The following is a 42,836-nucleotide window of genomic DNA, read 5'->3' as shown; positions in this document are numbered from 1 at the left end:
GACGGATCATACGCTGTTCAAGACCATTTTCTCTTGAGATGCTCGACAGAGATTTATTTCTTTTTAATACCTGATTGACGATAGTCAATTTAAATTCTAAGCTGTGCTTAACTTGTCTACTCATAAAAATGCCCCCATAAAGTGTCTAACTTTTTGGGGGCACTGCAAAACTAATTCAAGGGCTTTCAAATCTTATATGTTCAATTACTTTACACGCTCAACGTAGTCGCCGGTGCGGGTATCGATTTTAATTTTATCTCCCTGGTTAACGAACATCGGAACTTTAACTTCAACGCCATTTTCAAGCGTTGCTGCTTTTAACGCATTTGTAGAAGTATCGCCTTTAACTGCAGGCTCCGAATAAGTAATTTCAAATTCGGCAAAGTTTGGTAATTGCGCCATAATTGCTTCGTCGCTTTCCATCGAAACGATGATGCTCATACCTTCTTTTAAAAATTTAATTGCCGAACCGAATAAAGCTTTCTCGATGTTAAATTGCTCGTACGATTCGTTATCCATTACTACCAGGTAGTTACCATCTTCGTAAAGGTATTGGTAATCGTTGGTTTCTACACGGCAGATTTCTACAGCCTCGTCTGTATTCATACGGGCTTCTACAATTCTACCTGTTTTAATGTTACGGAATTTACCGGTGTAAAATGCACCACCTTTACCTGGTGTACGGTGATTCCATTCGTCAACAGTAACCAGTTCGTTGTTTACGCGAAGAATGTTACCTGTTTTAATTTCTGATGCTTTAGCCATATGTTGTGATCCTGAATTGGATTTTATATTTCTGTTTTTTGTGTCGGCAAAGGTAAAATTATTTTAATAAAAACCTATAAAGGTTTAAGGCATAAGGCTTAGGGTTTAACCTGTTGCAAGCCCTGGCTTTTATTATTTGACCCTTTCCATGTACTCGCCGGTTTTGGTATCAACCTTAACCTTATCTCCCTGGTTGATAAATAAAGGCACCCTTATTTCTGCACCGGTTTCAACAGTTGCATATTTTTGTGCACTGGTAGAGGTATCGCCTTTAACAGCGGGTTCGGTGTAGGTAATCTCAAGTTCAACGCTATTGGGCAGCTGGGCTACAATAGGTTCGTCGCTTTCGAAAGCGATGGTTACATTCATGCCTTCTTTTAAAAATTTAATTGCGTTGCCGAAAAGCAATTTCGGGATGTTATGCTGATCGAAGGTATTGTTGTCCATCACTACCAGATAATCGCCATCCTCGTAAAGGTATTGGTAATCGTTGGTTTCAACACGGCAAATGGTAACCTCTTCATCGGTACGGAAACGGTACTCTACAATTTTACCTGTTTTTACGTTCCGCATACGTGCCTGATAGAAAGCCCTTAAATTTCCGGGTGTACGGTGGATATATTCTTCAACACTAACCAACTCTCCGTTAAAACGAAGAACGTTTCCGCTTTTTACTTCTGATGCCTTTGCCATTTGATAATGAAATATTGTTTTGTCAATTTTTGAATGCCAAAGTTAAAAAAAAATGGTTCATTGGTTCAATAGTCATTGGTTCATTGGGCTGAAGGTATGTCCTAGACTTAGCAGGTTTGATTAGCTGTTTAGAAATTTAAAATCTGTGAGGTTTTTTCGCCCGAAAAATAGCGTATAAAAGAAATGCCTTTGGGAACCACTCCAAAGGCATAATCAACCTAAACCTCAAACTAAACTATGAAAAACTCTTTGCCTTTTCAGGCTATATTTTTGATTCTGCCAAAGCAGAAGTTTAATTCATTCCTCGAAGAGATAATTTTAATATTTGTTTCTCTTTTTGGTGGTGCAAAGGTAAGAACTATTTTTCAATTACAAAATATTTTTTCAAAAAAATATTTATAATACAAATGTATGACAAAACAGGCTTCTTGTAAGCGGTTTTTGGGGTGGTTAATTTACTTGTAATCAGCGATTTGAATTTGGTGATTGCAAAATTCATATTCCTGAATTTGGTTCGATCCAATTATCGTTAAACGGTCTTTTCCAAAATTTTCGATTAGTTCGCGGTACCAATTCATTCCCTGAACGTCTAAATTACTGGTTGGTTCATCTAAAAATAAAATTGGCGTATCGGTGCAACAGGCCAAAGCTAGTTTGGTTCTTTGTTTCATTCCCGACGAAAAGTACTTAATTTCTTTGTTTGCCGCTTTTTCCAGTCCAAGGATACTAATCAGGTTTTTGGCATCGACGCCAGGGGCAAAGTTTTTAAACTTAAAATGAAAATTGATGATCTCTTTTAAACTGAAAGTTTCTACCAGTTCGAGGTAGGGGGCAGCCAAACTAATGTATCTGTAAATATTATCGACAGGTATTTCTGTGTTTTGCGTAAATGAAATTTCTCCTTCTGAAGGGGATAAGCTACCGGTTAATACGCTCAGTAAGGTAGATTTGCCCGATCCGTTTGGTCCAAGTATAGCGTAGCTGTTGCCTGTGCTAAACTCGGTACTCAGGTTTCTGAAAATCCATTCTTTGTTAAACCTCCTGCCAACATTGTTTAGGGATATTTTCATTTTTTAGTTCAAGTATCAAGTATAGGGTATCAGGTATCAAGTATCGGGTATCGGGTATCAAGGTGCTTTTGCATGCAGACACTATTATCAACACCAATATATTGCCCGTAGTTGGTAATGATCTGGTAACCTGCTTTTTGATAAAGCGCTATAGCTTCGGGTTGTTTTTTGCCGGTTTCTAAAATGCAGGCGCTAAAACCAATTTCGGCTGCCCAGTTTTCGAGTTCGTTTAATATTTGCGCTGCAATGCGCTGTTTCCTGTTGTCTGGGTGAACAAACATCCGTTTTACTTCGGCCTGGCTGGCAGAAAATGGCTTAATTGCACCACAGCCTACAGGAGTATTGTTTTGATAAGCTACAACAACTTCTTTAATGGCGTCAACTTTGTTAAACTGGGCATAAAAAGCATGTTCATCGCCATCTCTAACCGCTAAATCCTGATCCAGCAAGGCAACCAATTTTCTAAAATCGGCCTGGTCTGAATTGGTTCTGATTAGCGTTAAAGTAGCCATGAACATGTTGTAATTATTTTTGATCAGTGCTTTGGTCTTTTACCTTTCGGCTTTAGCCTTACTAGCTTCCCATGCCGAAACCCTTCATTACCCCACGGTTAGAGTTGCGGATAAAATCTACAATTTCATCGCGGATCTCAGTAGGTTTGAATTCGGCCTCGATCATATCCAAAGCTTTGGTTACGTTATTGTGTTTAACGAAAAGCACGCGGTAAATTTCCTGTATCTCGTCAATCTGCTCATTGGTAAAACCTCTTCTGCGCAGGCCTACCGAGTTGATACCTGCGTAAGAAAGCGGCTCACGTGCAGCTTTAACATAAGGTGGCACATCTTTACGTACCAACGAACCGCCGGTAACGAATGCGTGTGAGCCTACTTTTACAAACTGGTGAATGGCTACTAAGCCAGCAAGTACAACGTTATTGCCGATGGTAATGTGGCCGGCTAAAGTGGTGCTGTTCGAAAAAATACAGTAGTTACCCACTTCACAATCGTGTGCAATATGCGAGTAAGCCTGAATTAAGCAGTTGCTGCCGATAACGGTTTTCCATTTATCTTTAGTACCACGGTTAATGGTAACACACTCTCTGATGGTGGTATTGTCGCCAATTTCTGCTGTAGTAATTTCTCCTGCAAATTTTAAATCCTGTGGTTCGCCGGAAATAACAGCGCCAGGAAAAATGCGGCAGTTTTTACCAATCCGCGCGCCATCCATAATGGTTACGTTCGATCCGATCCAGGTTCCCTCTCCAATCACAACATCTTTATGTATTACTACAAAAGGTTCGATTACCACGTTTTCGGCAATTTTTGCCTGAGGATGTATATATGCTAAAGGTTGTATCATTATTGAGCGGGTTCTGCTTGTTTAACTTTTGAAATTTGGGCCATCATTTCGGCTTCGACAACGATTTTTTCGCCTACCATACCAACACCTTTCATCTGGGCAATTCCCCTTCTGATTGGTTCCAGTAAGTCGCAACGGAAAACGATGCTGTCGCCAGGTAATACCTGCGCTCTGAAACGCACGTTATCTATCTTTAAGAAATAGGTTAAGTAATTTTCAGGATCGGGAACGGTACACAATACCAGAATTCCACCCACCTGGGCCATGGCCTCAATCTGTAATACGCCCGGAAATACCGGAGCACCAGGAAAGTGCCCTTTAAAGAACTCTTCGTTCATGGTTACGTTTTTAACGCCCACAACGTGGTTTTTTGAAAGTTCTAAAATTTTATCTACAAATAGGAAGGGTTGACGGTGAGGCAAAATCTCCATGATTTTAACCACATCAAATAAGGCTTTTGCGCCTGGGTCGTAAACCTTCTGCACTTTTTTGTTTTTCTCTTTTTTAATGGCTGCCTTAATTTTTTTTGCAAATGCAACGTTAGCTGCGTGGCCAGGACGAGCTGCCATAATGTGTCCTTTTAAGTGCATACCAACCAAAGCCAGATCGCCAATCATATCCAGTAGTTTATGACGGGCAGGTTCGTTTTGGTAGCGCAATTCCATGTTGTTTAAAATTCCCTGTGGGGCAACATCAATGTCTTCGCGGTTAAATAACTTGGCCAGATGGTTTAATTCATCTTTGGTAACTTCTTTATCAACAATTACAATGGCATTATTTAAGTCACCTCCTTTAATCAGGTTGTGCGATAACTGGTATTCTAATTCGTGTAAGAAGCAGAAAGTACGGCAAGAGGCAATTTCTTTTTTAAACTCTGCAATGGTGTTAATGCCAGCATGCTGACTACCCAAAACAGGTGAGTTATAATCAATCATACAGGTAAAGCGGTAGTCGTCAAGCGGCATGGCCACAATTTCTACTTTCCTGTCTTCTTCTGTATAGGTAATGTTATGAGGAATGGTGAAATATTCGCGATCGGCATTTTGCTCAACTGTACCTACTTCTTCCAATAAATCGACAAACTGGATCGAGCTGCCATCCATAATCGGAGTTTCAGGTCCGTCTAATTTGATTAGCACATTATCAAGGTCCATACCAATTAATGAAGCCATTACGTGCTCTACAGTGCTTACGCTGGCTCCGTTTTGGGTAATGGTAGTTCCGCGCGAAGTATCGGTTACGTTATCGGCATCAGCTTCGATGATGGGGTGTCCGTCTAAATCGATGCGTTGAAATTTAAAACCATGATTTTCGGGGGCAGGGCAAAATGTTAAAGTAACATTAGCGCCTGTATGTAAACCAACACCAGATGCTGATATTTCTTGCTTAATCGTTTTTTGTCTAACGTTCATTGTGTAATGTATTCTTTTCCAGTTCAGCTGTAAGCTTTTTCAATTCCTCTTCGAGTGCGTTAATTCTTTTTTCTACATCGGGGAGGTGTTTGAAAATTACCGATGCGCGCATCCAGTTGCGCAATGGTTGGGCAGGACTGCCGTGCCATTGTTTATTTTCTTCTGTAATGTTAAAGTTAATACCTGCCTGCGCACCAATTTGGGTGCCTTTGGCTAAGGTTAAGTGACCTGCAATACCCACCTGGCCACCTACAACGCTGTTAGGGCCAATTTTTGTGCTGCCTGAGATTCCTGATTGTGCAGCCAAAACAGTGTTTTCGCCAATCTCCACATTGTGGGCAATCTGAATCAGGTTGTCGATTTTTGTACCCTTTTTAACAATGGTTGAGCCCATGGTTGCACGATCGACAGTGGTATTGGCGCCAATTTCCACATCATCTTCAATTATAACATTCCCAATCTGAGGAATTTTATTGTAAGTGCCGTCTTTTTGAGGGGCAAAGCCAAAGCCATCGCTTCCTATAACCGTATTGGCGTGGATAATTACGCGACTACCAATAACTGAATTGTGGTAAATTTTTACACCCGGATAAAAAGTAGCGTTCTCACCAATTTTGGAATGTGCGCCGATAAAAACCTGTGTATTTATTTTACAGCCATCGGCAATTACCGCATGTTCGGCCACATAGGCAAAAGCATCAATAAAAACATTCTGACCAATTTTAGCAGTTGGGTGCACAAAGGCCATTTTATCAATGCCCGTTTGTGTATTTTGTGCGTTTACAGCTTCGTTGTATTTATCCAGCAAAATGGTAAAAGCACTGTATGGATTTTCTACACGCACTAAAGTGCTGGTATAGGGCTGTGTTGGGGTAAAATCTTTAGATACGATTACAACGGATGCCTGAGTAGAATACAAAAAGTTTTCGTACTTAGGATTGGAAAGAAAAGACAAAGAGCCTTCCTTTCCGTCTTCTATTTTAGAGAGTTCGGTAACGGCTACATCAGGGTTACCATCTATGGAACCGTTCAGAAACTGACTTATCTGCTTGGCAGTAAATTGCATCGTACAAAGGTAAATGTTAAATTGATATGAACAAAAAAACCTGCAATGGTTAAGCTGTGTATATTTTATACAATAATAAGACTTAAAACGGCAGTAAAAGTTAAATATTTTGTTAAATAAGCTTAAATGCCCCTGGGGTAACAGAGGATATATTTTTCTACGGTTTTCTGCAGCGACTCCAGATTAGATAAATCTGAGGCCTTTGCAATATCAACTATCCGGTTATTTTTCATTAAAATTTTAATGTTACCTACGCCAGCATTGTAGGCCCGGTTTTGTATGGTCTCGGTAAAAACAAAATATCGGGCTTCTTCGGGCTTAATTCCGAGCAGGTTAACAGCTGCATCCTGCAGAAATGTTACGCGATCGGCCTTTTCCATCTCGTTACCCATCTCAACTTTGTACAGGTTACGCGAGGTGAGCATACTGCACAGGGTAGATAAAATTTTATCGGGATGTTTTACCCAAACTTTAACCGCGGCATAAATATCCTGGTCGTCGAGATTGGTAAAATGTTCGAGGTTTTCATGCTGCTCAAAGAAGTTAGCTTCGTTAATATTGTTTTTAAGAAAGTGGTTTAACGATGGTGAAGCAAAGAGATCAACACCATTTGACGATAGTTCTTTGGCCCGTTCCAGTAATTTCACTAAGATCATTTCGCCCGCAATAACCGTTTTATGGAGGTAAACCTGCCAATACATCAGGCGGCGTGCAATCAGGAATTTCTCGATAGAGTAAATACCCTTTTCCTCAATCACCAGGTCATCGTCATAAACATTAAACATTTTAATAATGCGGTCGAAACTGATTACGCCTTCGCTTACGCCGGTAAAAAAGCTATCGCGGTTCAAATAGTCCATCCGATCCAAATCAAGCTGGCCCGAAATTAACTGGTGTAAAAACTTTTTAGGGTAGGTGCCGTTAAAAATCTCGATTGCATGAGTTAAACGTCCGTCAAAATGAATGTTCAGGTCGTTCATCAGTTTTACCGAAATATCTTCGTGCCTGATACCGGTAACCAGCGAATGTTCAAGTGCGTGCGAAAAAGGACCATGGCCAATGTCGTGCAGTAAAATGGCCAAAATGGCGGCTTCTTCTTCACCTTCGGTAATGTCATGCCCTTTGCTCCTGAGTAAACTAATGGCCAGGCACATTAAATGCATGGCGCCCAATGCGTGGTGAAAACGGGTGTGCAATGCGCCCGGGTAAACCAAATGGGTCATGCCCAGTTGTTTAATGTAGCGCAGGCGCTGAAAATACGGATGCGAAATTACATCGTAAACCAGAGCCGATGGTATGCTGATGAAACCGTAAACCGGATCATTTATGATTTTCTTCTTGTTCAATCGTTAAAAATAGTTAAATAGACAGATACGGTACAAAAATTGCTATTTTTATTTAGAGTTTGATTTACCTGCCAAAATTAAAAGGCAATACATACCTATTTTTACATAAACATGCAAGAAACTAAGATATTATGGGCCGATGATGAAATCGACCTGTTAAAACCACATATATTATTGTTAAATGATAAAGGTTATAATGTAACCACATTTACCAATGGGAACGATGCGCTCGAAGCATTTGGAAAATCACATTTCGACCTGGTTTTTTTAGATGAAAACATGCCGGGAATGAGCGGGATTGAAACGCTTGGGGCCATTAAAAACCTCAATCCGGATGTGCCGGTGGTGCTGATTACCAAAAGCGAAGAAGAAAATCTGATGGAAGACGCCATTGGTAGCAAAATAGACGATTACCTGATTAAACCGGTTAACCCCAAACAGGTATTGCTAACCATTAAAAAGCTGATCGATAACAAGCGTTTGGTAAGCGAGAAAACTTCTATGGCATACCAGCAGGATTTCCGTCGCCTGGGCATGACCCTGGGCGATAAGCTAAACTACGAAGAGTGGGTTGATGTATATAAAAAGATTGTTTTCTGGGAACTGGAGCTGGAGAAGCTGGACGATCCGCAAATGCACGAAATTTTAACCATGCAAAAGCAGGAGGCAAACACGCAGTTTTCGAAATTTGTTGAGGAACACTATTTAGGCTGGATTAAGGAAAAAGATAAAGCGCCTTTATTTTCGAACGAGCTGTTAAAGAAAAAGGCTTTCCCGCATATTAACGAAACTACGCCTGTATTTTTTATCCTGATTGATAACCTGCGTTACGACCAATGGAAAATCATCAATCCTTTAATTTCGGAGTATTTCCGCATTGATGAAGAGGATATGTACAGCAGTATTTTACCAACGGCAACCCAATATGCCCGTAATGCGATATTTTCGGGATTAATGCCCTTAGATATGGAAAAACGTTTCCCTCAGCTTTGGCAAAACGATGATGATGAGGGTGGTAAAAACATGCACGAAGAAGCTTTTCTGGCCGATAACATTAAACGCACGCTCCGCAGAGACTGCAAATTCAGCTACAATAAAATTTTAACTTTTGAGCAGGGGAAAGATTTGGTAGATCAAACCAATAACCTGATGCAAAATGATTTTAACGCCATTGTTTTCAACTTTGTTGATATGCTGAGCCATGCACGTACAGATATGCAGATGATCCGCGAGCTGGCCAATGATGATGCTGCCTACCGTTCGTTAACTCTATCGTGGTTTGAGCATTCGCCGCTTTGGGATTTATTGAAGAAAATATCGCAGAAAAAAGTTAAAGTGATTATCACCACCGATCATGGTACCATCCGCGTTAAAAAGCCGGTTAAGGTAATTGGCGATAGAAGTACCAATACCAATTTAAGGTACAAACAGGGGCGCAATCTGAATTTTAACGTTAAAGATGTTTTTCTGATTAAAAACCCGCACGATGCCATGTTGCCTAAGATTAACATCAGCAGCAGTTATATTTTTGCGCGGGAGGACAGTTATTTCGTTTATCCGAACAACTACAACCAGTTTGTAAATTACTATAACGAAACCTTTCAGCATGGAGGTATCTCATTGGAAGAGATGATTATTCCTGTGGTGACGTACTCGCCGAGATAAAGATTAGGCATCACCGTTTTATTGTCATCTTGATTTTATCGAAAAGATATTCAGTAAATTATTTGGTAGAGTCTTCGACAAGCTCAGACTGACAAAACTCATAATCAGGCAAAAGGAATACAATTAAGTATTACTTTTGCCTTTATTTTTTTAGCATGGAAATAACAGTAAATGGTTTATTGGGTTTACCTCAGGTAGCCGAACAGCTTTTGGTCTTCGCTGGTGATGAAAAAGTTTTCATTTTTGAAGGGGAGATGGGAGCTGGAAAAACAACTTTTATTAAGCAGTTCTGCGCCCACCTGGGCATTGAAGATGTGGTTTCGAGCCCAACTTATTCCATCGTAAATGAGTACGTGAGCCCTAAAGGATCAGTTTTCCATTTCGATTTTTACCGCATAAAAGATATCCGCGAAGCTTATGACCTGGGCTATGAAGAATATTTTTATGGTGGCGCCATTTGCCTCATTGAATGGCCGGAGCGTGTAGCCGAATTATTGCCCCAAAATTATATCAAAGTTGAAATTAGTGTGGTAGATGAAAACGAGCGATTGTTCACTTTTTGTAAGGTATAACAATTAGTTATCAATAAATTAACAGATTTTCCTTACCTTGAACAACCTAAAACTACCAAAATATTAATTCAACATGGCTACAGGATTACGCGAAGGAATGGCCGATATAGCTCGTCAAGGTTTATTGCAAACACAGGAGGCAAAACTCGAAACCCGAAACAAAAAAAACAGCCTGTACATCGGGATACCCAAAGAAATTTCTTTTCAGGAGAATAGAATTGCCTTAACTCCGCTTTCTGTTGCCTTGCTGGTAAATAATGGTCACCGTGTAGTGCTGGAAAGTGGAGCCGGTACCGGAGCGAATTTTACAGATACTGAATATGCCGAACAGGGGGCTAAAATAACCTACAACAAAAAAGAGGTTTTCGAAGCAGATATCCTGGTCAAAATAGCACCGCCAACCCTCGAAGAGATTGATTTGATGCACAAAGGGCAAACCCTGCTTTCTTCTTTACAAATTGGTACGTTAAAGCAGGAGTACCTGAAAGCATTGATGCATAAAAAAATTAATGCCCTGTGTTTCGAGAACCTGCGCGATGAAGGGAATGTGCTTAGTGTGGTGCGGGCCATGAGCGAAATTGTAGGGTCAACATCGATTTTAATTGCAGCAGAATACCTGAGCAATGTTACCGGTGGCAAAGGCTTAATGCTTGGTGGGTTTACGGGGGTACCACCAACAGAAATTGTAATTTTAGGTGCCGGAACGGTGGGTGAGTATGCAGCGAGAACTGCTTTGGCACTTGGCGCCGAAGTAAAGGTTTTTGATAGTTCTATTTACCGTTTGCGCCGTTTACAAAATAACCTGGGCAGCCGGGTTTTTACTTCGGTAATGCAACCCATAGTACTTAATAAAGCCATTGTAACCTGTGATGTGGTAATTGGTGCCATCAGGGCTACCCATGGCCGCAGTCCGTGTATTGTGATGGAGGAAACCGTTGCGCGCATGAAACCACATTCAGTGGTTATTGACGTCAGCATCGATCAGGGGGGCTGTTTTGAAACATCTGAAGTAACCAATCATACCAACCCGGTTTTCAGGAAATACGACGTGATTCATTATTGTGTACCTAATATTGCTTCGAGAGTGCCTAGAACGGCATCGTACGCGTTAACCAATATTTTCGCCCCAATTTTACTGGATATTGGCGAGTTTGGAGGCCTGGTAAACATGGTTTGGAATAATCCGGTTATCCGCGAAGCACTGTATATTTATCAGGGCAACTGTACCAGTAAAGACCTGTCGGATATGTTTAATTTACCGTTTAAGGATTTAGAATTATTGGTGGTTTCGAACCAATAACCCATAATCCGTCATTGCTGAGAAGGCTTTTTCAGCCGACGAAGCCTGCCTGCAGCAGGCAGGCAATCTTAATGCGCTGGTTAGTAGCGATCGTTTTTAAGATTGTTTGTACCCACTCAATAGTGATGAACTAAGCCAATTCGTTTATGAAATTAAGTTGTGTAATATTTTTTCTCCTTGTTTCTGTTTCAGCCTCTGCTCAAAATAAGCCCATCGCCGCAAAGAAACTTGTTGTCGTTAATTCTTTCAGTCAGTATCAGGCCTCGATAAAATCGGATCCAAACAACGAACTGGTTGAAATTAAAAAAGCCATTCCCAACATTACCCTCGATATCCGGTACGCCACTAAAAACAACTTTATGCAGCAGGTAATGTACAGGCAGGCCAGGGCCTTTGCCCGGAAACCTGTAGTGGGGGCATTAAAGAAAATTCAGCAGGAGCTAAACAAAAAAGGTCTTGGTTTAAAAATATTTGATGGATACCGGCCTTATGCCATTACGATTGAGTTTTATAAAAAGGCGAGCGATAAAAACTTTGTGGCCAATCCGGCCAAAGGCTCTAAACATAACAGGGGTTGCGCCGTTGATTTAACCCTTATTAATTTAAAAACAGGCAAAGAATTGCCGATGCCAACACCTTACGATAGTTTTTCTGCGGCTGCTGCGGCTAATTATGAGCCTGTATCGCCAGTGCAAAGAAAGAACCGCAATTTACTAATCAGCACCATGGCCAAATACGGTCTTAAGGTTTTAGAAAACGAATGGTGGCATTATGATTTTGTGGGCTGGAAAAACTATCAACTGATGGATATCCCTTTCGAGAAGCTTTAGTTTCGCAGTTTATTGGTTCACTGGTCACTGGTTCATTTGGTCTCGGTGCCAATTTTTCATCGATGTGGCGTAAGCTGTTACCAGCTTACACTCAATTAATTGCCTGTTTATTAGTCAGGTGGTAACATCTGACTCCACATTAAAGCACTCACAATGTGTCTGAAGAGGTCCTTCGACAAGCTCAGGATGACAATCTATATTTAAAATAACACTTAGGGGTATTCCAAACTGAAAACTCCAAACTCTCAACTAAAGGTGATGTGGCCTGCCGTACTGGTCTTTTTTAACGCGTGCTTTGTCGTCTTTTACGGTTAAGTGAAAAATATAGTCGTAATCATCGTCGGTAAGCATTTCCATTGGTCTTTTACCGCCAAAGGCTTCAATAATTTCCAGTACGGTATTGGAATGGCCCGCTACAATAACCGTTTTTCCGCTGTAATTTTTCTTAACCGAATCTACCAGCGATGGAATATCCTTATAATCGATTACTTTTTGGATGATTAAAGAGTCTAAAGTTTGATGCGTTCTTTTAAAAGGGGTACTAAAGGCAACATCGAACTTTTCTTTCTTTAAGTAGGTGGCCAGGTCGCCGGCTCTGATTCTGCCTTCATCAGATAAGGCTGGGTCAGTATCTTGTGGGTTCGATTTATCTTTTTCGGCATGCCTTACAATCCAAACATCGGTAGTTTGCGCCAAAACAGCAGTAGAGAGCATCAATAGCAGGGGCAGGAAAAGGAATAGTCGTTTCATTTTATAAAGATTAAAAAATATTGCGAAAGCCTAGGCACTAATGCTGTTAATTAATTTTTCGATATCTGCTTTTTCGTGCCAGCTGCTTAGCACAATTCGATTGATGGGTGCGCTGGTTGGGCTCGGGTAAGGAAAAGATGAAATCAGGATCTGATCTTTAAAAAAATGCCGATCAATTTGTGGATCGTCTATTAAAAATGCAGGGAACCCCAGTTCGTATTTCCACGTGGAACTTAGGTTATCGACCAATAAATCAATGTTTTCCTGAAGTTTTTGCCATGCTGTTTGATAAATTTCGCCGGCATTAATGAAAGCGTAGAGACCCGCTGCGGCAGGAGGCGAGGCGCCAACAAAAGCCGGACTTTTCTTTAACTGCTCAATAATTTTCTTCGATCCTAAAATAATCCCTGCATCTACTCCCAGCGCTTTTGCCATCGAGGCTACCACAACATATTCGGTGTTGGGCCGGTCTGGCAAGCTGGAGTATGCGCTTAAGCCTCCATTGTTTACACCAATCCCATGCGAATCATCTACAATCACGATTAATTTTTTAGTGGCATCGATTTGGTTCAGAAATGTAAAGTCGTAAATCTCTGGCATGAGGTTGTTCATCGAATTGCTGATGAGTACCCAGTTTTCTGCTGTAGAAGCATTAATCCGTTCAATCGTTTCTGCTTTCCAGATTGTAAATGAATCAGGCGCAACCGGTGACGTGTTTAGCCATAACGAAGGATGAGTGGCAGGGGCATAGCTCACCTCGCCCAGGTTAGGTAAAGCTTTTACCGTAAGTTGGGCTGCTAAATATCCGCTCGAGGTAATCAGGGCGGCTTCTGCTCCATAACGGGCTGCAGCTACGTTTTCGGCTTCGTCGTAAATGCCAAGCTGGATATTGTTGCTGCGGCTGGTGCCATTATTTAAGCCAAATTTGTTAATCCCTTCTACGTAAAGCTGAATAAAATCGGGATTTTTCGGAATGCCCAGGTAGGCTGTACCGCCAAAATAGAGGTAACTTGTTCCATCAACAATTATTTTATTACCGAAAGGCTGGTTTATGGCGCTAAATGCAGTGCCCATGTGCTAAAAATTATCGTGTATGTAAGTTATTACCCGCACCATTTCTGCCCGTACCTCGGCTGTGGGTTTTACAAAACCGTTGTTCATAAAAGCATAAATGAAGGTTTTACCCTTTTTGGTTAAAACGTAACCGCTTTGGTTATGCACACCACCCAGCGAACCGGTTTTGCCATAAACAAAAGGCTTGTCGGTTTTTGGATAGGCATTTTTTAAAGTGCCGCTCTTTCCGCCTGCAGGCAACAGATCAAAAAGCTTTTCTGGATTATTTACCAGGTGGTAAATCGAGTCGAGCAGGTATACATTATCGCGTGGAGTGAATAGATTTTGACGCGAAAGGCCTGAGCCATCAACCCATTTTACCTTATCGGGTAAAAAGGAAAGGTAGTTTTTGTTAATGTACTGAATGGCTTTAACCGTGCTTAAAGTATCGCCAATCTGGTTGGCACATACCAGTAATAAATGCTCGGCTATAAAATTATCGCTGGGCAACATCATGTGCTTTAAAACTGAATCGCGTTTTGCACCGGGCAAAGTTTTCGCATCAGCAGGTATTTTAAGGTTAATTAGCCCAACTGGTTTGTGCAAAGTATCGGACAAAATTTCTACGGTAAGCTGCGGACTTGTTTTATAAGGATTTTGCTGGTTGTAGCCCGGTTTTACAACAACGGCAGGATAGTGAAAGGTATTGGTTAAAAAATCGCGGCTTACCTGAAAATTGCCTGTGGTTTTGGTCGAGTCTATTTCGAAGCAGGAAGTGAAAACCCTGGGTTCGATGTTAATTTTATTTGGACTGGCGTAGGTAGAAGTTACCATGTTATCCATAATGGGCATTTCGGTAATTTCGGGCTGGTAGTAAAAGTCGTAATCATCCCACGACCACCCATCGCCAAAAAAACTACCTGAATAACGACCGGGCGCAAAGAACAGCTTTTTGTTAGCGGCCAGGAGGAAATTGTATGCCGATTTATCTTTTACGGCAAACTGTAAAAATGAAGGATCGCCGGTTCCCCAAAAAATTAACGAATCGTTCCTTTCAACATATTTTAATGCAGGCATCACCTCAGGCAGCATTTTCAAACTGGCAAAAAAAGTATAGAGCTTGGTATTTGAGGCAGGTGTAAAGTATTTGTCTGCTTCCTGTTGAAAAATCATCTTTTTATCGGCCGGATTGTAAAGTGCAAAACCAACCTGGTACTGCCTGGTTACTTCCGAATTTTTAAAGATTTTGGCTACTTTTTTCGACATTATTTTATCTGCAGAACAGCCACTTAACAGGCTTATAAATAGTGTAGCGGCGAGGAAAAAAGTACTTAGGTTTTTTAATGGAAACATGTTCTGAATTTATGGAAGCATAATTATCAACTAATTTATTAAATTTAGTTAAATGTTAGCCAAATATAGCCCAGTTGTAATAATCTGTTTACGCAAGTTAATGATTTGCCTGGGCTTGGTTTTGACTGTTTTTGAGGCCAAGGCACAGGAGTTTGCTTTCAGACGGGATCAGCAGCAGAAACAATCTATTTCCTTTAAATGCATTAAAAACCTGATTGTGGTTCCGCTGTATGTGAATGGAAAAGGGCCTTACGATTTTGTTTTAGATACTGGCGTAGGGCCAATGATTGTTACCGATCCCTCTATCATTGATTCCTTAAACTTTAGTATGCTTCGCAAAATTAAAGTCTCGGGTTTGGGCATCGAAACTGTCGAAGCTTTTGTATCGCAGAATATTAGTGCCCGGTTGGGAAATGCAGCGATGGACCATGTACCTACAGCCATTTTAAAAGAAGATCTTTTTAATTTATCGGGACATTTGGGGATTAAGATTTATGGCTTAATCGGCTATAATTTTTTTAACAGCTTTATTGTGGATATCAGGTACAACGAAAACAGGATCATTGTATCCAATTATGGCGCAAAAATCAAATATCGTGGAGAAAAAATCCCCATAATAGTCGAAAACCAAAAGCCTTATGTAATGGCCAGTATCGAAATTCCGGGTGGTGGAACCGTAAATGCCAGATTCCTGATTGATACCGGCGCCAGTCATGCGCTATCGCTCGAAACCCTCGACGGAACTGCTTTTCCGTTACCCGCCAAAACCATCAGTGCCAATTTAGGGATGAGCCTCAGCGGACAGATTAAAGGCTATGTAGGCCGGGTGAAGAAATTTAAATTGGGCGATTATACCTTTAAAGATGTTGTTGCCGGTTTCCCCGATTTTAAAACCATTTCTGATAAGATAGACCTGACTAAACGGAACGGGAATTTAGGTGCGGACATGCTTCGTAAGTTTAACCTTCAGATTAATTACCAACAAGGTTTTATATACATTAAACCCAATAGTTTAAGCAAAGTGCCTTTCGAGCATGATATGGTTGGGATGGTGATTTATTTAGACCAGAAAGAATATAAACGCCTGCTCATTGGCGAAATAGATCCCAATAGCCCGGCAGAAAGGGCAGGCCTTTGCCAGGATGATGAAATTATTGGTGTAAATTTCAAGGCAGTTGATTTTTATTCCCTAAATGATCTCACAGAAATGTTTAAATCGAAGGCCGACCGGAGTATCATTTTTGAAATTTACAGGGATAAACAGGTGTTCTTTAAAGTGGTAAAGCTCGAGAAAAGGATTTAACCGAATGTAATTTTCCGGTTACACAGCGCTTGACTTGTAACAAGCCTTTAACTTTAACCTCTTAATTGCCAAGCAAACTAACTTTTAATTGCACATGAAGAAAAACTTTAAAATACTTGCCCTGGCAGGTATTGTAGCCCTTGGTGTAGCCGGAACAGATACGGCATACGCCCAGAAAACTCCAAAAAAAGGTAAAGGCACAACGCCAGCCACAGCACCGGCAGCAGCTGCTGCAGCCCCAAAGAAAGAGGGCATAAAACCATTCTCAGAAATTATTACTGCAAAAGCAAGAACCACCAATGGCTTGTTTAAAACCCATAAAGTTGACGATAAGTGGTATTTCGAGATTCCTGATTCGATCATTAACCGCGAAATGTTGGTAGTTACCCGTTTGGCCAAGGTACCGGCTGGCGTTAAAGTTGGCAACCAGCAATATGGTGGCGAAGAGCTTAACGAGCAGGTATGGAAATGGGAGCGCAGGGGTAAACAGGTTTTTATCCGTGTACCAAGCTACTCAACCAAAGCCGATCCGAACAGCGACATGTACGAGTCGGTTCAAAACTCTAACCTGGCACAAATATTAGCCAGCTTTGAAATTAAAGCTTATAATAAAGATACTACCGGTGTGGTAATCGATGTTACCGATTTTTACAACGGCGATATAATGGCAATTGGCGCTACCGATCAGATTCGTAAGGCCTATAAAGTTACCATGTACGATGCTACGCGTTCATACATCGATACGGTTAAAACTTTCCCGATTAATATCGAGGTAAAAACGGCTAAAACTTACCGCGCAGCCGAATCGCCTACCGATAGCAGCAACGGCGCAGTTACCTTCGAATTCAATACTTCGATGTTGTTATTGCCTAAAATACCTGTAAAAGCCAGGATTATGGATAACCGGGTAGGTTTCTTTGGTCAATCGCAGATAGATTATGGCAGCAATGCACAAAAGGCAGAGCGTACTGCTTACATTCACCGCTGGAATCTGGTACCGAAAGATACCAACGCTTATAAACGCGGCGAACTGGTAGAACCGGTTAAACCAATCGTAATTTACATCGATCCGGCAACACCGAAAAAATGGGTGCCGTTCTTAATTCAGGGTATTAACGACTGGCAGGTAGCTTTTGAAGCCGCTGGTTTTAAAAATGCCATTATGGGTAAAGAAGCGCCAACTCCGCAACAAGATCCTCAGTTTAGTGTAGAAGATTCGAGATATTCGGTAGTACGTTACTTTGCATCTGATATTGCCAATGCTTATGGTCCGCACATCAGCGATCCACGTACCGGACAGATTTTAGAAACACACATTGGCTGGTACCACAACGTAATGAATTTATTGCGTAACTGGTATTTTGTACAAACTGCAGCCATTAACCCTGAAGTGCGTAAAGCTAAATTTAGCGATGAGCAAATGGGCGAACTGATCCGTTTTGTTTCTTCGCACGAAATTGGCCACACTTTAGGTTTGCCTCACAACTTTGGTTCTAGTTATGCTTATCCGGTTGATTCGTTACGTTCAAAAACCTTTACAGATAAACACGGAACAGCACCATCAATTATGGATTATGCCCGTTTTAACTACATTGCACAGCCTGGCGATGGTGTTACCAAATTACACCCACAAATTGGCGAATACGATAAATGGGTAGTAAAATGGGGATATTCATGGATTCCTGGCGGTAAAACTGCTGAACAGGAAAAAGAAATCTTAGATCAGTGGACTTTAAAAAATGCAGGTAATCCTTTATACTTCTACGGCCGTCAGGGTACTTCTTTAGATCCGCGTTTACAAAGTGAAGATTTAGGTGATAATGCTATGAAAGCCAGTACATATGGTATTGCCAACTTAAAACGCATTTTACCAAATGTAGAAAAATGGACTTACCAGAAAGGTAAAGACTATAGCGATTTAAAAGAGATTTATACAGAAATTGTTGGTCAGTTTAACCGTTATATGGGCCACGTTGCAACAAACGTTGGTGGTTTAAGCGAGAACTTTAAAACGTACGAGCAAAAAGGACCGGTTTACGCATACCTGCCAAAAGCGAAACAAAAAGAAGCTGTAACTTTCTTTAACCAGCAATTGTTTACCACGCCGCTTTGGTTAATTAACAACGATCAGTTGAGCAAGTTTGATAACGGCGTATTGTTAAACCGTATTAAAGGTGTTCAAACCAGTACGTTGGGTAACTTGTTATCGCCATCGCGTATTGCGCGTTTGTTAGATAACGAAACCAAAAACGGTGCGGCTAAAGCCTATACTTTACCTGAACTGTTTACTGATTTAAGATCATCGGTTTTTGTTGCGGGTAGGGCAGATGCCTTTAAACGCAATTTACAACGTGCTTATGTAGATCGTTTACAGGATTTGATGACCAAAGAAAACGAGCTTCCTGCAGGCTTCCCTGCTGATTATGCTGCGAGTTTTGGTTTAACACCAATCAACGTTGGCTTATCAGATATCAGACCATTGGTTAGAGCAGAGCTTAAAACATTACTGGCAACCACAAAAGCAAGGGCTGCTGCCGGCGATGCCATTACCAAAGCGCACTACGAAGATTTAAGCATCAGGATTAAAGATATTTTAGATCCGAAAAAATAATACCCTCAAAACCCACAGGTTTTGATAGCAATATAAACTTTGTATTAACCTGCAAGGTTTATCCTAAAAGGAGCAATCATTAAATTGATTGCTCCTTTTTGTTTTTGTATAATTCTTGATGCTTTAAAGCAAACTGTAAACCGTTTTATAATTTTAAGGCAAAACTGTTTTATGTTTAATAAAATCTTATTTGCTGTTGCCTTATTTGTTTATGGCTTACCTGCCTTTAGCCAAAATACCGATTCGTTAACTGTTGTAAAAACCCGATGGCAGAAAACCAGGGTAGCCAGGCAGGTTAGGCTATTTCAGCATCACTTCAACCAGCAAAACCTGTTTGGCGCCAATCAAAACATATCTTTCTTAGAGATTAACGATACCGGTCGCAAAGCTGTTTTTGCGCTTGGGGCGGAAGAAAAGCAATTGATTACCACGAGCGATTTCGGCTTGCGCGATACCGCGCTGGCAGCCATAAACGGCAATTTCTTTGATGTTAAAAACGGAGGATCGGTTGATTTCGTTCGCGTACAGGGAAAAATTATAAATACCAATCGCTTAGGGGCTAATGGCGAAAGGGCCAGACACCAGCAGGCGGGTATAGCGATAGAAAATGGAAAGCTTAAGCTGATTAAATGGGATGGAAGTGGGGATTGGGAAAGCCGCTTAACAGCTTCCGATGTTTTATTAAATGGTCCGCTGCTGACGTTAAATGGGGTAGATGAAAGTTTAGATACTGCTGCTTTTAACCGTTTACGCCATCCGCGTACCTGCCTGGGCATAAAACCCAACGGGCATGTTATTTTGTTAACCATTGATGGCCGCAATACCGAATCGGCAGGGGCAAGCCTGTTCGAACTCACCAAACTGATGCGCTGGCTGGGCTGTACCAGTGCCATTAATTTCGATGGCGGAGGCTCTACCACCTTATGGGTAAACGGCATGGCAAACAACGGCGTAATTAATTATCCTACCGATAATAAAAAGTGGGATCACGAGGGGCAGCGCAAGGTGGCCAATGTTATATTGGTAAAGAAAAAATAAGCGATTTGCGGTTTTTTAATGATTTGGCGCTGCAGCCTGCGGCAAGCTTTCATGACCCTCATGATTTGGTGCTGCACACTGCAGCGGGTTTTCCTGATACTCATGAAAGGTCGCTGCGCACTGCAGGAAGGTTTCATGACCCTCATGATTGCCTGGCGCACAGAGCAGGAAAAGATACTGGAAAACAGGCTATAAGTTCAAATTAGTACCAACGAAGTGCATTTTGTTCAAAACTTAAATGGCTTCTTAGATAATTACTTATTTTAGGGCCATATTTTAATACCATGCTTAAAAATACCCTATACTTTTTCTTTTTTGTGCTGTGGCTTTCGTCGTGTAAGTTTGGCTCCAAAACCACCGATCCAACCCTGCGCGATTTTACTTTTGAGCCTGTTAAAGGCATCCGTTATGAAGAGGTAAAACGCAGGTTTAAAGATGGCCTTTCTTTTAACGAACAGGGGTTTATGCAGAAACCTTCGTGGATAATTGAAGTGGTAAGAGAAGATACCATGTCGGCATGGAGTCCGCAGAAAAATAGAATGCAGAATTTTTACCTGCAATACGACCATGGCAACGTGTACAATTTCGCTGCAGAGTTTTTTAAAGTGAAGCACATCAGTAAAGATAGTCTGGTTTTTCAGCGTGTTCAGGTTGATGGAAAGGTAATTGCTGCTGATGTACGCTCGGATGTAAACATGACTTTTTATGCGCAGAGCTATATCAAAAACAAATTGAAAACAACTGCAAAAGCATTACAAAAACCTACTAAGGCCGATACTGCTTTTATCGAAAAACGGGCAAACCAGGTAAATGCAAACCGCGATAGTGCCTTTGCTGCTACCGATCCGGTTCAGTTTATTTCTAAAAGCAAAATTGCAAAGGCAGAGAAAATAAGCACGGTAGACCGCCTTAACAACCGTACCGAGGCTTATGATTACATGTTTCCGCAATATGTGATTACGATAGAGCGTGCGTATAAAGATTTCTCGCACCAGGTTGCTGCGGTTGTAGATTTTCAAGGGGGTATACATATAAAGACCGTTTACAACACATTACCTGAAGATGCAGAGACAAAGAAAAAGGCGGCACAGGGTGTTGCAGATATCTATATTCGTAACCTTTTCGACATTGCTCCGGGCACCACTTTAGGCGTGCCGCACAACAGCGAAATTACGTTGACCATGATAGGTAGGGCAATTAAAAAGCCTTAATAATCTGATGTTTACAAGATTTTAACGTTAAAAAAATGTTAAAATTTAGTTTTAATTTTAAAAATTAAAACTTACCTTGCATACTTAATTTAATACTTAAATACAATGCAAGAAGGCACAGTAAAATTCTTCAATGTAACTAAAGGTTTTGGCTTTATCATCCCTGCGAATGGCGATAGCGAAATTTTTGTTCATTCAACAGGTCTTATCGACGAAATCCGTGAAAACGACAAAGTACAGTACGAAGTTGCTAACGGTAAAAAAGGCTTAAATGCCGTTAATGTGAAAGTAATTTAATTTATTTATCATATTTTCAGATGGGCTGCTCTCTTGCGATGGCAGCCTTTTTTGTTTTTGCATCTACTAAGGCCATCCGTTTTAATTTTATGACCAACTACTTTATTATTCCAGGTTTGGGCAATTCTGGCCCCAACCATTGGCAAACACATTTCGAAAAATCAGGGAATCATTTTCAGCGCATCAACCAGCAGGAGTGGGATGCACCCAACTGCAAAGATTGGATTGAAACGATTGACAAGGCGCTTGAGGGCTACGACCTGTCTGCAGTGGTTTTAATTGGGCATAGTTTGGGTTGCACCGCCATTGCCAACTGGGCAAAGCATTACCAAAAACAAGTTAAAGGCGCTTTGCTGGTAGCGCCAAGCGATCTTGATGCACCGAAGTACACCTTTCCAACCATTGGCTTTGATCATGTGCCGCTGGATAAAATTAACTTCAAAACAATTGTGGTAAGCAGCGACAATGACGAGTGGGTAACTTTAACAAGGGCCACTTTCTTTGCACAACACTGGGGCAGCGAATTGATTAATATTGGCAATGCAGGCCACATTAATGCCGATTCGGGCTTTGGCCCATGGCCGGAAGGATTGGAGATCCTGAAAAGGCTTTAAGGCAATGCCTGCGTGTTGGGAGGTTATTTATGCACCTTTCTCCGCAAAAACTGATCTAAGAAAATTAATCCGATAACCAGATCAACGAATAAGAAAACATACAGGGTGGTTGGTGTAATGTAGCTATCCAGATTAATGTTGAACTTTTCGGGCATGGTAAAGCCTGTAAAACTAGCTTTAGTCTGATAAAATAAATAACCCAGGATCCCTAAAAGCGAAAGCACAAAAAAGCCGCCAATAGCGTAAATAATTCGCGTATTCACTTTTGTCTTTAAAGCAACAGGGGCAGGTTCGAGCGCAATGCTTTCCATTACGTTCCTGGTGAAAGACATGGAAGGTTCATCCAGATCGAGTGTTCCTAAAACCGAATTCAGTTTTAAAAGCGCTTCGTATTGCACTTTAATTTCGGGATCAGCTGCAATTTTTGCTTCAAGGGCTTTTTTTGCTGCTTCATCTAAAGTGCCGTCAATGTAATCCCAAAGCTGTTGTTCTATCGTGTTCATAGTAACTCCTTTACTTCATCTTTTAACAAATATTGTAATTTTTCTTTAAGCCTTTGCCTTGCCCGGTGCAGTTTTACTTTTATGGTGTTGGGCTCCATGTGCAGCGTTTCGCCAATTTCTTCCAAACTTTGCTCACCTTTATAAAACAGTGTGATAATGGCCGCATCATCGGGCATTAGCTGGCCAATGGCCTGGTTTAAAAAAGTGTGACTATCTTGTTTTTCGTAGTCGTTGGCGTTAAAGTTTGATGTATGGTTTTCGAGCTGCAAAAATGTTTCTTCGTCGTGGATCGAATCGGTATCTAAGCGCTTTTTCCTTAAAAAAGTCATGGCTGTAGTATAGGTAATGGTATACAGCCAGGTGCTAAATTTCGAAGTTTGTTTAAATGTAGCCAGTGCTTTATAAGCTTTCACAAAGCAATCCTGGGCTATTTCTTCGGCATCTTCGCGGTTTTTCGAAAACCTTAAAGCAAGTGTAAATACAAAGCGCTGATGGCGTTTCACCAACAAAGCATATTGTGCGGTGTCGCCCGCCAATATATTTTGGATCAGCTCTAAATCTGTAAGTTTTTGCTCCATCTTTAGCTGTAAGACTACATTAAAGATACACAGGTTACACGTGAAACATTAATCTTTTTGCTGTTAAACCTATGAGGTTTTAAAAACCTCATAGGTTTGCAAACTCCTGATTTTTTGGAAATGAAAGGCCGTATTTCTTAGGATACTGCAGCCCTGCTGTTCGCTGTAGCCCTCATACTTCGGGGCTGCCGCTGCCATCAGGTTTATTAACAGCGTCAGCGCCTTGCAAACCTTAAAAATTAACGACTGTTTTGGCCATTTAGCCCTGGGTGAAGCGGCACCCTGCAGGCCAGCGCAGCGGCCGAAGCGTAAAGCGTAACACAGGAGGTAACGTTGTTTTTTGCAAGGCTACTGCGCTACAGAAAAAATGTTTAACCGCAGTATGCGTTAATGCGAAGCAAAAAACTTCAGCCCGGCAATAGAGGCAATTAAGGTACAGATAAAAAATATCCGCCAGAAAGTGGCTGGTTCCTGAAAATATACAATGCCGATAATTACGGTACCAACGGCACCAATACCTGTCCATACGGCATAAGCCGTGCCCATGGGTAATGTTTGCGCAGCTTTATTTAGCAATGCAAAGCTGAGCGAGATGCAGATAAAGAATGCGACACTCCATTTCAGGTTAGTAAAGTTGTTCGATAATTTTAAGCAGGTGGTGAAGCCCACTTCGAAAAGGCCGGCTATAATTAAGATAATCCAGTTCATAATAAATGTGTTTCGGCAAAGGTAACACCACCAATTGGCGCAACATTTTACAAATGTTAAAAAATGAACTTATTAATGAGCTGCCCTGATGCGGCTTAAGGTAACCTGGGTTACGCCAAGGTAGGAAGCAATATGTTTTAGCGCTACCTTTTTAATTAACTCGGGCGATTGTGCTGTAAAATCGCGATAGCGTTCTGCTGCTCCTTTAAAAGCGCGGTCTATCAATCTCCGTTCGGTAGCAATTAATTCCTGTTCGGCTATTTTTCGGCCCCAGTTGGCAATTTCGAGGTTTTGTTGGTACAGTAAAAACAAATCAGTTAGTTTAATCCTGATTAAAGCGCTGTTCGCTAAAAGCTCAATGTTTTCGTAACCAGGGCGATTGTTAATGTAGCTGTTGAATGAAAAAAGCACATCGCCGCTTTGCCCGAACCAAAAGGTAATCTGCTGGTTTTCGCCATCACTATAAGCCCGGGCAATGCCACTTTGAAGTACATAGAAGTAGGGTTCTACTTTATCGGCACGAATGATTGTGGTGCCTTTTGGATATTGAACATACTCCATACAATTGCTTAGCTCATGCAAAGATTCCTCACTTAAGGAACTAAAAACGGCTATAATTCGGAGTTGTTCAATCAAAATAGGAGGCTTTATTACAAAAATAGGAATGTTTTTTAGCTTACTCTTTTAGTACTGAAAATTATCTGCTTTAAGCGTTATCTGAAAATTGATTATTGGTAATTGAATATTTTTTACCCCATGGTGTAACCTGCTTAAAAAAGGTGTAGTCATAACACACAGAACACGGTTCAAATAAACAAGAAACAAAATATTTATACATTAAAAATTATAATCATGGGAGAGTTAGTTGCAATAACATTGTTTTTAGGTGCCTTCACGATGGTATTCGGCATCCGTTATTTATCAAACAAAGAGAAAATGGCAATGATTGAGCGCGGCATCAATCCGGGAGTAGGCAGGTCGGCCCCGAAACCCTATTTAAGTTTAAAGTTTGGTTTACTGTTAGTGGGTTTAGGTATTGGTTTACTTGTGGCGCTTGCTGTGGTTAGAAATATGTTTGGCAGCGAGATGACTCACACCGAAACCTCGCAGGCCGTTGCGGTGTATTTTGGCTGCCTGGGTATTTTTGGTGGTTTAGGTCTGGTTGTTTCTTTCCTTGTCGAAAAGAAAGCGATTGAGAAGGATAAATTCTAGTCTGTGCTAACAGTGAAAACCAAAGTATTCAATATGTTCCGGGTACTTCTTGTTGTACTGGCCTGCAACCTCTTTACGGTAGCAGCGGTAAAGGGCCAAAAGCTCAATAATCTGCTTGATAGTATGATTTTGGCAGCAATACCCAATCAGCAAGGCCCCGGAGCTGCATTTATGGTTGTCCGGAAAGGGGAAGTGATTTACCAAAAGGCTTTTGGTAAGGCCAACATCGAGCTGGGGGTTAACCTTACTACCGAAAGTGTTTTCCAGCTGGGCTCTATGACCAAGCAGTTTACCGCTGTAGCCATATTGCTTTTAGAACAGCAGGGTAAATTAAAAGTAACCGACCCCATTTCGAAATATATTCCCGATTACCCCGGTGGCGACAAAATAACCATACACCATTTGCTTACGCATACTTCGGGCATTAAAGATTTTACCAAAATGAAGGCGCTGGCAGATATTGCCCAAAAAGAGATGACGCCTAAAATGATGGTCGATTTTTTTAAGGATGAACCTGTTGATTTTGTTCCCGGCGAACGTTTTGAGTACAATAACTCAGGTTATGTGCTGTTGGGCTATCTGATTGAACTGGTTTCGGGCGAGACTTATGCCGATTTTATTCAGCAGCATATTTTTGATCGGCTTGGTATGAATCATTCTTATTATGCCAGCGACAGAAAAGTGATTGCTAACAGGGCTTATGGCTACCAGAAAAAGGAGAGTGGCTTCGTAAATAAAACGGCGATTAACTTTAGTGTTCCTTTTGCGTCAGGAGCTTTAATGTCTACCCTGGGCGATTTGCTGAAATGGCAAAATGCGCTGGTCAACAATAAACTGCTCAATACTGCTGAAACACAACAGGCATTTTCGCGCTATAAACTAAATAACGGCGAGCTGTTTAATTATGGTTATGGCTGGCACATTAAAGAAATTGGTGGCATAACTGTAAGTACACATGGCGGGAGTATTTTCGGGTTTAAAAGCATGGGTGTGTATGTGCCCGGCGAAGATATTTATGTCGTTGGCCTAACCAACTGCGATTGCAATTCGCCTACCGTGCTTACCGAAAATATAGCCAGGCTGGTTATAAACGAAACGCTGAAAAGTAAGTAGCGCTTTACTGTGGTTTAATAATTATAGCCACTGTTAACCGGCTTATACAATTCATTTTGCCTCTTTCATCGTAGATTTTAATTTCCCAAACCTGCGTTTTGGCACCTATGTGTAACGGTTTGCAAATTCCTTTTACCAGGCCACTTTTTACCGGCCTGAGGTGATTGGCATTTACCTCTAAACCCACAGCCATGTATTTATCCGGATCAATACACATGTAAGAAGCAATACTGCCCAGTGTTTCGGCCAATACTACCGATGCGCCACCATGCAGAATGCCGGCAGGCTGGCGTGTGCGCTCATCAACAGGCATGGTGCCGCTAATAAAATCGGTGCCGATTTCGGTAAACTGGATATCAAGCAGCGCCCCGATATGGTTTTTTGGCCGGTTATTTAGCTCTTCGACAGTAAAATCTTTAAACCACATGATAACGTTCTTTTAAAACCCCAACATGATGGATGACGTGCCCTCCTACAATGAAAAGGATCGCGCGTACATTAATTTCCCTTCCCGAGGCAATACCTTTACTATTGAGATCTTCTTCGTTTAGCGATTTAAAAAGGTATAAATTGGCTTTGCGCAGGGCTGCAAATTCTTCAATCAAATCTTCCAGCTCACGTTCGGCAAAGCGGGCATTGTTTACATAATCGTCTTCATCGAAACCGGGCAGGGGCTGTTGCTCCTTGCGGGCAAAGCAGGTAATGCGGAAAGCGAAAACACGCTCGGTGTCGATGATATGGCCCAGCATTTCTTTTAATGTCCATTTGCCTTCGGCATAGGCATAATTGGCCTTATCGGCATTGGCCCTGAACAAAGCCGGAATGCTGGTTACCTGTTCGTTTAGTATTTCGAAAATATCGCGGTCAACCTTACTGATGTAGGTTTCGCCCCAGGCCGGATATTCGTTAGGCTGTGGTCGGTTCATATCTTAAACTGCTTTTTAATATTATTCTAAAAGTGGTGCCTTTGCCTTGTTCTGAGTCTTTTACAAAGATTTCGCCACTGTGGTAATTCTCAACAATACGTTTGGTAAGCGATAGCCCCAGCCCCCAGCCGCGTTTACGGGTAGTGTAACCTGGCTGGAAAACTGCATCGAACTTCGACCTTGGAATTCCTTTTCCCGTATCCGTTACATCGATAAAAACCTGCTCTTTGGCCAGATTTTCAATAATGTTAATCGATATCGAACCCTCATTTTCGATGGCATTGGCTGCGTTTTTCAGCAGGTTTTCGATTACCCAATCAAACAGGGGCACGTTGAGCATCGCCCTAACCTGCTCATCGCCCGTAATGCTGAATTTAACCTTATCAGAAGTACGTACTTTAAAATACCGGATAAAATCGCTGATGACGATGTACACCGTATGGTCTTCCAGAATGGGTTTAGAACCAATTTTAGAGAAACGGTCGGTAATAATTTCCAAACGCTTTATATCGTTTTCCATTTCGGCAATCAGCGGATCGTCTTCTGCATCAAATTTAGATTTCATCAGCTCGGTCCAGGCCATTAACGAGGAAATTGGCGTACCCAGCTGGTGTGCTGTTTCTTTGGCCAAACCTACCCACACATGGTCCTGTTCATCACGTCGTGCCGAACTAAATGCAGCATAAGCTGTTAAAAGAAAAAGGAAAATTACGCCCATCTGGATGTAGGGAAAGTATCTCAACTGCGTTAAAATAAACGAATCGCGGTAATAAGCCTTAAACTTCTTGCCCAAAAAGTTCATTTCATCTGGTGGATGCTGTGCTTTCATCTGCCTCAGCTGGCGGACAAAATAAAGGCTGTCATAAGTCAGTTTAGGGTCAGAGTCTGGGTAATTTGTTTTGGTGCTGTCGAGTCCGAAAAAAGAACTGATCATACCTGTAGAATCGGTCATAATTACCGGCGTTTTGGTATTGGTACGCACGGTTTCAACCACATCGCGGTAATCGTCATTGTCGTACAAAAACATGGCCCGCTCCTGAATCCTAACCCAAAGGTGAAACTGATCTGCTTCTTCGCGTTCCATTTTCTTTACAAAAGAATCGGTGTAAAATACTGAAGCAATGCCGATTAAGATGGCAAAAATTAGGAGGAAAAATTTCCAGCGGCGTTTCTTTTGATAAGGGTTCATGCTTGTGTTAGGCAAAATACGATAACAAAACGAAAAAAACATAAAACCATTATGCTTTTTCAAAAAGCTTAAGTCAATCCTTTTGAAAGCATAATCGCTTCATGACAGATGAAAACCATATAAAACGGATGAAAAATATATCTTTGTAGCGTCTTGCGCTTTGCGTATGGCGATAGGCGTTTTATGCGCCTTACGCATAACGCCAACCGCTCAACAATTCAATCATGGATAAAAAAGTTAGAGTAAGATTTGCCCCAAGCCCAACAGGAGGTTTGCATTTAGGTGGTGTGCGCACTGCCTTGTTCAATTATTTGTTCGCTAAAAAGAATAACGGAACTTTTGTACTTCGTGTGGAAGATACCGACCAGAACCGTTTTGTAGCGGGTGCAGAAGAATATATTGTAAATTGTTTAAACTGGTGTGGCATTACGCCCGATGAAAGTCCGGCAAATCCGGGCAGCTATGGCCCGTACCGCCAGAGTGAGCGCAAACCCAGTTACCGCAAATTTGCCGAGCAGTTAATCAACGATGGTTATGCCTATTATGCTTTCGATACCCCCGAAGAGCTGGATGCCAAACGGAAAGACATTCCTAATTTTCAGTATGGCCAGGCTACGCGCATGCAAATGCGTAACTCGTTAACACTTACAGTAAACGAGGTAGAAGATTTACTGGCGGCCAAAGTGCCCCATGTAATCCGCATTAAGGTGCCTGCCGATGAAGTGGTGTATTTTAACGATTTAATCCGCGGCGATGTGAGTTTTGAAACTTCGTTGGTTGATGATAAGGTTTTATTAAAAGCAGACGGTATGCCTACCTATCATTTAGCTGTTGTGGTTGATGATAAAGCAATGGAAATTAGTCATGCTTTTAGGGGCGAAGAATGGTTGCCATCTGCTCCGGTTCATATTTTACTTTGGAAATATTTAGGCTGGGAGGCCGATATGCCGGCATGGGCGCATTTACCTTTAATTTTAAAACCCGATGGACATGGAAAACTGAGCAAACGCGACGGCGACCGCTTAGGTTTTCCGGTTTATGCCATGAACTGGATCGACCCTAAAACTGGAGATGTAACCAAAGGCTTTAAAGAAATGGGTTTTATGCCCGAAGCTTTTATCAATATGCTGGCCCTTTTAGGCTGGAATGATGGTACAGATCAGGAGATATTCTCGTTAAAAGAACTCGAAGAAAAATTCTCGGTAGAAAGAATCAGTAAGGCTGGTGCAAAATTCGATTTCGAGAAAGCAAAATGGTATAACCACGAATGGATTAAAGCGCAAAGTGCTGAGCGTTTGGCAGCAGGTGTAAAAGCAGAGCTTGAAAAAGCGGGTGTTGCAGTTAACGACGACGCATTTTTAAATACGGTTATCGATTTAATTAAAGACCGCTGTACTTTATTGCCCGATTTTGTGGCACAGAGCAGCTACTTTTTTGCATCACCGGCTGAGTATGATGTAAATTCGGTAAAGCCAAAATGGACTGCAGAAAAAGCAGCGTTTTTTAATGCTTTTGCCGAAAATTTAAGCTTAACAGATGCGGCAACTGCCGAAACGGCTTTTAAAGCTTTAGCCGAAGAAAAAGGATTTAAGCCTGGCGAGTTGATGTTACCTTTCCGCATTATGTTGGTTGGCGGTAAATTTGGTCCGGGTGTTTTCGATATCGCGTTATTGTTAGGCGTTGATGAAACTAAGGCAAGAATTGCTAAGGCGATAGCTGTTTTTAATAGTTAGCCTTTTTAATAATTGAATTTTGAATGTGCGAATGTTTAAAGGAAAGCTCCTGTTTACGCATTCAAAATTCAATTATCCGTCATTTTTTTACTGCTTACTTCACCAAAAAATATTTCTACATTAGTATAACAATTTTTGATAGATCAGGTTAATCATTAAAATAAAAATATAAACTATGCAGTGGTTTGGTAAAGGCAGTAACAACGTAGAAGATGGCAGAAGTGGTGGCGGTGGTAAAACCGCACTGGGTGGCGGGATAGGTATTATCATTGTGGTGCTGGGTTTAATATTCGGCAAAGATTTAACAGGAGTTGTAAGTCAGCTGCCGGCCACTACCGGTACCGAAGAAGTTAAGCAGGGCGTACCAGCGAATGATGCGCAGGCACAATTTGTTTCGGGAGTATTAGAATCGACCGAGCAGGTTTGGGATGCCGAGTTTAAAGCAATGGGTAAGGAGTACGAATACCCTAAACTGCGTCTTTTTAGAGATGGCGTACAAACCGCCTGTGGTTATGCACAATCGAATGTTGGGCCATTCTATTGCCCTGGCGATCATAAAGTATATATCGACTTATCTTTTTACGACGAATTGAAAAACCGTTTCGGTGCAGCCGGCGATTTTGCGCAGGCTTATGTAATTGCGCACGAAGTTGGTCATCATGTGCAGAATTTGCTGGGTATTTCGGCTAAATTAGATGAAGCGCGCGGACAGGTAAGTAAAACGGAATACAACCGCCTATCGGTTAAATTAGAGTTACAGGCAGATTTTTTTGCCGGCCTTTGGGCACATAATGCACAAAACCTGAAAGATTTTAAGTTAGACGCCGGCGATATTGAAGAAGCTTTAACGGCAGCCAACGCCATTGGCGACGATAAGTTACAGAAACAGGCAACTGGCGAAGTACAGCCCGATTCTTTTACTCACGGTACCTCGGCACAACGCATGTACTGGTTTAAAAAAGGCTTCGAAACAGGAGACATCAGGCAGGGAGATACCTTTAATTCAAATAATTTATAAAAATTTAAAACCTTTTGTAAAAGCTGTTGTTTGTTTACAGTTAAGGAGATTCTTATCTCCTGACCAAACATAATTATCCCGGCTTCTTATTTGTTTAATAAAGAATGATCCTTATAGTTGATGACAGGCCTGAAAACCTGATCTCGTTACAGAAAGTACTACAGGCGCACAATTTTGAGGTTGATACCGCATCATCTGGTGAAGAGGCGCTAAAAAAAGTCCTGAAAAATAATTACGTCCTGATTATCTTAGATGTTCAAATGCCCGATATGGATGGCTTTGAAGTGGCAGAAGCCATTTCGGGCTTTAGTAAGGCAAAAGATACCGCTATTATATTTCTATCAGCCGTTAATACCGAACTCAAATTTATTACAAAAGGCTACCTGAGTGGCGGATTGGATTACATAACCAAGCCCGTTGATATCAACGTATTGTTGCTTAAAATCAAAACTTTTTACCGCATTTACGAGCAGAACAGAAAGCTGAATGAGGTACAGGAAAAGCTTTTGGAAGAAATAGAATTCCGTAAGCAGGCCGAGCACAAAAAAGATGAGTTTATCAGTATTGCCAGTCATGAATTAAAGACACCCTTAACCAGTGTAAAGGGCTATATCCAGTTGCTGCAGCGCAGTTTAAACCGAGATGATAAAACCATGGCGCAAAATCACCTCGAAAAGGCTAGCATACAGCTCGAAAAACTAAACGATCTGATTGTCGATTTGCTCGATATTTCTAAAATCGAAAGCGGTAAGATGAAGTTTAACATGAAAAGCTTTTGTGCCGATAATATGGTAAACAATGCCATCGAGATGTTGCAGCAATCTAATCCCGACTTTAAAATTACCAAGCTGGGCCAAACCCACGAAATGATTTTTGGCGATGAAATCAGGCTCGAGCAGGTGGTTATCAATTTCATTACCAATGCCATTAAATATGCCCCAGGCACCAATCAGGTTAATGTTACCATTAATATAAAGGATGGGAAACTGTACCTGGCGGTTAAAGATTTTGGTATCGGCATTTCGAAAGAGCAGCAGGAAAAAATATTCGATAAGTTTTACCGCGTTGAAGAAAACAGCAACCGTTTTAATGGCCTGGGCATAGGTTTATATATCTGCTCGGAAATTATAAACAGGCATGGCGGTAAAATTGGGGTAAACAGTGTACCCGATGAGGGCTCTGAATTTTATTTTATTATCCCCATTACCGAAGAAGAAATTGTAAAGAACCAGATCTAATTAGTTTTAATCCCCATAATGAAAACAACACTTAAAAATAATCTGCGTTTGGGCCTGGGCCTTTCGTTGATTATTCTGTTCATCAGTTCGCTGGCTTCTTATACCAGTATCAGCAACCTCATTAAAAGTACCGAGCTGGTAAAACACAGCGATGAGGTGATTTTAGGTGCCGAAGGCGTAATTTCTACCTTAAAAGATGCCGAAACCGGCCAGCGGGGATACCTTTTAACGGGCAACAAGATCTTTTTGACCCCTTATTACGGCGCTACTGATACCGCCATGAATGCTTTGAGCAAATTGCAGGCATTAACAAAAGATAATCCGAACCAGCAAAAAAATATTAAAGCGTTGCGGGATATCATGTCGCGCAGGCTGAGTATCATTACCTCAACCATTGAAATTAAATCGCTTGGCGGCCAGATAGATCCAACTGTGCTTTTGCAGGGCAAGACTTATATGGATCAGGCCAGGGCAGCCGTGACGAGGATGGTAAATGAGGAAAAGAGTTTGTTAGAGCGTCGCACTATAGAGCTGAATAAACTGACTTCTTATACGCCGCTCCTAATTTTGGTAGCCGCTTTGCTGGCGGTGTTGATTACGCTGTTTTTTTACCGCAAAGTGTCTATCGATTTTGATGAACGCGTTAAGCTTCAGCAAGAAATTGAGAATAAAAAACACGAAATGGAAAAACGCATAACGGCCATTAAAGAAATTGCACACCAGATTTCGAATGGCAACTATGGCGTACGGCTCGATAGCCAGAGTCGTGATGATTTGGGCGAACTATCCGAATCGTTAAATACCATGTCAACCTCTTTAAAAAAATCTTTCGATACCCTCGAAGAAAATGAATGGTTGCAAACCGGGGTAGCCAACCTGAACGTTAAAATGGTTGGCGAAAAGGATGTTTTTCATCTGGCAGAAGATATTATAGCTTTCTTAGCCACCTATACCAAAAGCCAGATTGGCGCCTTATATCTTTTTAAGGACGACGGGTATCTGCATTTAAAGGGACAATATGCTTTACAAAGACAAAATTTAACGCAGACGCTGGAAATTGGACAGGGTTTGATCGGGCAGGCGGTAAAATCTGGTAAACCTATTTTACTGGACGATGTTCCGCAAAACGAACTGACCATTACCCACGCCACGGGGAATATTAAACCCGCACAATTAATTGTGTTGCCGATTATCAGAAACGAGATCTCGATCGGAGGCCTTGAGCTGGGTACCATTGGTAAATACACTGATTTGCAATTACACTTTTTAAACCTGGTCTCATCTGATGTAGGTACGGCACTTTTGGGTGCTCAGAATCGTCAGAAACTGCAGCAGTTGCTGGAAGAAACACAGGCCCAATCAGAAGAATTGCAGGTGCAGCACAATGAGCTGGAAGGTTTAAATGCCGAGCTGGAGGCACAGGCGCAGAAGCTTCAGGCAAGCGAAGAAGAACTGCGGGTACAACAGGAAGAGTTGTTGCAAAGCAATCAGGAGCTGGAAGAACGAAGCAGTTTACTTGAAGAGAAAAATGAACTGATTGAGGAACGTAATGTAGAAATCCAGCAAAAGGCAGAAGCTTTGGAATTAAGTACGCGGTACAAATCTGAGTTTTTGGCCAATATGTCGCACGAGTTGAGGACCCCGCTCAATTCGATCTTGCTTTTATCGAGGTTAATGGCCGAAAATGAAAGCATGGATCGCGAGCATCAGGAATATGCTGAGGTGATTCAAAGCTCCGGACAAGGCTTATTAAGTCTGATCGATGAGATTTTAGATCTTTCTAAAATTGAAGCCGGTAAAATGGAGCTTGATCGGACCAACGTTAAGGTTGACGATATTGTGTTGAATATGCGCTCGCTCTTTAGCCCTTTGGCCAAAGAAAAAAACTTAACTTTCGAAATAGCGCAATCGGCAGCAGTACCTGAGTTTTTCCATACCGATAAAATGCGCTTAGAGCAGATTATTAAAAACCTGTTGTCGAACGCCATTAAGTTTACTACCGTGGGGGCTGTAACCTTATCTATCGAAAAAAATGAGAAGCTGGCTGCCCTTGAATTTAAGGTTACCGATACCGGCGTGGGTATTGCACCCGAAAAACAAGGTATGGTGTTTGAAGCCTTTCAGCAGGCCGATGGGTCTACACGCCGTAAATTTGGTGGTACTGGTTTAGGGCTGTCTATCAGTCGTGAGCTGGCGAGGCTATTGGGTGGCTACATCGATTTAAAAAGTAAAGAAAACGAAGGCAGTATTTTCACTTTAACGTTACCTATTGATAAAAATAAAGGTTTTGATGGTGTTATTGCTGCTTTAGATCAACCGGTGGCAGCAGTTGCAGAGCCTGCAGTTAAAAAAGCAAATCCTTTAACGGTGGCCAATATTCCACAGGAAATTGAAGATGATAGAGCGAATATCCAACCCGATGATAAAGTAATTTTGATTGTAGAGGATGATACGCCATTTGCCAAAACCTTGTTAGATTTTACCCGCAAAAGAAATTACAAAGGCTTGGTGGCTGTGCGTGGCGATGTGGGTATTGAAATGGCTAAAACCTATAAACCACTGGCCATATTGCTCGATATTCAGCTGCCGGTAAAGGATGGATGGCAGGTAATGGAAGAGTTAAAGTCAGATCCCTCAACACGACCAATTCCGGTGCATATCATGTCTTCTTTACAGGTGAAAAAGGAGAGCCTGCTTAAAGGTGCAGTAGATTTTATCAATAAACCTTTCGCTTTTGAGCACATGCAGGAGATTTTTACCAAACTGGAGCATGCACTTAGCCGTCACCCTAAAAAGGTGCTCATTGTTGAGGAAAATGAACAGCACGCCAAAGCTTTAAGTTACTTTTTAAGCAATTTTAATATCCAGACAGAGATTGTAAATCAGGTAAACGAAAGTGTTTCTGCCTTACACAAACCAGAGGTAAATTGTGTTATCCTGGATATGGGTATTCCGGATAAACATGCTTACGAAACACTCGAGGTAGTGAAAAAGACCCCCGGTTTAGAAAACCTGCCGATTATTATTTTTACCGGTAAAAATCTTTCGAAAGGTGAAGAAAATCGCATTAAGCAATATGCCGATTCAATTGTGGTGAAAACGGCACACTCTTATCAGCGTATTTTAGACGAAGCCGGATTGTTTTTACACCTGGTTGAAGAAAAAAATAAGGAAAAAACCAAAACGCCTAAAAAATTCTCAGAGTTGCAGGATGTGCTTAAAGGAAAAACGGTTTTAGTGGCTGATGACGACGTGCGTAATATTTTTTCGTTAACCAAGATGTTGGAGCAACATCAGATGAAGGTTTTGGCAGCTACAGATGGGAAAGAAGCACTTAAGCTCCTGAACGAAAACGCCGATGTGGATGTGGTGCTGATGGATATGATGATGCCGGAGCTGGATGGTTACGAAACCACAACAGCCATCAGGCAGGATCTGAAATACCGTAACCTGCCTATATTGGCCGTAACTGCAAAGGCCATGATGGGCGACCGCGAAAAATGTATTGCTGCCGGCGCATCCGACTATATCAGTAAGCCGGTAGATATGGATCAGCTGATCTCATTACTGCGCGTTTGGCTGTACGAAAATCACCATAAATCATAAACCATTTTAATTAGTTATGCCTCAAAAATTAATCCTTATTATTGACGACGATAACAGAAACATTTTTGCCCTGAAAGCTGTTTTAAAGGCCAAAGGCTTCAATTGTTTGTCGGCCATAAGTGCGCATGAAGGTTTTTCCATCATGGAGCAACACGAAAATGTGGCCATCGTTTTAATGGATATGATGATGCCCGATATGGATGGTTATCAGGCAATTGCCGCAATGAAAAAATCGGCTAAAATGCAAAATATACCTGTTTTGGCTGTAACTGCGCAGGCGATGGTTGGCGATAAAGAACGTTGCCTCAGTGCAGGTGCATCCGGTTATGTTTCAAAACCGATAAATGTTGATGAATTGTTATTGCAGATAGAAAAATTTACCAATTAAAGAGTGATAAGTGAAGTGATAGATAACGAGCAGGTTGAGCTGTTGCTGAACGATGTTTTAGAAACTCATGGCTATGATTTTCTCGAATATTCGCATGCTTCGATAAAAAGAAGGATTACCCGGCTCTATGCGCTCGATAGTTTTGTAAGCTTCGCAGAGTTCCGCTACACCGTAAAAACCGATAAGCAGTATTTTAAACGTTTTTTGGAAGAAATAACGGTTAATGTTACCGAAATGTTCCGCGATCCTTCGTTTTACAAAGCTTTGCGCAATGATGTGCTTCCCGTTTTAGGTACTTATCCTTTCATACGCATTTGGGTTGCAGGCTGCTCTACAGGTGAAGAGGCTTATTCGCTGGCTATTTTGCTTAAAGAATTAAACCTGCTCAATAAATCGCTCATTTATGCTACAGATATTAATCCCTCGGTTTTAGAAAAGGCAAAAAAGGGCATGTTTCCTTTAAACTACCTGAAACAATATTCTGAAAATTACCTGCAATCGGGCGGAACCAAAGATTTTTCTACCTATTATGCGGCCAACTATTCGCTGGCTAAATTTGATGAAAGTTTGAGCAGTAAAATGATCTTTTCTACCCATAACCTGGTTTCTGATCATTCTTTTAACGAATTTCAGCTCATTTTGTGCCGCAACGTATTAATTTACTTTGATAAAGACCTGCAGCATAAGGTTTTTAACCTCTTCGATAACAGCATCGAAAATTTGGGCTACCTGGCGCTCGGGAGTAAAGAAAGTTTGGATTTTTGGCCCAAAGCCAAAGGCTATAAAAGGATTAAACAGGAGAAAATATGGAGAAAACTGTAAATAGAACCTCCTGTACCGCCTTAATTATTGGGGGCTCGGCTGGTAGTTTAGATGTTTTGCTCGAAATTTTTCCTCAATTGAGCCAGAACCTGAATTTCCCCATTATACTGGTTGTACACCGTAAAGCCAGTAACGAATCGTTGCTTACCGATCTGATTAGAAACCGCACTTCGCTGCTGGTTAGCGAAGCCGAAGAAAAAGAAGTGTTAAAGGCCGGAAAAGTATTTATTGCACCTGCCGATTACCATATGCTCATTGAAGAAGATCATAGTATATCGCTCGATTATTCAGAAAAAATAAATTATTCCAGGCCATCAATAGATGTTACCTTTCAGTCTGCAGCTGAGGTCTTTAGATCGGGTCTGGTATGCATTTTGTTATCGGGTTCTAATGCCGATGGGGTAGAAGGACTAAAAAGTGTAAACAATTTTGGTGGTAGGGTGGTTATACAGAATCCAAATACGGCGATAATGCCGTATATGCCCCAGCAGGCAGTGCTACAGGTACAGCCGCACGAGGTTGTGGACGGCCACGATATGGCCACATATATAAATAAGTTGAACAATTAATTTACTTTTTCGGAGGTTAAATATGGCAGGTGTAAAGAAAGTATTTGTTTTTGATGATAACAGGGATATCCTTGATCTATGTACATTTATTTTAGAAGATGCTGGTTACGAAATCAAAACATCTGAAAATGCAAACGATATTGAAAAGCAGGTGGCAGAATATATGCCCGATTTAATTTTCATGGATAACTGGTTGCCCGATTTAGGTGGTATACAGGCTACAAAAGCACTAAAAAGCCATCCCGATTTAAAACACATTCCCGTGATTTACTTTTCGGCCAATAACGATATCTCTTCGCTGGCTGATGAGGCCGGTGCCGATAGCTACTTATCAAAACCTTTTGATATTGCCGCATTGGAGGATATTGTGAAAAAACATTTGAGTTGATGGTAAATATTTAACCACAGAGTTCAAAGAGAAGGCCACGAAACTCACAGAGTAGAAGATGTACACATGTCAATTTATAAAGCACATTTTTTGAAGAGAGTGAAGCGTTGCCGGAAAAATTAATTCAACAGCCACGGATTCACGGAGAATCCGGATATTTAGGAAACTTTAAATCTCTATTTTTCTCTGTGTAATACTTTGTGCCCTTTGTGGTGATAAAATATTTAACCACAGAGCTTACAGAGAACGCCACGAAGCGCACAGAGTGGAAAGTATAACCGTTATTGCAAGAAGGCTTTTCTCTCATCGAGGCTTGCCTGTAGCAGACAATCCTACAGCGATCTTTGGTAGCATGCGCATTTAAGATTGCTTAGTATCTCGCAATTACGCTCAAGCTTTTAAACCTCTATTTTTCTCTGTGTAATACTTTGTGTCCTTTGTGGTAAAAAGAATATTTACCTCGTGTGCTTTGCAAAATACTTCGCGGCCTTTGCGGTTAAAGTCCCTTGGTTAATCTCTCCCCCAGATCCGCGTATTCAAATCCAGTTCCTGCACAATATCATACATAAACTTAACGGCCCTAATATCATCGTTGAGTGCCTCGGCATTAATTAAAGATTTAAATACCGGTGCTTCGAAATAATTCCGGTCTAGCGGAAAAGCAATGTACATCCTCGATTCGATAAACGACAGGGTAATGTCGTATTTACTTTCGTGGTTGAGCTTTAAAATCCGCTCCATCATGGCCGGTGTTAAAATATAACGCGCTTCTACCTGATCGGAACCATAAGTTACAAAGGCTTTATCAAAATCGGGGTTTTCGAGCTTAACCACATCGCTGCCACCAAAAGAGAAGACATTTTTCGAAAACCAGGCCCCCAGTGCATTGGCAAAGCCTTTAGGGCGTACAACAGTTATGCCATTAAAGTTTTTATTAAAATCGGCAGCGAAAATAATCCCTTTAAAAATATCGTGCCATTCGGTGCGTGTGCCATTTTTGGTTTGGGTTACTGTTTTATATTCGGCATGTACCTCGGCAAAGTAAAACCGGGTTTTGCCGGCGCTGCCCGTTACCAGGTCTTCGGTGTTATACCGGTCGGGGTCTTGTGTAAAAAGCTGTGTGTAAACAAATTCCGATGCTTCAATGCCTGCGTTTGGTTGCAGGGCAAGACTTTCATCTAAAAATTTAAGTGCTGCCCCAATTACATCCCGTTTGTAGGCATTTTTATAAGCGGCTAAATCATCGCTGATTTTATAGTGCAGTACGCCTCCGTAAATAAGCGGAATTAAGCCCACAATAACAGGAAGCAGAATAGGAAAGCCCAGCATAATGCCAAGCACAGCTACGGCTATGCCCAGCAAAATAAAAATATAGCCTTTGGTTTGGGTTGAAGCAATTTTTTTGCGTTCAATTTCCATTGTAGCCAATACCTGTTGCAAGGCTACATTTCCATCAATACCGAATTGCATTAGTTATTAAAAAGCTCTTTTGCACTAATGTTTTTACGTTCTTCGGCTGCGGTTTCTAAAACCGGGGTAGGCTGAAAGTTAAGCATGCCGGCAAATAAGCTTCCCGGAAACATCATAATGGCATTGTTATAATCGGTAACAGTAGCATTATAAGTTCTTCTGGCTGCGGCAATCTGCTCTTCACTTTCGGTCCAGGTAGTTTGCAGGTTTATAAAATTGCTGTTGGCTTTTAAATCCGGATAGTTTTCAATGTTTACCATTAAACCCTTCATGCTGCTGCTTAGTTCGCTGTCTAATTGGGCTTTTTCGGCAGGTGTAATGTTTCCTGAGGTAGCCTTTGCTCTAAGTTCAACGATTTTGGTTAAGGTTCCCTGTTCGTAAGTGGTATACTGTTTTACTACTTCAACCAGGTTTGGGATTAAATCGAAACGTTTTTTCAGCATGACATCAATGGCCGAAAAGGCATTCGTAACCTGATTTTTCTTTCCGATAAGAGAATTGTAGAAGAAAATTCCAAAAAGGAACATAACTCCGATAATAACGAGGGCAATAATCATAATTGTAGTTTAAGGTTTAGAGTATAAATATAGGCAAAGGTTACAAATTAACGTTTTTCCCTTTTTTCCTGGCGCTCGCGCTCCAGGCGGCGTTCCAGGCGCCTCTGTTTTCTTTGCAGGTGACTTTCCCTCATGGCCTTAAATCTGGCAATATGTGCCTTTACTTCGTTTTGTTTTTCTTCGGTAATGCCAATGCTGTATTTAATGCCGGTAAAGAGGCTGCGCCAAATCATGCTAAAGAAAGAAGTATTGGCCGGACGGCTGTAATTTACACTTAGCGGAATCAGCTTTCCATCTGGCCCCGGGTTTTCTGATTTGATGATTAATGCATTGGCTAAGAATGACAGCAGCCCCCGGGTAACCAGATGGTCTTTCTCCGGGTCGTTCCTCATCAAAGCAACCGAAAGGTCGTAGTACGAAAAAGCTACCGTGCCTTTAGCACCCAAATCGTTAGCCTTGAAATTAAATTTAAGCTGATCTACATTGCCGCGGTTAATGCGTACCAGGCCCAGTGGCTTGGTAATCTGGTTTAATACACGGGCATTAAAGCTATGCAGGGTTCCGTTATAAGAAAAGGCACCATCTTTAGCCGTCAGGTTGAATATAAAATTTACATCCAGCTTGCCCTGACCGCAAAGCCAGGTAGTCAGGTTGGCCTCCATAATGGGATTAATGTTTTTAATACTTTGGATGTTGGTCGCATTTTTAATAAAACCCGAGGTATGCTGAAAGGTAATTTGTCCTTTCTGGTTGCTTTCAGTATTGTAAACGGCGTAGTTGATGCCTACATCTTTTACCTGTATTTTTTGCACCAGAATGGGCATGCTAACTTGTTGCAGTAATTGATGGGGAAACCGGCCGATTTTATTTTCCACCGGCTTTTGTTTAAGCCCTTTTTGGCTGAACACCGAAATAAAGCCATTGGCAATAGCCATTTCTTTTGCCCAAAGTTCTTGTTTGCTGATGTAAAGCGGCATATCGATACCGTTAAACAGAATATCGTTCATGCTGATGTTAAAACGCTCGCGCGCATATCCGGCAACTTTGCCGAAAGCCATTTCATCATGCAAAGGGGCGAGGGCAAAACGATTAACCCTTAGCTTGCCTGTACTGGCCCTGAAATCGAGCTGCTCCAGCTTAATATCATACATTTTATCAGGCGTACGGTAAGCATAATTGTTCAGGTTAATTACAATATCTTTAAGCAGGTAAAAGCGGGTAGGGTCTTCGGCCGAAGTAGAATCTACCAATAAATCGGTAAGGGTAATATTCAAATCATCGATAGCAAAAGGAACCTCTTTTTTAAGGTTATTATTTACGTACTTAAAACTCACATCCCTAAACCTGATTGATTTGATGCTAAACTCTTTAAGGTTTTTGGAAATAAATTCGTAGGGTGATTTAATGGGACGGGGTGCCCGGCCTTCGTTAAAGGCAAGCTGCCGGTTTACCATGGTCACTTCGGGCTTATCAAATAAAACCTCTTCCAGCTGTAGTTTCCTTTCGCGGTAAAGTGTTAAGGGGTGGAAACGTTTAACCACCAGCTTTTTTAAAGAAACCGTATACAGGTTATTGGGTGCCCGTTTCAGGGCAATAAGTTGTTTGTAGCGGTTCTGATCCGGAACGATTTTTACATTTTGCAAAGTAGCGTTACCTGTAAAAATATTGGTGGTTACCTTGGTAAAACTAATGGTATATAAACTGTCTGTTGAGGTGTAAAGCAGCGTTTTGATCCTGGTGGTAAGCATGGGCCGCGATTTTACATTTAAAAACCAGGCAATACCAGCCAATACCAGAAAAACACCGACTAAAGCGCCTGCAATCCATTTTAAAACGCTATAACGATATCTTTTAGTAGCTGGCATTAAAAACGGGGACAATTTTTTTAATAGCAATATACAGTTATAAACATAATTGCAAGGCATTAAACCTTAGTTATTTTCTCTTTTTGCCTTTCGGGCGGCCTTTCTATCTGCCCGCTTTTGTTCCCTGATTTTTTTAGCGATTACCTTTTGCTGTTTTACCGGGTTTTTCTCAGGTACCACACTTACCCCTACAATATCTTTTATGCCCACAAATACCGTTTTCCACATCAGGTTAAAGAACGAAGCTGAATTGATCCGGTTATTGGTCATTGTAGCTTTACGGGCTGCTTCTCCCTTTTGCGGGTTTTCATTTTTAACCAGAATGGTATTGGCCAGAAAAGATAAAAAGCCTTTTTCTTTGGTTCCTTCGCCGTCAATATTATCCGATAGGAGCTTAATCTTTAAATTGCTGTACAACATATTCATTGACCCCTTTGCTGATCGTAAATTCCCGTCGGCTTTAAAATCGATATGCTGCACATCGCCACTTTCTATCTCAATTAAGCCCAGTGCCTTGGATAATGGATTTAAATTTTTCAGGTCGAAATTGTCCAGGCTTCCGCTGTAGCTAAAAGCCCCATTCGGATCAGTTAGATTAAAATCGATTTTTACATTCAGTTTGCCCAGGCCCATTAAGCGCGAGTT

Annotated in this window: 43 protein-coding genes (1 of these 43 cut by a window edge); 21 read left to right on the top strand and 22 right to left on the bottom strand. The window is 41.4% G+C overall.

Annotated features, from left to right (window positions below; all coding sequences use genetic code 11):
* Positions 1-204 precede the first annotated feature (204 nt).
* Both efp (OC25_RS15875) and efp (OC25_RS15870) read right to left on the bottom strand, forming a co-directional pair.
* Entirely contained in the window at positions 205-765 is a 561-nt protein-coding gene (gene efp / locus OC25_RS15875; protein WP_039477929.1) for an elongation factor P, read from the bottom strand.
* 132 nt (positions 766-897) lie between these two features.
* Positions 898-1,458, bottom strand: a complete 561-nt coding sequence (gene efp / locus OC25_RS15870; protein WP_039477927.1) for an elongation factor P — start codon at positions 1,456-1,458, stop codon at positions 898-900.
* Positions 1,459-1,695: 237 nt separating this feature from the next.
* On the opposite strand from efp (OC25_RS15870), the gene OC25_RS27955 reads away from it, so the two are divergent.
* Positions 1,696-1,860, top strand: coding sequence for a hypothetical protein (locus OC25_RS27955; RefSeq protein ID WP_156131494.1), 165 nt, complete (start codon positions 1,696-1,698; stop codon positions 1,858-1,860).
* Between the two features lie 53 nt (positions 1,861-1,913).
* Here the strand turns inward: OC25_RS27955 and OC25_RS15865 are convergent, their stop codons facing one another.
* From OC25_RS15865 to OC25_RS15840, 6 genes are all read right to left on the bottom strand, one after another.
* A complete protein-coding gene (locus OC25_RS15865; RefSeq protein ID WP_039477925.1) occupies positions 1,914-2,528 on the bottom strand; it encodes an ABC transporter ATP-binding protein in 615 nt (204 codons plus the stop codon).
* Between the two features lie 29 nt (positions 2,529-2,557).
* Positions 2,558-3,040: a GNAT family N-acetyltransferase gene (locus tag OC25_RS15860; protein ID WP_039477954.1), complete on the bottom strand. Its 483-nt coding sequence runs from the start codon at positions 3,038-3,040 to the stop codon at positions 2,558-2,560.
* Between the two features lie 61 nt (positions 3,041-3,101).
* The gene (gene lpxA, locus OC25_RS15855) at positions 3,102-3,887 is read right to left on the bottom strand and encodes an acyl-ACP--UDP-N-acetylglucosamine O-acyltransferase (RefSeq protein WP_039477923.1); all 786 of its coding nucleotides are present in this window, start codon (positions 3,885-3,887) and stop codon (positions 3,102-3,104) included.
* On the bottom strand, positions 3,887-5,299 hold the full coding sequence (locus tag OC25_RS15850) for a bifunctional UDP-3-O-[3-hydroxymyristoyl] N-acetylglucosamine deacetylase/3-hydroxyacyl-ACP dehydratase (RefSeq protein ID WP_039477921.1): 1,413 nt from the start codon (positions 5,297-5,299) through the stop codon (positions 3,887-3,889). The genes lpxA and OC25_RS15850 overlap by 1 nt, the downstream gene beginning before the upstream one ends.
* Positions 5,289-6,365, bottom strand: a complete 1,077-nt coding sequence (gene lpxD, locus OC25_RS15845; RefSeq protein ID WP_039477918.1) for a UDP-3-O-(3-hydroxymyristoyl)glucosamine N-acyltransferase — start codon at positions 6,363-6,365, stop codon at positions 5,289-5,291. The genes OC25_RS15850 and lpxD overlap by 11 nt, the downstream gene beginning before the upstream one ends.
* Positions 6,366-6,487: 122 nt before the next feature.
* Positions 6,488-7,711 (bottom strand): HD domain-containing protein, encoded by a 1,224-nt coding sequence (locus tag OC25_RS15840; RefSeq protein ID WP_039477916.1) that lies wholly within the window; start codon positions 7,709-7,711, stop codon positions 6,488-6,490.
* Between the two features lie 111 nt (positions 7,712-7,822).
* Between OC25_RS15840 and porX the strand changes: the two genes are divergently transcribed.
* The 4 genes from porX to OC25_RS15820 all read left to right on the top strand — a co-directional run bounded on the left by porX (position 7,823) and on the right by OC25_RS15820 (position 12,078).
* Positions 7,823-9,376 carry a T9SS response regulator signal transducer PorX gene (porX, locus tag OC25_RS15835; RefSeq protein WP_039477913.1) on the top strand — a complete coding sequence of 518 codons (1,554 nt, stop codon included), beginning with the start codon at positions 7,823-7,825 and terminating at the stop codon, positions 9,374-9,376.
* Positions 9,377-9,531: 155 nt separating this feature from the next.
* Complete coding sequence (gene tsaE / locus OC25_RS15830; RefSeq protein ID WP_039477911.1) at positions 9,532-9,948, top strand: tRNA (adenosine(37)-N6)-threonylcarbamoyltransferase complex ATPase subunit type 1 TsaE; 417 nt, start codon at positions 9,532-9,534, stop codon at positions 9,946-9,948.
* 73 nt (positions 9,949-10,021) lie between these two features.
* Positions 10,022-11,248 (top strand): alanine dehydrogenase, encoded by a 1,227-nt coding sequence (locus OC25_RS15825; protein ID WP_039477908.1) that lies wholly within the window; start codon positions 10,022-10,024, stop codon positions 11,246-11,248.
* A gap of 146 nt (positions 11,249-11,394) precedes the next feature.
* Positions 11,395-12,078 (top strand): M15 family metallopeptidase, encoded by a 684-nt coding sequence (locus tag OC25_RS15820; RefSeq protein WP_039477905.1) that lies wholly within the window; start codon positions 11,395-11,397, stop codon positions 12,076-12,078.
* A gap of 249 nt (positions 12,079-12,327) precedes the next feature.
* Here OC25_RS15820 and OC25_RS15815 read toward each other — a convergent pair whose 3' ends face one another.
* From OC25_RS15815 to OC25_RS15805, 3 genes are read right to left on the bottom strand one after another with little or no spacing between them, the layout of a single operon-like run.
* Entirely contained in the window at positions 12,328-12,828 is a 501-nt protein-coding gene (locus OC25_RS15815) for a SixA phosphatase family protein (RefSeq protein WP_082018620.1), read from the bottom strand.
* Positions 12,829-12,858: 30 nt separating this feature from the next.
* The gene (locus tag OC25_RS15810) at positions 12,859-13,902 is read right to left on the bottom strand and encodes an aminotransferase class I/II-fold pyridoxal phosphate-dependent enzyme (RefSeq protein ID WP_039477903.1); all 1,044 of its coding nucleotides are present in this window, start codon (positions 13,900-13,902) and stop codon (positions 12,859-12,861) included.
* 3 nt (positions 13,903-13,905) lie between these two features.
* A complete protein-coding gene (locus OC25_RS15805) occupies positions 13,906-15,147 on the bottom strand; it encodes a D-alanyl-D-alanine carboxypeptidase (protein WP_245222026.1) in 1,242 nt (413 codons plus the stop codon).
* Positions 15,148-15,286: 139 nt separating this feature from the next.
* Here OC25_RS15805 and OC25_RS15800 point away from each other — a divergent pair, with 139 nt between their 5' ends.
* The 6 genes from OC25_RS15800 to OC25_RS15775 all read left to right on the top strand — a co-directional run bounded on the left by OC25_RS15800 (position 15,287) and on the right by OC25_RS15775 (position 22,308).
* Positions 15,287-16,537 (top strand): aspartyl protease family protein, encoded by a 1,251-nt coding sequence (locus tag OC25_RS15800; protein WP_039477897.1) that lies wholly within the window; start codon positions 15,287-15,289, stop codon positions 16,535-16,537.
* Positions 16,538-16,631: 94 nt separating this feature from the next.
* On the top strand, positions 16,632-19,148 hold the full coding sequence (locus tag OC25_RS15795; protein WP_039477894.1) for a zinc-dependent metalloprotease: 2,517 nt from the start codon (positions 16,632-16,634) through the stop codon (positions 19,146-19,148).
* A gap of 171 nt (positions 19,149-19,319) precedes the next feature.
* Complete coding sequence (locus tag OC25_RS15790) at positions 19,320-20,186, top strand: phosphodiester glycosidase family protein (RefSeq protein WP_039477892.1); 867 nt, start codon at positions 19,320-19,322, stop codon at positions 20,184-20,186.
* A 284-nt stretch (positions 20,187-20,470) separates the two neighbouring features.
* Positions 20,471-21,397, top strand: coding sequence for a hypothetical protein (locus tag OC25_RS15785; protein WP_039477890.1), 927 nt, complete (start codon positions 20,471-20,473; stop codon positions 21,395-21,397).
* Positions 21,398-21,502: 105 nt separating this feature from the next.
* Positions 21,503-21,694, top strand: coding sequence for a cold-shock protein (locus OC25_RS15780; protein ID WP_010599196.1), 192 nt, complete (start codon positions 21,503-21,505; stop codon positions 21,692-21,694).
* Between the two features lie 20 nt (positions 21,695-21,714).
* Positions 21,715-22,308 carry an RBBP9/YdeN family alpha/beta hydrolase gene (locus tag OC25_RS15775; protein WP_209435605.1) on the top strand — a complete coding sequence of 198 codons (594 nt, stop codon included), beginning with the start codon at positions 21,715-21,717 and terminating at the stop codon, positions 22,306-22,308.
* Positions 22,309-22,331: 23 nt separating this feature from the next.
* Here the strand turns inward: OC25_RS15775 and OC25_RS15770 are convergent, their stop codons facing one another.
* The 4 genes from OC25_RS15770 to OC25_RS15755 all read right to left on the bottom strand — a co-directional run bounded on the left by OC25_RS15770 (position 22,332) and on the right by OC25_RS15755 (position 24,658).
* Entirely contained in the window at positions 22,332-22,811 is a 480-nt protein-coding gene (locus OC25_RS15770; protein WP_039477888.1) for an anti-sigma factor family protein, read from the bottom strand.
* Positions 22,808-23,389, bottom strand: a complete 582-nt coding sequence (locus OC25_RS15765; RefSeq protein ID WP_039477886.1) for an RNA polymerase sigma factor — start codon at positions 23,387-23,389, stop codon at positions 22,808-22,810. The genes OC25_RS15770 and OC25_RS15765 overlap by 4 nt, the downstream gene beginning before the upstream one ends.
* A 387-nt stretch (positions 23,390-23,776) precedes the next feature.
* Positions 23,777-24,097 carry a DMT family transporter gene (locus OC25_RS15760; RefSeq protein WP_039477884.1) on the bottom strand — a complete coding sequence of 107 codons (321 nt, stop codon included), beginning with the start codon at positions 24,095-24,097 and terminating at the stop codon, positions 23,777-23,779.
* A gap of 72 nt (positions 24,098-24,169) precedes the next feature.
* Entirely contained in the window at positions 24,170-24,658 is a 489-nt protein-coding gene (locus tag OC25_RS15755; protein ID WP_082018619.1) for a Crp/Fnr family transcriptional regulator, read from the bottom strand.
* 291 nt (positions 24,659-24,949) lie between these two features.
* Here OC25_RS15755 and OC25_RS15750 point away from each other — a divergent pair, with 291 nt between their 5' ends.
* Together OC25_RS15750 and OC25_RS15745 are read left to right on the top strand one after the other, a co-directional pair.
* Entirely contained in the window at positions 24,950-25,309 is a 360-nt protein-coding gene (locus OC25_RS15750; RefSeq protein ID WP_039477882.1) for a DUF6249 domain-containing protein, read from the top strand.
* Between the two features lie 12 nt (positions 25,310-25,321).
* Entirely contained in the window at positions 25,322-26,422 is a 1,101-nt protein-coding gene (locus OC25_RS15745; protein ID WP_245222024.1) for a serine hydrolase domain-containing protein, read from the top strand.
* A 4-nt stretch (positions 26,423-26,426) separates the two neighbouring features.
* On the opposite strand, the gene OC25_RS15740 is transcribed toward OC25_RS15745, so the two are convergent.
* Genes OC25_RS15740 through OC25_RS15730 form a run of 3 tightly spaced genes read right to left on the bottom strand, consistent with a single transcriptional unit; the run spans position 26,427 to position 28,537 of the window.
* Entirely contained in the window at positions 26,427-26,849 is a 423-nt protein-coding gene (locus tag OC25_RS15740) for a hotdog fold thioesterase (protein WP_039477879.1), read from the bottom strand.
* Positions 26,839-27,348 (bottom strand): DinB family protein, encoded by a 510-nt coding sequence (locus OC25_RS15735; protein ID WP_039477877.1) that lies wholly within the window; start codon positions 27,346-27,348, stop codon positions 26,839-26,841. The genes OC25_RS15740 and OC25_RS15735 overlap by 11 nt, the downstream gene beginning before the upstream one ends.
* On the bottom strand, positions 27,329-28,537 hold the full coding sequence (locus tag OC25_RS15730; RefSeq protein WP_039477876.1) for a sensor histidine kinase: 1,209 nt from the start codon (positions 28,535-28,537) through the stop codon (positions 27,329-27,331). The genes OC25_RS15735 and OC25_RS15730 overlap by 20 nt, the downstream gene beginning before the upstream one ends.
* A 224-nt stretch (positions 28,538-28,761) precedes the next feature.
* On the opposite strand from OC25_RS15730, the gene gltX reads away from it, so the two are divergent.
* The 8 genes from gltX (at position 28,762) to OC25_RS15690 (ending at position 38,299) form a co-directional block, all read left to right on the top strand.
* Entirely contained in the window at positions 28,762-30,270 is a 1,509-nt protein-coding gene (gltX, locus tag OC25_RS15725) for a glutamate--tRNA ligase (protein ID WP_039477873.1), read from the top strand.
* 175 nt (positions 30,271-30,445) lie between these two features.
* Positions 30,446-31,288 (top strand): KPN_02809 family neutral zinc metallopeptidase, encoded by an 843-nt coding sequence (gene ypfJ, locus OC25_RS15720; protein WP_039477871.1) that lies wholly within the window; start codon positions 30,446-30,448, stop codon positions 31,286-31,288.
* Between the two features lie 104 nt (positions 31,289-31,392).
* Positions 31,393-32,526: a sensor histidine kinase gene (locus OC25_RS15715; protein ID WP_039477868.1), complete on the top strand. Its 1,134-nt coding sequence runs from the start codon at positions 31,393-31,395 to the stop codon at positions 32,524-32,526.
* 18 nt (positions 32,527-32,544) lie between these two features.
* Positions 32,545-36,132, top strand: coding sequence for a response regulator (locus OC25_RS15710; RefSeq protein ID WP_039477865.1), 3,588 nt, complete (start codon positions 32,545-32,547; stop codon positions 36,130-36,132).
* A 16-nt stretch (positions 36,133-36,148) separates the two neighbouring features.
* Positions 36,149-36,520 (top strand): response regulator, encoded by a 372-nt coding sequence (locus OC25_RS15705; RefSeq protein ID WP_039477862.1) that lies wholly within the window; start codon positions 36,149-36,151, stop codon positions 36,518-36,520.
* Positions 36,521-36,523: 3 nt separating this feature from the next.
* Positions 36,524-37,342, top strand: coding sequence for a CheR family methyltransferase (locus OC25_RS15700; RefSeq protein ID WP_039477860.1), 819 nt, complete (start codon positions 36,524-36,526; stop codon positions 37,340-37,342).
* Positions 37,327-37,911 (top strand): chemotaxis protein CheB, encoded by a 585-nt coding sequence (locus OC25_RS15695; protein WP_039477858.1) that lies wholly within the window; start codon positions 37,327-37,329, stop codon positions 37,909-37,911. Before OC25_RS15700 ends, OC25_RS15695 begins: the two co-directional genes overlap by 16 nt.
* A gap of 22 nt (positions 37,912-37,933) precedes the next feature.
* The gene (locus tag OC25_RS15690; RefSeq protein WP_039477856.1) at positions 37,934-38,299 is read left to right on the top strand and encodes a response regulator; all 366 of its coding nucleotides are present in this window, start codon (positions 37,934-37,936) and stop codon (positions 38,297-38,299) included.
* A gap of 510 nt (positions 38,300-38,809) precedes the next feature.
* Here the strand turns inward: OC25_RS15690 and OC25_RS15685 are convergent.
* From OC25_RS15685 to OC25_RS15670, 4 genes are all read right to left on the bottom strand, one after another.
* Entirely contained in the window at positions 38,810-39,769 is a 960-nt protein-coding gene (locus tag OC25_RS15685) for a DUF3137 domain-containing protein (RefSeq protein ID WP_039477854.1), read from the bottom strand.
* Positions 39,769-40,326 (bottom strand): LemA family protein, encoded by a 558-nt coding sequence (locus OC25_RS15680; protein WP_039477851.1) that lies wholly within the window; start codon positions 40,324-40,326, stop codon positions 39,769-39,771. The genes OC25_RS15685 and OC25_RS15680 overlap by 1 nt, the downstream gene beginning before the upstream one ends.
* 47 nt (positions 40,327-40,373) lie before the next feature.
* Positions 40,374-42,191, bottom strand: coding sequence for a hypothetical protein (locus OC25_RS15675; protein WP_039477849.1), 1,818 nt, complete (start codon positions 42,189-42,191; stop codon positions 40,374-40,376).
* Positions 42,192-42,257: 66 nt separating this feature from the next.
* On the bottom strand, positions 42,258-42,836 hold the 3' portion of the coding sequence (locus tag OC25_RS15670) for an AsmA family protein (protein ID WP_039477847.1). The gene runs 1,209 nt beyond the window's last position; 579 of the gene's 1,788 nt are visible here — the last part of the coding sequence; its start codon lies off the right edge, out of view; the stop codon is at positions 42,258-42,260.

Origin of the sequence: Pedobacter kyungheensis, from assembly GCF_000812965.1 — a bacterium.
Taxonomy (GTDB): domain Bacteria; phylum Bacteroidota; class Bacteroidia; order Sphingobacteriales; family Sphingobacteriaceae; genus Pedobacter; species Pedobacter kyungheensis.
Note: the sequence above shows the minus strand (reverse complement) of the source record. Positions and strands in the feature narration are given on the sequence as shown.

Bases quoted from the DNA above. Each gene is read 5' to 3' on its own strand.
- efp (WP_039477929.1), bottom strand. From the start codon at position 765: ATGGCTAAAGCATCAGAAATTAAAACAGGTAACATTCTTCGCGTAAAC.
- efp (WP_039477927.1), bottom strand. From the start codon at position 1,458: ATGGCAAAGGCATCAGAAGTAAAAAGCGGAAACGTTCTTCGTTTTAAC.
- OC25_RS27955 (WP_156131494.1), top strand. From the start codon at position 1,696: ATGAAAAACTCTTTGCCTTTTCAGGCTATATTTTTGATTCTGCCAAAG.
- OC25_RS15865 (WP_039477925.1), bottom strand. From the start codon at position 2,528: ATGAAAATATCCCTAAACAATGTTGGCAGGAGGTTTAACAAAGAATGG.
- OC25_RS15860 (WP_039477954.1), bottom strand. From the start codon at position 3,040: ATGGCTACTTTAACGCTAATCAGAACCAATTCAGACCAGGCCGATTTT.
- lpxA (WP_039477923.1), bottom strand. From the start codon at position 3,887: ATGATACAACCTTTAGCATATATACATCCTCAGGCAAAAATTGCCGAA.
- OC25_RS15850 (WP_039477921.1), bottom strand. From the start codon at position 5,299: ATGAACGTTAGACAAAAAACGATTAAGCAAGAAATATCAGCATCTGGT.
- lpxD (WP_039477918.1), bottom strand. From the start codon at position 6,365: ATGCAATTTACTGCCAAGCAGATAAGTCAGTTTCTGAACGGTTCCATA.
- porX (WP_039477913.1), top strand. From the start codon at position 7,823: ATGCAAGAAACTAAGATATTATGGGCCGATGATGAAATCGACCTGTTA.
- tsaE (WP_039477911.1), top strand. From the start codon at position 9,532: ATGGAAATAACAGTAAATGGTTTATTGGGTTTACCTCAGGTAGCCGAA.
- OC25_RS15825 (WP_039477908.1), top strand. From the start codon at position 10,022: ATGGCTACAGGATTACGCGAAGGAATGGCCGATATAGCTCGTCAAGGT.
- OC25_RS15820 (WP_039477905.1), top strand. From the start codon at position 11,395: ATGAAATTAAGTTGTGTAATATTTTTTCTCCTTGTTTCTGTTTCAGCC.
- OC25_RS15815 (WP_082018620.1), bottom strand. From the start codon at position 12,828: ATGAAACGACTATTCCTTTTCCTGCCCCTGCTATTGATGCTCTCTACT.
- OC25_RS15810 (WP_039477903.1), bottom strand. From the start codon at position 13,902: ATGGGCACTGCATTTAGCGCCATAAACCAGCCTTTCGGTAATAAAATA.
- OC25_RS15805 (WP_245222026.1), bottom strand. From the start codon at position 15,147: ATGTCGAAAAAAGTAGCCAAAATCTTTAAAAATTCGGAAGTAACCAGG.
- OC25_RS15800 (WP_039477897.1), top strand. From the start codon at position 15,287: ATGTTAGCCAAATATAGCCCAGTTGTAATAATCTGTTTACGCAAGTTA.
- OC25_RS15795 (WP_039477894.1), top strand. From the start codon at position 16,632: ATGAAGAAAAACTTTAAAATACTTGCCCTGGCAGGTATTGTAGCCCTT.
- OC25_RS15790 (WP_039477892.1), top strand. From the start codon at position 19,320: ATGTTTAATAAAATCTTATTTGCTGTTGCCTTATTTGTTTATGGCTTA.
- OC25_RS15785 (WP_039477890.1), top strand. From the start codon at position 20,471: ATGCTTAAAAATACCCTATACTTTTTCTTTTTTGTGCTGTGGCTTTCG.
- OC25_RS15780 (WP_010599196.1), top strand. From the start codon at position 21,503: ATGCAAGAAGGCACAGTAAAATTCTTCAATGTAACTAAAGGTTTTGGC.
- OC25_RS15775 (WP_209435605.1), top strand. From the start codon at position 21,715: ATGGGCTGCTCTCTTGCGATGGCAGCCTTTTTTGTTTTTGCATCTACT.
- OC25_RS15770 (WP_039477888.1), bottom strand. From the start codon at position 22,811: ATGAACACGATAGAACAACAGCTTTGGGATTACATTGACGGCACTTTA.
- OC25_RS15765 (WP_039477886.1), bottom strand. From the start codon at position 23,389: ATGGAGCAAAAACTTACAGATTTAGAGCTGATCCAAAATATATTGGCG.
- OC25_RS15760 (WP_039477884.1), bottom strand. From the start codon at position 24,097: ATGAACTGGATTATCTTAATTATAGCCGGCCTTTTCGAAGTGGGCTTC.
- OC25_RS15755 (WP_082018619.1), bottom strand. From the start codon at position 24,658: ATGGAGTATGTTCAATATCCAAAAGGCACCACAATCATTCGTGCCGAT.
- OC25_RS15750 (WP_039477882.1), top strand. From the start codon at position 24,950: ATGGGAGAGTTAGTTGCAATAACATTGTTTTTAGGTGCCTTCACGATG.
- OC25_RS15740 (WP_039477879.1), bottom strand. From the start codon at position 26,849: ATGTGGTTTAAAGATTTTACTGTCGAAGAGCTAAATAACCGGCCAAAA.
- OC25_RS15735 (WP_039477877.1), bottom strand. From the start codon at position 27,348: ATGAACCGACCACAGCCTAACGAATATCCGGCCTGGGGCGAAACCTAC.
- OC25_RS15730 (WP_039477876.1), bottom strand. From the start codon at position 28,537: ATGAACCCTTATCAAAAGAAACGCCGCTGGAAATTTTTCCTCCTAATT.
- gltX (WP_039477873.1), top strand. From the start codon at position 28,762: ATGGATAAAAAAGTTAGAGTAAGATTTGCCCCAAGCCCAACAGGAGGT.
- ypfJ (WP_039477871.1), top strand. From the start codon at position 30,446: ATGCAGTGGTTTGGTAAAGGCAGTAACAACGTAGAAGATGGCAGAAGT.
- OC25_RS15715 (WP_039477868.1), top strand. From the start codon at position 31,393: ATGATCCTTATAGTTGATGACAGGCCTGAAAACCTGATCTCGTTACAG.
- OC25_RS15710 (WP_039477865.1), top strand. From the start codon at position 32,545: ATGAAAACAACACTTAAAAATAATCTGCGTTTGGGCCTGGGCCTTTCG.
- OC25_RS15705 (WP_039477862.1), top strand. From the start codon at position 36,149: ATGCCTCAAAAATTAATCCTTATTATTGACGACGATAACAGAAACATT.
- OC25_RS15695 (WP_039477858.1), top strand. From the start codon at position 37,327: ATGGAGAAAACTGTAAATAGAACCTCCTGTACCGCCTTAATTATTGGG.
- OC25_RS15690 (WP_039477856.1), top strand. From the start codon at position 37,934: ATGGCAGGTGTAAAGAAAGTATTTGTTTTTGATGATAACAGGGATATC.
- OC25_RS15685 (WP_039477854.1), bottom strand. From the start codon at position 39,769: ATGCAATTCGGTATTGATGGAAATGTAGCCTTGCAACAGGTATTGGCT.
- OC25_RS15680 (WP_039477851.1), bottom strand. From the start codon at position 40,326: ATGATTATTGCCCTCGTTATTATCGGAGTTATGTTCCTTTTTGGAATT.
- OC25_RS15675 (WP_039477849.1), bottom strand. From the start codon at position 42,191: ATGCCAGCTACTAAAAGATATCGTTATAGCGTTTTAAAATGGATTGCA.